42 protein-coding genes and 2 pseudogenes are annotated in these 53,599 nt (G+C 44.5%); 34 read left to right on the top strand and 10 right to left on the bottom strand.

Going from position 1 to position 53,599, the window contains the following annotated elements; all coding sequences use genetic code 11:
• The first annotated feature begins 102 nt into the window (after positions 1–102).
• The 4 genes from PGS38_RS15615 (at position 103) to PGS38_RS15600 (ending at position 3,601) form a co-directional block, all read left to right on the top strand.
• On the top strand, positions 103–969 hold the full coding sequence (locus PGS38_RS15615; protein ID WP_118594458.1) for a DUF3100 domain-containing protein: 867 nt from the start codon (positions 103–105) through the stop codon (positions 967–969).
• 3 nt (positions 970–972) lie between these two features.
• Positions 973–1,419, top strand: a complete 447-nt coding sequence (locus tag PGS38_RS15610) for a hypothetical protein (protein ID WP_118594457.1) — start codon at positions 973–975, stop codon at positions 1,417–1,419.
• 94 nt (positions 1,420–1,513) lie between these two features.
• Positions 1,514–2,839: an amidohydrolase family protein gene (locus PGS38_RS15605; protein ID WP_118594456.1), complete on the top strand. Its 1,326-nt coding sequence runs from the start codon at positions 1,514–1,516 to the stop codon at positions 2,837–2,839.
• Positions 2,840–2,854: 15 nt separating this feature from the next.
• The gene (locus tag PGS38_RS15600) at positions 2,855–3,601 is read left to right on the top strand and encodes a sulfite exporter TauE/SafE family protein (protein ID WP_118594455.1); all 747 of its coding nucleotides are present in this window, start codon (positions 2,855–2,857) and stop codon (positions 3,599–3,601) included.
• Here the strand turns inward: PGS38_RS15600 and PGS38_RS17715 are convergent.
• Positions 3,585–3,713 (bottom strand): annotated as a pseudogene (locus tag PGS38_RS17715) (DUF6783 domain-containing protein). The gene PGS38_RS15600 and the pseudogene PGS38_RS17715 overlap by 17 nt on opposite strands.
• Between PGS38_RS17715 and PGS38_RS17710 the strand changes: the two are divergent.
• The 4 genes and pseudogenes from PGS38_RS17710 to PGS38_RS15585 all read left to right on the top strand — a co-directional run.
• Positions 3,681–3,800: pseudogene (locus PGS38_RS17710) on the top strand (DUF6783 domain-containing protein); the annotation flags it as partial. The pseudogenes PGS38_RS17715 and PGS38_RS17710 overlap by 33 nt on opposite strands.
• A gap of 79 nt (positions 3,801–3,879) precedes the next feature.
• Positions 3,880–4,092, top strand: coding sequence for a ferrous iron transport protein A (locus tag PGS38_RS15595; RefSeq protein WP_022461118.1), 213 nt, complete (start codon positions 3,880–3,882; stop codon positions 4,090–4,092).
• A gap of 229 nt (positions 4,093–4,321) precedes the next feature.
• A complete protein-coding gene (locus tag PGS38_RS15590; RefSeq protein WP_118594453.1) occupies positions 4,322–5,560 on the top strand; it encodes an MYG1 family protein in 1,239 nt (412 codons plus the stop codon).
• A gap of 279 nt (positions 5,561–5,839) precedes the next feature.
• Entirely contained in the window at positions 5,840–7,726 is a 1,887-nt protein-coding gene (locus tag PGS38_RS15585; protein WP_118594452.1) for a phage tail tip lysozyme, read from the top strand.
• Positions 7,727–7,829: 103 nt separating this feature from the next.
• On the opposite strand, the gene PGS38_RS15580 is transcribed toward PGS38_RS15585, so the two are convergent.
• A complete protein-coding gene (locus PGS38_RS15580; protein ID WP_118594451.1) occupies positions 7,830–8,510 on the bottom strand; it encodes an HAD family hydrolase in 681 nt (226 codons plus the stop codon).
• 314 nt (positions 8,511–8,824) lie between these two features.
• Here PGS38_RS15580 and PGS38_RS15575 point away from each other — a divergent pair, with 314 nt between their 5' ends.
• Positions 8,825–9,949 (top strand): DUF362 domain-containing protein, encoded by a 1,125-nt coding sequence (locus PGS38_RS15575; RefSeq protein ID WP_117804955.1) that lies wholly within the window; start codon positions 8,825–8,827, stop codon positions 9,947–9,949.
• 87 nt (positions 9,950–10,036) lie between these two features.
• Here PGS38_RS15575 and PGS38_RS15570 read toward each other — a convergent pair whose 3' ends face one another.
• Both PGS38_RS15570 and PGS38_RS15565 read right to left on the bottom strand, forming a co-directional pair.
• Positions 10,037–11,434 (bottom strand): MATE family efflux transporter, encoded by a 1,398-nt coding sequence (locus PGS38_RS15570; protein WP_117508901.1) that lies wholly within the window; start codon positions 11,432–11,434, stop codon positions 10,037–10,039.
• A 20-nt stretch (positions 11,435–11,454) separates the two neighbouring features.
• A complete protein-coding gene (locus tag PGS38_RS15565) occupies positions 11,455–13,860 on the bottom strand; it encodes a glycoside hydrolase family 2 TIM barrel-domain containing protein (RefSeq protein WP_117804956.1) in 2,406 nt (801 codons plus the stop codon).
• Positions 13,861–14,083: 223 nt separating this feature from the next.
• On the opposite strand from PGS38_RS15565, the gene PGS38_RS15560 reads away from it, so the two are divergent.
• The 8 genes from PGS38_RS15560 to PGS38_RS15525 all read left to right on the top strand — a co-directional run bounded on the left by PGS38_RS15560 (position 14,084) and on the right by PGS38_RS15525 (position 25,806).
• Positions 14,084–15,109, top strand: coding sequence for a LacI family DNA-binding transcriptional regulator (locus tag PGS38_RS15560; protein ID WP_117508903.1), 1,026 nt, complete (start codon positions 14,084–14,086; stop codon positions 15,107–15,109).
• 584 nt (positions 15,110–15,693) lie between these two features.
• Complete coding sequence (locus tag PGS38_RS15555; protein WP_117508904.1) at positions 15,694–16,665, top strand: ABC transporter permease; 972 nt, start codon at positions 15,694–15,696, stop codon at positions 16,663–16,665.
• A gap of 12 nt (positions 16,666–16,677) precedes the next feature.
• The gene (locus tag PGS38_RS15550) at positions 16,678–17,580 is read left to right on the top strand and encodes a carbohydrate ABC transporter permease (RefSeq protein WP_117508905.1); all 903 of its coding nucleotides are present in this window, start codon (positions 16,678–16,680) and stop codon (positions 17,578–17,580) included.
• Positions 17,581–17,669: 89 nt separating this feature from the next.
• The gene (locus tag PGS38_RS15545) at positions 17,670–19,301 is read left to right on the top strand and encodes an extracellular solute-binding protein (protein ID WP_117508906.1); all 1,632 of its coding nucleotides are present in this window, start codon (positions 17,670–17,672) and stop codon (positions 19,299–19,301) included.
• A 224-nt stretch (positions 19,302–19,525) separates the two neighbouring features.
• Positions 19,526–21,271 (top strand): glycoside hydrolase family 35 protein, encoded by a 1,746-nt coding sequence (locus tag PGS38_RS15540; RefSeq protein WP_117508907.1) that lies wholly within the window; start codon positions 19,526–19,528, stop codon positions 21,269–21,271.
• Positions 21,264–22,196: an AraC family transcriptional regulator gene (locus tag PGS38_RS15535; protein WP_158554945.1), complete on the top strand. Its 933-nt coding sequence runs from the start codon at positions 21,264–21,266 to the stop codon at positions 22,194–22,196. The genes PGS38_RS15540 and PGS38_RS15535 overlap by 8 nt, the downstream gene beginning before the upstream one ends.
• A 12-nt stretch (positions 22,197–22,208) precedes the next feature.
• Entirely contained in the window at positions 22,209–23,996 is a 1,788-nt protein-coding gene (locus tag PGS38_RS15530) for a glycoside hydrolase family 43 protein (protein ID WP_118594450.1), read from the top strand.
• Positions 23,997–24,117: 121 nt separating this feature from the next.
• Positions 24,118–25,806, top strand: a complete 1,689-nt coding sequence (locus PGS38_RS15525) for a heparinase II/III domain-containing protein (protein WP_117804958.1) — start codon at positions 24,118–24,120, stop codon at positions 25,804–25,806.
• A gap of 113 nt (positions 25,807–25,919) precedes the next feature.
• Here PGS38_RS15525 and pdxT read toward each other — a convergent pair whose 3' ends face one another.
• Both pdxT and pdxS read right to left on the bottom strand, forming a co-directional pair.
• Complete coding sequence (gene pdxT, locus PGS38_RS15520; RefSeq protein WP_118594449.1) at positions 25,920–26,501, bottom strand: pyridoxal 5'-phosphate synthase glutaminase subunit PdxT; 582 nt, start codon at positions 26,499–26,501, stop codon at positions 25,920–25,922.
• The gene (pdxS, locus tag PGS38_RS15515) at positions 26,501–27,382 is read right to left on the bottom strand and encodes a pyridoxal 5'-phosphate synthase lyase subunit PdxS (RefSeq protein WP_118594448.1); all 882 of its coding nucleotides are present in this window, start codon (positions 27,380–27,382) and stop codon (positions 26,501–26,503) included. Before pdxS ends, pdxT begins: the two co-directional genes overlap by 1 nt.
• 144 nt (positions 27,383–27,526) lie before the next feature.
• Between pdxS and pdxR the strand changes: the two genes are divergently transcribed.
• Positions 27,527–28,981 carry a MocR-like pyridoxine biosynthesis transcription factor PdxR gene (pdxR, locus tag PGS38_RS15510; RefSeq protein ID WP_118594447.1) on the top strand — a complete coding sequence of 485 codons (1,455 nt, stop codon included), beginning with the start codon at positions 27,527–27,529 and terminating at the stop codon, positions 28,979–28,981.
• Between the two features lie 90 nt (positions 28,982–29,071).
• Positions 29,072–29,839, top strand: a complete 768-nt coding sequence (locus PGS38_RS15505) for a GNAT family N-acetyltransferase (protein ID WP_118594446.1) — start codon at positions 29,072–29,074, stop codon at positions 29,837–29,839.
• On the opposite strand, the gene PGS38_RS15500 is transcribed toward PGS38_RS15505, so the two are convergent.
• Positions 29,834–30,835 carry a LacI family DNA-binding transcriptional regulator gene (locus tag PGS38_RS15500; RefSeq protein WP_117804963.1) on the bottom strand — a complete coding sequence of 334 codons (1,002 nt, stop codon included), beginning with the start codon at positions 30,833–30,835 and terminating at the stop codon, positions 29,834–29,836. The two genes, PGS38_RS15505 and PGS38_RS15500, sit on opposite strands and share 6 nt — an antisense overlap.
• 413 nt (positions 30,836–31,248) lie before the next feature.
• Here PGS38_RS15500 and PGS38_RS15495 point away from each other — a divergent pair, with 413 nt between their 5' ends.
• On the top strand, positions 31,249–33,003 hold the full coding sequence (locus PGS38_RS15495; protein ID WP_118594445.1) for a glycoside hydrolase family 13 protein: 1,755 nt from the start codon (positions 31,249–31,251) through the stop codon (positions 33,001–33,003).
• Positions 33,004–33,207: 204 nt separating this feature from the next.
• Here PGS38_RS15495 and PGS38_RS15490 read toward each other — a convergent pair whose 3' ends face one another.
• Positions 33,208–34,608 (bottom strand): sodium-dependent transporter, encoded by a 1,401-nt coding sequence (locus tag PGS38_RS15490; RefSeq protein ID WP_118594444.1) that lies wholly within the window; start codon positions 34,606–34,608, stop codon positions 33,208–33,210.
• 190 nt (positions 34,609–34,798) lie between these two features.
• On the opposite strand from PGS38_RS15490, the gene PGS38_RS15485 reads away from it, so the two are divergent.
• The 6 genes from PGS38_RS15485 (at position 34,799) to PGS38_RS15460 (ending at position 41,425) form a co-directional block, all read left to right on the top strand.
• Complete coding sequence (locus tag PGS38_RS15485; RefSeq protein ID WP_270476410.1) at positions 34,799–35,311, top strand: MarR family winged helix-turn-helix transcriptional regulator; 513 nt, start codon at positions 34,799–34,801, stop codon at positions 35,309–35,311.
• Complete coding sequence (locus tag PGS38_RS15480) at positions 35,301–37,031, top strand: ABC transporter ATP-binding protein (RefSeq protein ID WP_117812798.1); 1,731 nt, start codon at positions 35,301–35,303, stop codon at positions 37,029–37,031. The genes PGS38_RS15485 and PGS38_RS15480 overlap by 11 nt, the downstream gene beginning before the upstream one ends.
• Positions 37,031–38,665 (top strand): ABC transporter ATP-binding protein, encoded by a 1,635-nt coding sequence (locus tag PGS38_RS15475; RefSeq protein ID WP_117812797.1) that lies wholly within the window; start codon positions 37,031–37,033, stop codon positions 38,663–38,665. Before PGS38_RS15480 ends, PGS38_RS15475 begins: the two co-directional genes overlap by 1 nt.
• 188 nt (positions 38,666–38,853) lie before the next feature.
• Positions 38,854–39,951: an LURP-one-related family protein gene (locus PGS38_RS15470; protein WP_117508921.1), complete on the top strand. Its 1,098-nt coding sequence runs from the start codon at positions 38,854–38,856 to the stop codon at positions 39,949–39,951.
• 22 nt (positions 39,952–39,973) lie between these two features.
• Positions 39,974–40,639, top strand: coding sequence for a hypothetical protein (locus PGS38_RS15465; protein WP_055228134.1), 666 nt, complete (start codon positions 39,974–39,976; stop codon positions 40,637–40,639).
• An 18-nt stretch (positions 40,640–40,657) separates the two neighbouring features.
• Positions 40,658–41,425: a hypothetical protein gene (locus PGS38_RS15460; protein ID WP_022461039.1), complete on the top strand. Its 768-nt coding sequence runs from the start codon at positions 40,658–40,660 to the stop codon at positions 41,423–41,425.
• Between the two features lie 839 nt (positions 41,426–42,264).
• Here PGS38_RS15460 and PGS38_RS15455 read toward each other — a convergent pair.
• Entirely contained in the window at positions 42,265–43,359 is a 1,095-nt protein-coding gene (locus tag PGS38_RS15455; RefSeq protein WP_270476409.1) for a DUF4317 domain-containing protein, read from the bottom strand.
• Between the two features lie 144 nt (positions 43,360–43,503).
• Here PGS38_RS15455 and PGS38_RS15450 point away from each other — a divergent pair, with 144 nt between their 5' ends.
• The 8 genes from PGS38_RS15450 to PGS38_RS15415 all read left to right on the top strand — a co-directional run bounded on the left by PGS38_RS15450 (position 43,504) and on the right by PGS38_RS15415 (position 52,827).
• Complete coding sequence (locus tag PGS38_RS15450) at positions 43,504–44,025, top strand: hypothetical protein (protein ID WP_118640115.1); 522 nt, start codon at positions 43,504–43,506, stop codon at positions 44,023–44,025.
• Positions 44,026–44,239: 214 nt separating this feature from the next.
• Positions 44,240–45,118: an Rpn family recombination-promoting nuclease/putative transposase gene (locus PGS38_RS15445; protein WP_330427566.1), complete on the top strand. Its 879-nt coding sequence runs from the start codon at positions 44,240–44,242 to the stop codon at positions 45,116–45,118.
• A 164-nt stretch (positions 45,119–45,282) separates the two neighbouring features.
• The gene (locus PGS38_RS15440; RefSeq protein WP_118640116.1) at positions 45,283–46,245 is read left to right on the top strand and encodes a 3'-5' exoribonuclease YhaM family protein; all 963 of its coding nucleotides are present in this window, start codon (positions 45,283–45,285) and stop codon (positions 46,243–46,245) included.
• Complete coding sequence (locus PGS38_RS15435; protein ID WP_270476408.1) at positions 46,238–48,103, top strand: ATP-dependent helicase; 1,866 nt, start codon at positions 46,238–46,240, stop codon at positions 48,101–48,103. The genes PGS38_RS15440 and PGS38_RS15435 overlap by 8 nt, the downstream gene beginning before the upstream one ends.
• 176 nt (positions 48,104–48,279) lie before the next feature.
• Positions 48,280–49,989 carry a single-stranded-DNA-specific exonuclease RecJ gene (locus PGS38_RS15430; RefSeq protein ID WP_270476407.1) on the top strand — a complete coding sequence of 570 codons (1,710 nt, stop codon included), beginning with the start codon at positions 48,280–48,282 and terminating at the stop codon, positions 49,987–49,989.
• An 18-nt stretch (positions 49,990–50,007) separates the two neighbouring features.
• Entirely contained in the window at positions 50,008–51,063 is a 1,056-nt protein-coding gene (locus PGS38_RS15425) for a hypothetical protein (RefSeq protein ID WP_270476406.1), read from the top strand.
• Between the two features lie 71 nt (positions 51,064–51,134).
• Positions 51,135–52,550, top strand: a complete 1,416-nt coding sequence (locus PGS38_RS15420) for a CAP domain-containing protein (RefSeq protein ID WP_118640120.1) — start codon at positions 51,135–51,137, stop codon at positions 52,548–52,550.
• Positions 52,551–52,584: 34 nt separating this feature from the next.
• A complete protein-coding gene (locus PGS38_RS15415) occupies positions 52,585–52,827 on the top strand; it encodes a hypothetical protein (protein WP_147399285.1) in 243 nt (80 codons plus the stop codon).
• Positions 52,828–52,870: 43 nt separating this feature from the next.
• On the opposite strand, the gene PGS38_RS15410 is transcribed toward PGS38_RS15415, so the two are convergent.
• Positions 52,871–53,599: RNA polymerase sigma factor (locus tag PGS38_RS15410; RefSeq protein ID WP_270476405.1), on the bottom strand; the 729-nt coding region annotated here is incomplete at its 5' end.

The following is a 53,599-nucleotide window of genomic DNA, read 5'->3' as shown; positions in this document are numbered from 1 at the left end:
GGCATATCTTTTTCGGGAGGACGAGTTATTTACCATATACTCTTGTTCTGCAAGACAGAACAAAAATGAACCATAAAAAGAGCAATGGTGGAGGAGAATGTTATGAAAAAGGAAAAGTATGCGTATTCATCACTGAAAAGCCGTATTCAGGCTGAGTGGAAGATCTATGTTCTGGCATTTGTGTTCATTCTGATCGCAGATTCCATCGGACAGGTCAAGATCCCGCTGGGACCGGGAAACTTTATTTTGTTCCCGATTTTTTATGCATTGATTCTTGGTGTGCTGTCCGGTCCGCAGGTGACTAAAATCGTAAAATCGAAGGAAGTAAAAGCAGCATCAAAACTCGTTATTGTGGCAATCTGTCCGTTTATTGCAAAGCTTGGCATCAATGCGGGAGCCAGCATTGAAACGGTCATTTCTGCTGGTCCTGCACTTCTGTTACAGGAGTTCGGAAACCTTGGAACTATTCTTCTTGCAATGCCGCTGGCACTTCTGCTCGGCTTAAAGCGGGAAGCGATCGGAGCCACTCATTCGATCAACCGTGAAACAAACCTTGCTCTTATCACCGATATGTTCGGACCGGATTCCCCGGAAGCGCGTGGCAGCCTTTCCATTTACGTGGTCGGCGGTATGGTCGGCACCATCTATTTTGGATTTATGGTTTCCGTAATCGCAATGTTGAATATTTTCCATCCGTATGCTCTCGGTATGGCCTCCGGCGTTGGAGCCGGCATCATGATGGCGAGCGCCACCGCTTCACTGACCGAGATTTATCCGACGATGGCGAACCAGATCTCTGCACTTGCCAGCGCCAGTGAAACGATTTCCGGTATCGACGGAATTTACATGGCTATTTTTGTCGGTATTCCGCTCTGCAACTTCCTGTATCGAAAACTGGAACCGACGCTTGGAAAATTTGCAGACAGAAGAGCAGAAAAACGTGCCGCAAAAAAGAAAGGGGAAGCATAAGCGATGAGATATATTGAATGGGGATTCTTATTTTTACTGTCCGGTCTTGGAATCGGACTTGCCAATCTGGTTGGATTTCAGGTAAACTTTCTGGATTCTCTTCCGGGGATTCTGATTCTGCTGGCGATTTCTTGTGTCGGTGTTGTGGTAAGCAAACTGATTCCGCTGAAGCTTCCGATTGTAGCATACGTTTCCATTCTCGGCCTGCTTGCTGCATCTCCAATTTCACCGGCAAGACAGTTTGTGATCGACGCAGTCGGCAAAATTAACTTTACAGCTCCGCTTACCATGGTAGGTGCGTATGCCGGAATTTCCATCGGCGACCAGGTAAAAACCTTCGCAAAACAGGGATGGAAAATGATTCTGATCGGCGTCTTTGTTATGACAGGAACCTTTATCGGTTCCGCTGTGATTGCACAGGTTGTCATGATGCTGACAGGAACGATTTAAACACTACGCAAGAGAAACAGAGCCCGGCTCTTCCCAGACAGAAAATGGGATGAGGCAGGCTCCTGCTGTTATAGAAAAAGAAAGGAAACCAGTTATGGGAAAACTGATCGTAACGAATACCTCTGTGCTTCTGCACGATATGACAATCGCCAGAGGGCAGATCGTCGAAACAGAGAACGGGATCATTTCTGCCATCCGTCCGTATCAGGAAGGAGAAGAAATAACGCTCTCCGGAAATAAGGAAACTGAGCTTCTTGACGGAAGCAGAAAGCTTCTGATGCCCGGTCTTTGCGACAGCCACATGCACACGGGGCAGCAGCTTTTAAAGGGACAGATTCTCGACGCGCTTCCGATGATCTGGACGCGCATTATGCTGCCGTTTGAGAGTACCCTGACGCCGGAAAAGATGGAACTTAGTGCCGAACTTGCGGCATTGGAGATGATCAAATCCGGAACGACGTCGTTTGTGGACGCAGGAAGCTACTTTATGGAGAGCGCAGCAGATGTCTATCTGCAGTCCGGGCTGCGTGGCCTGTTATCTGCATCTACCATGGATGATGCGTCACTGCCGGATGTTATCCGCCATACCGCCGATCAGAATGTGGCGCAGACAGATGCGCTGTATGACGCGTACCATGGAAAAGGGAACTTAAAAGTCGCCTATTCTCTTCGGTCTTTGATCAGCTGTACAGAAGAGCTGATTTTAAAGGCAGCCGGTCATGCGAAAGAGCGTGGCGCCCTGCTGCAGGCGCATATGAACGAATATCCGAACGAGATCAATTTCTTTCTGCAGCGTTTTGGAGTGCGGCCAATCGAGTACCTGGAAAAGCTTGGTGTGCTGGATGAGCGTTTTCTGGCGGCGCACTGCATTCTGCTCTCGGAAAATGAGAAGGATCTGCTGAAGAAGTATGAGGTAAAAACATGCCACTGCCCGTTCAGCAACTGTGGAAAAGGAGTACCGGATACGCCGGCTCTTTTGCAGCGCGGCATCACCGTCGGCCTTGGAACGGATGGCGCGGCGCATGGAGGACTCAGTCTCTGGAATGAGATGAAAATTTTCCGTTCCGTGATGAACGTCGGACGCGGTGTCGGTATCAGCGAGGCGGCAGTCATGCCGGCAGCGAAAATCCTCCGCATGGCGACACAGGGCGGATATGACTATCTGCATGAAAACGGCGGAAGTATCGCTGTTGGAAAAGAGGCGGACTTTATCACGATTTCGCTTCGCCAGCCGCATCTGTATCCGACCGGAAATCTTGTCAATACACTGCTCGAGTGCGTGACAGCAGCGGATGTCTGCGACAATGTAGTACATGGGAAGACTTTGATGAAAGACCGTGCCGTGCAGACTCTTGATGAAGCACGGATTCTTGCTAAGGCAGAGCGGTATTTTGAACAAGCTGAAAAAATTACACCATAAGGAGAATCTATAGTTATGTTAAATCTGATTCTGATGATCCTTCTGAATTTCGTGGTCGGCGGTTGTATCGGCCTGACGGGAATCGCAGGATTTCTGCTTCCGATGTTCTACGCCGGATTTCTGGATATGCCGTCCTACGCGTCCCTGGCACTCAGCTTTGCGGCATTTCTGATTTCCGGCATTCTGGGATCGGTAAATTATTATAAGAGCGGGAACCTTGACCTGAAAACGGCAGGTGTGCTTTCGGCCGGAAGTTTTGTCGGCGCGCTTGCCGGTGTCAAGATCAACCTTCTGATTCCGGCGGACACGATGAAAATAATTCTATATCTCGTTGTTCTGCTCTCCGGAATTTCCATCCTGCTTCGGAAAGACAAGCCGGGAAATACAGAGAAAAAAGCAGTCCAGAGCGTTCCGTTTTTCCTGGTACTTGGTGCTGTAACCGGTGCTGTCTGTGCCGCCTCCGGTGCAGGCGGGCCGGTGCTTGTAATGCCGATTCTGACACTGCTCGGTATTCCGGCGCACACCGCGGTCGGTATTTCCTTGTTTGATTCGATTTTCATCGCCGTACCGTCTGCGGCAGGCTATCTGATCGCGGCCGCCGGAAACAAAGAAGTCTTTTTGCTTTTACCGGTACTTCTGGTCGCACATGGCATCGGTGTCTTTGCCGGAAGCAAAAATGCAACGAAAATCAACCAGACGCTGCTGAAACGGATCGTGGCTGTGGCTTCGATTGCGATCGCGTGCATCAAACTCTTTCTCTGATTGAAAAACTAGAGTGTGTTTGAAAAACCATTTCCGCAGCCTGCACGCCCCAATTTGCGGTATATTTTGCCCTCATTCAGTCGCCGTAGCCCGCTACGCCTCCTTCATTCAGACAAAATCTCCCACAAATTGGAACATGCAGACTACGAAAAGCCTTTTTCAAACACACTCTAGCGCTTTGCACACAAACTTTAGTTAGAAGCGTATCCCAATTGTTCTTATTGACTAAATATTTCCTCAGGGAATACAATATAGAAAAAGTAAAAAGGAGGGATACCATGCAGGCACTTTCAAAGAAAAAAACCGGTGATATCTGTACCATCAAATGGATGTTTGGAATCCCTGATGTTCTGGATTTCCTCCGAAGCCGTAAAATCAAAGAAGGCAGCACCGTACAGGTCATCCAGAGAATAAACGGTGGATTGATCCTTGGCATGGATGGAAAACGGATTGCAATGTGTGATGCAGCTGCAGACCGGATTCAGGTATGAAAGGAAGAAAAATCAAAATGAGCGGAACCTTGGAAGAGGAGCCGCTCATTTTGATTTTCCAAATACCCACAAAAGAATTTTCGTAGATAAGTGTGCAGACTGCGGAAATGATTTTTAATAAATATGCGCCAGGAAGTTTTCAAACTTTTCTTTACATAGAACCGTTGCGAAACAGCCGCCAGATAGAGTAAAATAGAGCAGATCTTAAGAAAAAGGAAGTTGGAATTTTATGACATTATTAGAACAGATACAAAAAGAAAATGCCGCTGCTTTTACGCACGGCGGAAAATTTCATGCGGATGATGTGTTCTCTGCGGCACTGCTTCTGCATTTTAATCCGCAGCTTACCATCCAGCGCGGAAATCGTGTGCCGGAGGATTTTGACGGGATTGTTTTTGATATTGGGAGAGGAGAATACGACCATCACCAGAAAGACAGCCGGATCCGGGAAAACCAGGTTCCGTACGCGGCGTTTGGCCTTTTATGGGAGGCACTTGGCACAGAAATTTTAAGTCCGGAGATGGCCGCGCGGTTTGACGAGAAGTTTGTACAGCCGCTCGATCTCAATGATAATACAGGAGAAAAGAATGAACTCGCCAGTATGATCGGCATGTTCAATCCGGTATGGGATGATAACAGCGGAAGCGATGCTGCTTTCCTGGAAGCGGTGGCAGTGGCCGGACGGATTTTGGAACATAAATGGGAGCGTTTTCGTGCGGATGAGCGGGCGGAGCAGCAGTTTGCAGCTCTTCTTGCCGAACACAGGAAGCGGATCGCAGCGGAGAAAAAGGCAGGAACAATGGATGAAAAGATTCTGATTCTGTCGGAATTTTTTCCATGTCAGAAACAGCTTTCCGCGACTGAAATTGCATTTCTGATATTCCCATCGAATCGCGGCGGTTACTGCGTGCAGCCGGTTCGAAAAGAAAATTCATTCAATTACAAGTATGATTTTCCGGAAACATGGCTTGGCCTGGAAAAAGAAGCACTGCAGGAAGCGACGGGGCTTTCCGATGTGTCTTTCTGCCACAAAGGAGGATTTCTTCTCACCGCAGAAACGCTTGACGATGCCGTCGCTGCCTGTCGCATCAGCCTTGCGGGAATGCCAAAAGCACCGGTTCTGATCCACATCGGTACCGATGCGATTGATGCGGATGACGCGCTTTTGCGGCAGATGCCGGGCATGGAGCATGCAGTTATTCTTCATAAACCGCTGCCGGAGGCCCCGGAACTGAACATCTGTGGCAGTTATGCCGTGTCATCACTTGAAAAAGCAGAATGGAAGATACGCCTGCGGGAATACCTGTCGGACTTGTTAAAAGAAAAGCCGGAGGCTGTCTGTGTCAGCGGTGATCTCTTTGCGGCCTATCCGGTCATGCACCAGCTCCGCAAGAAACATATTCCGGTTCTGACGGTATCAGAGCAGAATGGAAAACGGCTTCTGATCCGCATTCCGTCCGGTTCCTGAGAATTTACAGAGAATCTCTCTCAATTTCACGCGTTAAACAGAAAAATTCCTCAATATGTGATTTGTTTCTTTGCATCTGCTGTTGTCTGTGATACAATATAGAAAATACGTGAAATTTTTGCACAATGAAAATGAATGATATCATTTTTGGTTTATCTTCAAAAAAAGAGGCCAGACTTTACAGGAACGATACATTTTCGTGATTTCATTCGAACGGCCTCAAAAGCAGAAAATGGCAGGCAGAAATCGACAAACAGCAGAGAGGAGAGCAAAACATATATGATTTCAAAGAAAAAATTTGGCACAACGGTAACAGCGTTCGGCGTGGCAGCCGGAATGCTTCTCGGTTCGGCTGCACCGGCGCATGCAGAGGAGACAGCGAAAACGGTGCAGGAAACGCAGAAAGATCAGGCGGATGCACCGGCCACGCAAAGTGAAACGGAAAACGGAAACACAGAAGAAGCCGTTGTTCCGGCTGTAGAAACACAGGAAACCGAGACACCAGCAGAAGAACCGTCCGTACCATCTCAGGATGAAAATGCCGCTTCCACAGAGGAGCCAAAAGTACCGGAAACGCCAGAACCGACAGAGGATCCGACTCCAACGGAGACACCGGAAGACCCGAATCCAGGCGAGATGCCGGAGCCATCTCCAAGTGAAACCCCGGAACCAACTCCAGGCGAAACTCCAGAACCGTCGGTAACGCCATCCCCAAGTGAAACGCCGACTCCAGCCCCGTCCGAAACCCCGGAACCAACAGAAACACCGGTGCCAACCGAGACGCCTGCACCAGCACCGACAGAAACACCGAAAAATGATGAGACACAGGCGGATGACTGGATTCAGACGATTGATTACGGAAAATATATCAGCTCCATGAAAAAAGATCTCCGCGCAGGTTTCGCACAGGTCGACAAAGCGTACGCCTACGCAAAGGTCGATACCAGATTAAACGTCCGCGAAAGCGGTTCCACCAGCGCACGGATCGTGGGAACACTTCCGGCAAAGGCACTCTGCTTTGTGATCGCCGATGCGGATCAGGAGTGGGTTTATATTGAATCGGGCGACGTCCGCGGTTTTGTCCGTACGGATTATCTGCAGCAGGGAAAAGAGGCGCTGGAATATGTAACCGGCACCGGAGAGGATCAGATGAAACTGGCGGATCAGGTGATCGATCCGTCTGAAAATGAAGCCTTTCCCTATAAAAAAGAAACGGTTTATGAAGTAAAAACCTCAACCGGAAACGGTATTATCACATTTGCAAAACAGTTCGTTGGCAGACCATACGTCTGGGGTGGAAACTCCCTGACGGACGGTATTGACTGCTCTCATTTTGTATGGCAGATTCTGACCCGTTGCGGTGCGTACGACGGTGAATATACGACCTCCGGCGGATGGCGCAGCCTTGGAACGGAGGTTGCAAGCCTGGATGAGGCACGCGCAGGCGATGTTATTTGCTATAATGGCCATGTGGCGCTGTATGACGGAGAAGGAAAAATCGTAGAAGCGCTGAATGAAAACGCCGGTATCACCTGCGACCGCCCGGTGGACTGTGACACGATTCTGACGATCCGTCGTTTTGCAGCCGACGATGAAATCGGCGGAACGAACGCAGAAAAGATCTGGAATTACTTCCTGATGCACGGATTTACAAAAGAAGGAGCCGCCGGTATTATGGGAAATATTGCAAACGAGGCATCCACAGACCTCAATCCGACACTGCTTGAGTATGGCTCTACCAGCCGCACAAGCCTGAGCGGAGAGCAGTACACGAACCTTGTTGACGCCGGAATCATTTCCCGTGACGAAGTGATCCGAAGTTCCCGTTTTGGCCTTTACAGTGGCGGAAGATATGGATATGGTCTCTGTGGTTTTACAGATCCAACGATCAAAGAGTATCTGTGCCGATATACCATTGATCTTGGAAAGAGCCTTGGAAGCCTGTCCGGCCAGCTCGACAGTCTGATGGCCTACCTTTCCGACTACAATCCGAATCTGCTGGACAGACTGAAAAATGCCGAAGATGTTGACACCGCAGCAACTGCCTTCATGCGTGAATACGAAAAATGCGCAAACCAGAGCACACAGCAGAAACTGCGTACAACAGCAGCAGAACAGATCTACAATGTTATGGAATCGTATGATTCGCCGGTAGATGTAGAATAAACGAACAGATGATGAAAACGTGTTAAAGAAAGTCCTCCGCAGCAGAAAGATTCTGTGTGGAGGACTTTCTTACAGTAAAATAATTGAATTTATGTATGATTTTTTACTTCCAGCTTTTCAGTTTGTCCGCTTCCGGAGTCTGCAGCAGAATTTCTTTACAGGTCAAAAGAGAAGGACTCACATAATCACAAAATGGAAAAAGCTCTTTTGTATACGGTGTCAGATCCGGGATCATGCAGGAGATGGCGCCAGCTGCACGCGCGGCCTTCAGACCATTGATGCTGTCTTCGGCTACCATGCATGCAGCAATCGGAACTTTCAGAAGAGACGCTGCTTTTAAGAAAATTTCCGGATCCGGCTTGCTGTTGATTACCTCATCCCCGCAGACTGAAGCATCGATATACTGGTCAATGCCAGACTGTTTCCAGTATCCTTCCGCAACGCGCCGTGTTGTGGAAGTGGCAACCGCAACTTTAATCGAATGTTCCTTCAGCCAGGAAAGAAACTCGTGAAGTCCCGGCTTTTCCGGTACACCATTTCGCTGAATATAATCATTCAGATACGCCGAGCGGATCGCGCGTCCCTCATCGTATGTCACCTTTCCGTGAAACCACTCCTCAAACAGCTTTCTGCTCCGTGGAAGCGCGCTGCCGCGCATCTGTGAGAGATGTTCCTCCGTGAGCGTAAAATTCAGCTCCCGGGCAGCTTTTTGCCAGCCCTCTTTCATTACAATCTCGGTGTCAAACAGGATACCATCCATATCGAATAATACTGCCTTTATCATAAATGCGACCTCCCAGGGAGTAAAAGAAAACAGACGGTTTTCGTTTACTCTGTACTCTGATTTTTTTAAAACTACCTTCAGTATACGAAAAATCCTGAAAAAAGACAAGTGCATGAACTTTACAGAATACTACAAATCTTCCTTTTACGAAGCAAAACTTTCTATGAGGACTGCAAATATTACAGATTGCTGGGTAGCAGTAAACTGTAACATTCGGGCATGACTGGATCCATGCATATTACAATCACACTTGACTTCAAGTAAGCTTAAAGTGCTATTCTGATAAAAAAGGACAAATTAGGAGGAATAACAGAATGGAAAAGTCAACGGTTTATTTTACCGACTTTCGATGTCCTGTGGGAACGAGTCAGCTTGACAAGCTGAAAAAACTCTGTATCGCTGCTGGCGTCAAAGACATTGATATGGAAGGTAAATTTGTTGCAATCAAAATGCATTTTGGCGAACTGGGAAACATGGCGTTTCTTCGTCCGAATTATGCGAAAGTGGTTGCAGATCTCTGTAAAGAGCAGGGAGGTCTTCCGTTCCTGACAGACTGCAATACGTTATATCCGGGCAGCAGAAAAAATGCCCTGGAGCACCTTGACTGCGCAAATCTGAACGGATTCAATACCATTACCACAGGATGCCAGATTATCATCGGAGATGGACTGCGAGGAACCGATGAAATTGAGGTTCCGGTTGTCAACGGAGAATACTGCAAAACAGCATTGATTGGCCATGCGATCATGGACGCAGATATTTTTATCAGTCTGAGCCATTTCAAAGGCCATGAAGCAACGGGCTTTGGCGGTGCACTGAAAAATATCGGTATGGGATGCGGAAGCCGCGCCGGAAAGATGCAGCAGCATGCCAGTGGAAAACCGGCGATCAATACGGATGTCTGTCGTGGCTGCCACCGCTGTGCAAAAGAATGCGGAAGCGATGCAATTTCCTATGTGGATAAAAAAGCAGTCATTGACTATGACAAATGCAAAGGATGCGGCCGCTGCATCGGTGCCTGCAGTTTTGATGCGGTTTATAATCCAAACAGCAGTGCAAACGAGCTTCTCGACCGGAAAATGGCTGAGTATGCACAGGCTGTCTGTCATGGACGTCCGTGTTTCCATATCTCTCTGGTACAGGATATCAGCCCGAACTGTGACTGCCATGGGGAGAACGATGCTCCGATCCTGCCGGATATCGGAATGTTTGCAAGCTTCGACCCGGTTGCCATTGACCAGGCGTGTGCCGATGCCTGCCTGAAGGCAACTCCGATCGAAAACAGTCAGCTTGGCGAGCATCTTGCAGAGCCGGGATGGCATTGCCACCACGATCATTTCAAGGATTCCAATCCGAATATTGAATGGCAGGCAACCCTTGACCAGGCAGAGAAAATTGGTCTTGGTACGAGACAGTATGAACTGAAACGTATCAAATAATAATACAAAAAAATGCTTTAGGGCAGATGAACAACAGCGGAAAGCTCCAGCTTCTCGAATGAAAAATCAACGAGAAGCTGGAGCCTTTTAAGGCCAGATTGTATTTTCTTCAGAAATAACAACGGTTTTTTTCATCCATTTGCGTGATCGCCACCGGATCAGATAATTTACACCACGGAACGCCTCATCCATGCCAAAAGCGATCCAGCATCCGAATAATCCGAATCCCATTTTTACACCAAGCAGATAGGAGAAGAATACACTCATCAGCCAGCAGGAGAGAATGGAAACACCCATAGGGAAAACCACATCGCCTGCTCCGCGCAAGGAATTTTCCTCAATGTGATTAAAGCCTCGAAAAATTTCCACGAAAATATCAAAAAACAAAATGGTATGTCCGATCGAAAGGATCGCAGGATCGTCTGTAAAGATCCGCAGCAGCACGGAACCAAAGCAGGCAAGGAGCGTGGATAGGCAGGCATTCAGCAAAATTGTGATTTTTAAATTCTGCAAATTCAGCTGATAAGCCTGTTCGTATTTTCCGGCGCCGGTAAGCCAGCTGATCAGCAACGAGGTCGAAAGACCAAGGGAGAGGCCTAGGACATACACGTAAAAAACAAGTGTGGAAACATAAATTTTGGCGGAAACAGCCTGCACACCGACAAGTGCAATAATGGAGGTTGTCACTACCTGGGATACAGAATAGGAAAGCGTACTGATACCGCCTGGAATTCCGATTTGAAGCACTTTTGGTAAAATCCGGAAACTGCTGCGTATGGACTTATGACGGAAGTCAAGGCCAAGCGGAAGAACCAGGAGCAGCAGAAGCATGGTAAAAGCGGCACAGCCCTCACTGAAGGCATAGGCACAGGCAATCCCTTCTACGCCGTGAAGCGGCAGTTCGACCGGCTGAAAGACGATCAGATAATTTAAAAGGGCATTCAGCGCATTCATTCCAAGGGTAACAAATACCGATATTTTGGGCTTTCCATAGCTTTTAAATATGGCACTGCAGATGGACACGAACGCGGCAAAAAAGGAAACACGAATGCAGATTCTCAGGTAAGAAGAGGCATATGTTAATACCTGGCCGGATAAATTCATCTGCCGCATCAGGGGCATGGAAAAGAACGAAAGTGTAGCACCAAGGAGAACGCTTAACCCGGCACCTGCAAACAGCGCACAGAAAGCAGCATCGGATGCATTTTTTTCCTTTTTGGCACCAAGATTCTGGCTGATTACGATGGACGCACCGGTACTGATTACGGAATAGAAATTCAGAATCATGCCCATAAACTGTCCGGCGGAACCAACGGCAGCAACTGCTTCATCGGAATAAAAGGACAAAGTAAAAGTATTGACGGTGCTCATCAGATTCATCAAAAACATTTCCAGAAACAGGGGAAGAAAAATCTTTGGGAGAGTCATCGTTCCCTGTGGCGTTTCTACTTTGCCCAGATCTGGATTGTAAAAGGATTTCCACATAAAGTCTGTCGTTACTCCTTTCAGAAAATAGTAACAGAATTGGATTTTAGCAGTTCTGAAGAAACCTGCACGGTAACCGGGTGATCTGCAAAAGAGCGGCGGACATAGAAAATCAGTCGTCCATGGTACAACCGGCGGCAGGAAGAAGCATACTCGGTGCAGTCTGCAGCATTTCCGTTTTCAATTCCAAGAAGGACGCCTCCGTCTGTCGTTACCTGAACCATGGAGGAATCTCCGAAGCAGAAAGCACCATCTCTGTCGGCGGCATAAACTTCGAACTGCAGAAGCGGATTTTCCGGTAAAACAGCGGAATTTTCTTTGGACGGCTTCCAGGGTCGGATCTGCAGGGCACAAGGCATAGAAGTCGTTTTCAGCTCATCCTTTGCTTCAAAAGTACAGGAAGCCCCGCCCTTTTGTGCCGCAAGCTTTCCAGAAGCAAGAACCATCAGCGTGCCCGGCTGAAAGGGAACGATCCAGCGAATCGAATCTTCAGTATAGGAAGCCTCCTTTTTGCCGAGACTGATTCCGTTTAAGAATAATTCCGCTTCGGAAAGGTTTGTGTAGCAGCGGACTTCGATATCTTCTCCATCACAGTAATTCCAGCTTTCGAATAATGGCTGCCAGCTTTCTCTCATGGAGTCTGCCCGCTGTGTGGAAAGATGGCACATCGGTTTGGATGACCAGAAGCTCATCCGCCGGTAAAACCCGGATTTTTCAAAGCCAGCCATCGTAAGAAGCCCGGCTTCAGAAGCTCGAAGCGGCCATCCGTGTGCCTCTCCCATATAATCAATGCCTGTCCAGAGAAACTGTCCGCTGATATATTCGTTTTCGGTTACCGCATGCCAGGCAGCAAGATCATGTCCGTTTTCGCTGCCTAAAAATGGGAGCGAAGGAAAATCACAGTGGCTTTCCTCGTATAAATGTTCTTTATAATTGTATCCGGCAACATCGAGGGCATCCAGAAAACCGATCTTTGCAGAGAGCTCCGGAAAAGCGGCAGCCAGTGTAACCGGGCGCGTAGGATCCACTGCGCGTACTTCGTAAGCAAGCATGGAAGCCAGTGCTTTTAATCGCTCTGCATTCGGCCGATCCGGATTGTATACGCGCTCTGCGGCAGGCTTGTTTGCATCATTGTTTCCGGTCATGGTCTGAAACAGAGGATGGCAGTAAGGATCATTTGGATAATCAATTTCATTTCCAATGCTCCAGAGAATTACACTTGGATGATTTCGGTCGCGCAATACCATAGCAGACAGATCTTCTTTCTGGTACTGAGGAAAGTACTTGTAATATCCCTGATGCTTTGGAGGATAAACATTATGACCGGTAGACCATTTGTTTTTTGGCCCTTCCCACTCATCAAATGCTTCATCCATAACAAGAAAGCCCATTTCATCACATAGATCGTACAGTTCCGGCATATGCGGATTATGGCTCATACGGATGGCATTGCAGCCCATTTCTTTGAGCTTTTCAAGGCGGCGTATCCAGATTTCTTTTGTAACGGCGGCACCGAGTGCACCGGCATCGTGGTGAACGCAGACCCCCTTAATTTTCATGGGGATTTCATTCAGAAAGAATCCATAATCGGCATCAAAACGGAAGGTGCGGATACCTACACGGAACTTGTCTGCAAGAAAGGCGGAGTCATCCTTGGCTTTGTGGAGCCATGTTTCGAGTGTATATAAAGATGGATGTTTCGGAGACCACAGTGTTGGCTGTGCTACCGTTCCTTCAGTCTTTAGTTTTGCGGTTTCTCCAGGAAGAAGAGTGGCTCTCTGCTCGGCGAAAAACACCGTGTTTCCATTTTGATCACGCAGATACTGGACCAGTGAAAAAGAGGTTTCCTGATCTTCCATATTACAGATCTCTGTTGTGATAGAAAGATCCGCTGAGATTTTATCTGCCCTGTTTATGGAAAAGCAGGTGCCATATGGTGTAACGTGAAGAAGATCTGTAACAAGGAGCGTTACCTTTCTTGTGATTCCGGAACCGGTAAACCATCGGGAATCTGAAATCTCTGTCCGGTCTACACGGACGCTGATTTCATTGATACCATCTGTACCAAAAACAGCCTGGGATGTTATGTCATAGAAAAAAGGTGTGTATCCATTGGGATGAAAGCCGTGATAATAACTGTTGAACCAGACCTGGCTTTCTTTGTAGACACCGTCAAACAGCAGCACGATGCGTTTTCCACGATACTTCTCAGGCAGGGAAAAGGTTCCACGATACCATCCGATGCCGCCGGCTGCATATCCGGTGCCGCTGGAATAGGATCTGGAAAATGGCATTGCAACAGACCAGTCATGTGGAAGCTCGACAGCTGTCCAGCCAGTATCATCATAGTCTTTTTTCCAGGCATCCGGCTCTTCGCCATAGTGAAATTTCCAGGAATGATGGAGATAAATTGTTTGGGTATTCATAGATTTATAACCTCCTGTTTTTATCATGATATTTCAATTTTTATACGTTCCTATGGTTTTTATTATAAAGAGTTCATCTGAAAAATCCATGGAAAAGAGAGGGATTTTTTGTAAAATAGCGACTTTAGGATTGACTTTTACGTGCAAAAAGTCTATCCTTGAATTTGAAATGAAAAGGGTTTCAAAAAATTGGAATAGAGTAAGAGTTTCAAGAGGGCGATTTATGAAAAAAGAAAAAAACATTTATACTATTGCAAAAGAAGCAGGCGTTTCGCCGGCGACGGTGTCTCGGGTCATGACGAAAAATGCCCGGGTAAGCGAGGAAAAAAGAAAAAAAGTGGAGGAAATCATACAAAAATATGATTATCGCCCCAATGCGCTAGCACAGGGGCTGACAAATGCAAGAACAAAAATCATTGGCATTCTTGCAGCGGATATGATGAATCCCTTTTATGCACAGCTTGTGGACGAATGCGTAAAGGAAATTGGTGCAAGTGGATATGTTCCCATGATATTTTCATCTCAGAGCAGTTATGAAATGGAAGAACAGTATTTGCAGAAGATGTTTGACCTGCGTGTGGATGCAATTATTTTAATGGGAGGAAAATCAGACCAGCTCGTTACAGATTTGGAATATGTGGATTTGCTTGATCGAATCACAGACACTACACCGATTATTACAACTGGAAAAATAGAAGGATCTCTTTGTTATCAGGTATGCATTGATGAAATGGCGAGTGTAGACCTTGCCATGGAGCATCTTTTTTCGCTTGGCCATCGGCATATTGCACTGATCGGCGGGAAAAATCACATCCGGTCAACATATGATAAACGAATGCGGTATCGTATGCTGCTTCGTAAAAATGGAATCACATACAGAGAACGCTATGTAACGGATTCGGATTACAACATCGAAGGGGGGTACCAGTGTATGGAAAAGCTCTTTCAGGAAAATCGTACGATGCCGACTGCCGTAATTGCAATCAATGATTTCAGCGCAATCGGAATTCTTCGGTGTATTGAGGAACATCATTTGTCTGTTCCGCAGGATATATCGCTTGTCAGCTTTGACGGAACCTTTCTGTCAGATATTGTTAACCCGAAGCTTACCAGCGTTTGCTATGATTATGCTTCTTTTGGAAAAATGCTGGCTGCGTCTGCGGTAAAACTTCTTTCAGGAGAAGAGATTCCGAAAATTCAGCAATGTGTGTCGCGTTTAATCGTACGCGAATCCACGATATTGCAATAATATCACATTATCGATTCAGAAGCATGTAATTTCATATAGCCAGATAATTCTTCTCTTTGATTTTAAAAGACCATCAGAGAGAAGAATTTTTTTGCACTAATTTTGGAATGTTTGCAGACATGGTGATATTGATCCTGGAACAGATTTTGGCTTTTGTAAGAGAGATACCGACAGATCAAAATGGCGGTAAATAGCGCGTTTTCAGAAAGAAAAAAAGTGGATATACATAGAGGAATAAAGGGGTGATTTGTCAAATTGTCAACTAATTCAGATGGCTTTAAAAAAAAGAAAGCAAATTATACAAAAAACAAGTTGACAAATCAAAGCGGAAGGAGTATAGTACGAAATATGAAAAGGGTTTCACGAAAGTGCCAATTAAAAAGATATGTGATTTGGAAAGATGTATAAGTTAAGTGCTTTTTAGATGGAATTATCGTTATAATATACAGGAAAAGCAGTAAAAACAAAGATACATTCATCATGATCACTTTTATTTTTGGAAAAACGTGAAAACGGTTTCATATAAAGGCTGCAAATTATGTGCAGACAAATTTTCACAAACTGCAAAATAGGAGGAACGCAACGTGAAAGGAAAAAGGAACCAAACGACAGCAGCTCTTCCGGCTGTCCCCAGTAAAAAGAATCGAGCATGGAAGACTTTTCGCAACAACAAAACACTTCTTCTGATGTGTTTGCCAGCAGTCATCTTTTTTATCGTGTTTAACTATTGCCCATTGCCGGGCGTATGGATTGCATTCACGAGTTACAATTTTCGGGATGGTATTTTTGGAAGCCCTTTTGTAGGATTATCAAACTTTGAATTTTTGATTTCTTCCGGTGAATTGTGGACTTTAACGAAAAATACAATTTTATACAATCTGGTTTTTATTCTTCTTGGAAATGTTTTTCAGATCGTAATTGCTCTTATGCTGAATGAAATCAGAAGTAAATTTTTTAAAAAGGTATCACAGACAATCATGTTCCTTCCGTATTTTATTTCTGCTGTACTGATTGGGGCGATCGCATTTAATATTCTGAATTATGACACGGGTGCATTAAATGCACTTCTTCGTGAAACGGGTGCTGACCCAATACAGATTTACAGCAAAGCTGGTTTATGGCCCTTCATCATTATTTTCTGTAACATGTGGCAGCAAACAGGTTATGGTTCTGTTGTTTATTTCGCGGCAATCTGCGGTATTGATTCCAGTATGGTAGAAGCAGCAGAGGTAGATGGCGCTACCAGCTGGCAGAGAATTCGTTACATCATTCTTCCTTCCCTGAAAGGAACCTTTATCATTCTGCTTCTGTTTGCGCTTGGCGGAATCATGAAAGGAAACTTTGGTTTGTTCTGGAACCTGACAGGTGGTGCGAATTCACAGTTGTTCCCGACAACTGATATCATTGAAACCTTTGTATACCGTACAATGACGACACAGAATAACTTTGCAACATCTTCTGCCGTAGGTTTGTATCAGTCTATTTTTGGATTTGTTCTGGTTATGTTCAGCAACTGGGTGGTAAAACGACTTGATCCGGACTATGCACTGTTTTAGGAGGAGAAGAAAATGAAAAATCGTAATAAAATCAAACTGGATCCAGGGACGCGAGCTTTACGAATTATCTCCTACGTATTTGTGAGTATTTGGGCGCTCATCTGCTTACTTCCATTTATCCTGGTTATTTCTGCATCTTTCAGTACCGAGAGTATTGTAGCGAAAGAGGGATTTGGGCTTTTACCCAAAGGGTTTACTCTGAGTGCATATGAACTGGTATTTCGTTCACCTAAAATGATTCTTGGCTCATACGGAGTTACCATTGCACTGACGGTATGCGGAACAGTTGTTGGTCTGTTTATCATTGCGATGACCGGTTATGCATTACAAAGAAAGGACTTTCCGTTTCGAAATGCATTGTCATTTTTTATTTACTTTACAACACTGTTTTCCGCCGGTATGGCACCAACCTATATCTGGGTTTCCAGGTACCTGAAATTAAACGGAAGTTATATGGCAGTATTTTTACAGCTGTTAATGTCTCCGTGGCTGATCATTCTGATGAAGAATTTTGCAAAATCGGTACCATATGAAATTACAGAATCCGGAAAAATTGACGGAGCGGGAGACTTTAAAATTTTCGTATCACTGATTTTCCCGATGTTAAAGCCGGCACTTGCAACGGTAGGACTTTTTCTGGCACTGGGATACTGGAATGAATGGTATCTTTCTTCTCTGTATCTGAACAGTTCTGTAACCTATAAACCATTACAGTACTACTTATATCAGATCATCAATACAGCAAATGCACTGAAAAACTCTGTAGCAGGTGCAAATGTCAGTGTGGCAGACCTTCCATCTAACACATTGAAAATGGCAACAGCAGTTGTTGCAACCGGACCGATCATCTTTCTGTATCCGTTTGTACAGAAATACTTTATCTCTGGTATTACAGTAGGCGCGGTCAAAGGCTGACCATGGAAAAAGTATGATGTGAGATTCCCCTGTGTTTTGATGGGGATTCACATAAAATTCCGAAAAAGCAGGAAAAGAAGGAGGACGCTATGAGAAAACGCGTAACAGGTAAAAAGGCAGTAGCACTGGTAATGGCTTCCCTGATGATTGCAAGTATGGCAGGATGCGGAAGCAGTGGGTCCGAAAGCAGCGGATCCGGCAACACAAGCGTAAAGGAAGATGGAAGTATTGATACTTCCAAGCATGAAGTAATTAACATGCTGGTGCTGGGAAACAAACCGACCAATGGCAGACTGGAAGCCATGCTGGACAAACTGAATCCGATTTTGACGGAAAAAGTAAATGCAGAACTCGAGTTTACGTACATAGAATGGACAGACTGGCAGACACAGTATAATCTGAAGCTGTTGAGTGGAGACAGCAGTCTGGATTTGATTTGTACGGCAACGGACTGGCTGTACGGATGGGAAAATACAAAGAAGGGCGCATTTCTTCCACTTTCCGAGGATATGCTGAAAACATATGCGCCAAAGACCTGGGAACAGGTATCCGCAGACGGAGACTGGGATATCTGCAAATATAACGATGAAATTTATTTCATACCGGAAGATCACTATACACAGTATACGAACCATGGTATGTTCTATCGTGGAGACTGGGCAAAAGAAGCAGGTCTGGAAAATGGAAAAATTACAAAATTTGAAGATCTGACGACGTATTTCCAGTATATTAAAGATAATAAGGAAGATGTTATTCCGTGGGATATCGCTGGCAAAAACCAGACGGGAGGTATTCTTGGCGGCTATATTACTTCGAAAAAGGAATATACGGCATTCAATTGCGCCAGTGTTGGTATTTACACAGACTTCTGGGGTGTTATGCAGGACGATCCGACAACCGTTATGTCTCCGTATGTAGAGGATGACAGCCTTTATGATGCGGCAGAGCTGATGAAAGAATGGAATGACATGGGTGTATGGAGAAAAGATGTCCTGAACTTTGACGGAGACACCAGAGAAGAGTTTTATGCCGGAACAACCGGTGCGGATCAGCATCATGCCCAGACCTATTATTCTACGATTGTTCCGAATATGGAGAAGAAACAGCCGGGTTCCGATCCGCAGTTCTATTACTGGGGCGAAGAAAATCAGAACGTACAGCATCCGCTGAAAGAGCATGGTGCATGTGCTATCAGTGCAAACTCCACACATCCGGAACGCGCCCTGATGGTATATGATCTGTTAAGAAATGATGAAGAGTGCTATCGTCTGTTAAACTATGGTATTGAAGGTGAGGATTATATTGTAACAGAAGATGGCAAGCTGGGCAGACCAGATGGATTTGATTCCAGTACAGATGCCCTGGATTCCAATTTCTGGATGGGACGTAATGATGATCTGGAACTGCAGGATGAAAGCTGGTGGGATGGAACCGATGATCTGATCAGTTCGCTGGATAAAATCGGTTATGATTATCCATTTGAAAACCTGATTGTTGATACAACTGCAATTGAGGCAAAGCAGGCAGCACTGGCTAATGTTCTCGCAAAATATATCCCGCAGCTGGCATATGGTCAGGTAGATGATCCGAAGGCAACTGTCGATCAGATGAGAGAAGAACTGAAAGCGGCCGGTTATGACGATGTAAAGGCAGCAATTCAGAAAGATTTAGATGCTTTTGTAGAGGAAAATGGAACACCGGATTTCACAAGAGGTGAATAAAAAAGGTGTTCACTTGACCGTAGAACAAGAAAGGTTAGCGACAAAACCTGGCAGATAATTCTGTGATTTCATGATAAGCAAGATAAGGGAGATACCGGAAAAGACATGATGCCTCTGGTGTCTCCCTTTTGCGAGTCAAATGTTTCCGTTCCGGTCACGGGAAATTTGGCAGACATATTATTTTTAACATAAAAAAGATGGAAATTTCAGAAACAGGAGGAACTATGAAGACGTTTGAAGTAAAAGAAGATTTTTATCTGGACGGAAAGAAAGTAAAAATCATTTCCGGAGGTATGCATTATTTTCGTACTGTGCCGGAATACTGGCGCGACCGACTGGAAAAATTAAAAGCTCTGGGCTGCAATACGGTGGAAACGTATATTCCATGGAATCTTCACGAAAAAGAGAAAGGAAAGTTTGATTTTTCCGGAATTCTGGATATTACCAGATTTGTAAAACTGGCCCAGGAGCTTGGTTTGATGGTGATTCTCCGGCCATCTCCCTATATTTGTGCAGAATGGGAGTTTGGCGGATTGCCATACTGGCTGCTGAAGGAAGACGGCATGCGCCTTCGCTGTTTCTATCCGCCATTTCTACAACATGTGAAAGAATATTATGAAAAATTATTTGAAGTGATCGCACCGCTTCAGATTACACGGGGCGGTTCTGTTATTCTGATGCAGGTGGAAAATGAATATGGATATTTCGGAGATGACAAATCGTATCTGGATTACATGAAACAGCTGATGATTGACTGCGGCTGTGAAGTGCCGATGGTTACATCGGATGGTCCTTGGGGAGATGCTTTTGACTGCGGAAAAGTGGAAGGTGTTTTACAGACCGGAAATTTTGGTTCCAAAGGAAAAGAGCAGTTTGCCGTCATGAAAAAGAAAATCGGCGATAAACCGCTGATGTGTATGGAATTCTGGGTTGGATGGTTTGATAACTGGGGTGTAGAAACGCATCAGACCGGTGATTTAGAAGAACATGCAAAAGATCTGGACGAAATTCTTTCCGAGGGCCATGTGAATATCTACATGTTTGAAGGTGGAACCAATTTTGGTTTTACGAATGGATCCAATTACTATGATGAGCTGACACCGGATGTTACTTCTTATGATTATGATGCACTGCTGACGGAAGACGGTCAGATTACGGCGAAGTATACGGCATTCCAGAATGTAATCCGGAAATATACCGAAATTCCGGAAGTAAAACTTAGTACAGAAATTCGCAGAAAATCATATGGAAAACTTCGTGTCAAAAGAAGCACATCTTTATTCGGAAACAAAGACCGGATTAGTAAAGCGATGGAGAGTGTATACCCGGTGTCAATGGAAAAACTGGATCAGGGATACGGATATATTTTATACGAAAGCCAGTTGAAAGATGAAGGGCCATTGGAAACACTGCGGCTGTGGGGAGCTAACGACAGAGCTAACATTTTTGTGGATGAAATCCCAACTGTTACACTGTATGACAGAGAACTTCTTGATGAAATAAAATGGGAGGAGAATAAACCGGAAGGACAGAAACTTTCTATTTTGATGGAAAATATGGGAAGAGTAAATTTCGGTCCGAATCTCGAAAGACAGAGAAAAGGGATTGATGGAAGCGTACAGGTTAATGGTCATAATCACTATTATTGGAAAGAATATACGCTTCCGATGGAACATCTGGAACATCTTGATTTTACAATTCCATCCGTTCCTGGTACACCGGGATTTTATGAATTTAGCTTCGAAGCAGATGAGACGGGAGATACCTTCCTTGATTTTACCGGATGGGGAAAAGGTTGCATTCTTGTAAATGGATTTAATATTGGAAGATTCTGGGAAATTGGGCCACAGAAACGATTATATATTCCGGGTCCGCTTTTAAAAAAAGGAACGAATACGATTCTGATTTTTGAAACAGAAGGAAAAGTGCCGGGAATCATTACACTCTGCGATGAACCGGATCTTGGCTAAAAGAATGAAGGAAAACATTTATTATCAGTATGACAGCAGTCAACTACCGGAAATTAGCCTGGCAGATACGGCGGTGATTGAACCGCCGTATATTCATAAAAGAAGAATGCCGTTGGAATACATTATTTATCTGGTGCGTCAGGGTGAGATGTTTCTTTTGGAGGATGGTGTACGGTATCATTTAACACCGGGGGATTTTTTAATTCTGGATCCGGATAAAATACATGTGGGGGAAAGAGCAACACATTGTGAATACCATTATATTCATTTCCATCAGAAATCCATAAAAAAAAACAAGATGACAAATGAGCAGACAACTGAGATAATTTTAAGAAAGAGAACGCAGTCCATGCAAAGTGATTCCTGTACCCTTTCCGGACAGGAACGCGTCAGTCTTTCGCTTCTTGCGTTGCCCAAATATATGCATCTTTCCGACACTTCTTCTTATTCTGAAATTCTGCAGAAAATCAATGATGGAATTACCTGTCAGAAAAATCGTATGGAAGGTTATTACAATTTGTGTGCCTGTCAGATTTTGGAGATGATGATTTTGGTTTCCAGACAGTTTGTAACATCGCTTGCCCAGGAAAAAACCGGAGTGGTCGGAAGCTACCGGAAAATATATGATCTTTTGGATTATCTGAATAACTGCTATCGCGAGCCAATTTCCGGAGTATTGATTGAAGAGCAGCTTGGTGGAAACTTTGATTATCTAAATCGGATTTTTCGTCAGACAACAGGAAAAACGATTTTTCAGTACCTGACGGAAGTCAGAATTTCCCATGCCAAGGAGCTTCTTGGTACAACTTCGCTTAAAATTTCGCAGGTCAGCGAAAAAGTCGGATTTTCCGATGAAAGTTATTTCAGTAAAGTCTTTAAAAAAATGACTGGAATGACACCTATGAACTATATGAAAAGCAGATAAGGAGAACAAAATATGGCAGGCTATTTATTTGTACATTTTACCGGAGAACAAAAGGATGGAGAACAGATTTATTTTTCCATCAGCAGGGATGGACTTCACTGGGAGGATCTGAATGACGGACAGCCAGTCTTATATTCTCATCTTGGAATGCAAGGTGTTCGCGATCCGTTTCTGCTGCGTGATCCAAAGCAGAAGAAATTTTATCTGATAGCAACCGATTTACGGATCGAAGCAGGAGAAGGCTGGGATACGGCACAATATCGCGGAAGCCGTGATCTGATTGTCTGGGAATCGAAGGATCTGGTTCACTGGAGTGCGGAGCGTGCCAGTACCATAGGTGTTCCGGGAGCCGGATGCGTCTGGGCACCGGAAGGAATCTATGACTCAAAAAGAGAGCAGTTTCTGGTTTTCTGGGCATCTATGGTAAAACTTTCCGGTGATACGGAAGCCAAACAGCGGATCTATGCATCCTGGACATCTGATTTTCAAAGTTTTTCCGAGCCATTTATTTACATGGAGCGGAAAGAACATGTGATTGATACAACGATGGTAGAATCAGAAGGTGTATACTATCGGATTTCCAAGGATGAGACGAATAAATGTCTGCTGTTGGAGTCCTGTGACTCCCTGACGGGCAATTTTCAGGAGATCCCATCAGAAACACTTTCTTCGCTGTTTGGCGTAGAAGGACCGGAATGTTATCTGCTACCGGATCAGAAGACATGGTGTCTGATTGCGGATCAGTTTGCGGAGGGAAAAGGATATCTTCCTCTTTTAACGGATGATCTTTCTTCGGGAAAATTCCGTATTTTAAAGGAAAAGGAATATGCTCTTGGAAAAACAAAAAAACGCCACGGTGGCGTTCTTGCAGTTACTGACGAGGAGCTTGCCTTGCTGGAACGATTTTTTGATCACAAAAAGCCGGTCGTAGAAGGGCTCTTTGCAGATCCGGATCTTGCCTGTTTTGACGGAACGTATTACCTGTATCCGACAACGGATGGCTTTACCGACTGGTCCGGTACGAAATTTTCTGTTTTTGCATCGAAGGATCTGAGAAAATTTCAGAAGGCTGCTGATATTTTCGACATGGCAGATGGAGATGTTCCGTGGGCGGTAGGAAGTGCCTGGGCGCCGTGCATTGCAGAAAAAGATGGAAAGTATTACTACTATTTCTGTGGAAAGCGTGTTGATGGCAAATCCTGCATTGGAGCAGCAGTATCTGATTATCCGGAGGGAACGTTTGTGCCTGCAGCAGAACCCATGATCACCATGGAAATGATGGAAACGTATCAGATCCAGATGAGTCAGACGATTGATCCGTCGATCTATCAGGAAAACGGCGAAACATATCTCCTGTTTGGAAATGGTTATGCGGCCATTGCAAAACTGACACCGGATATGATGCATATTGTTCCGGAGACGATGAAAAATCTGGAAGGACTGTACGATTTCCGTGAGGCGGTTACGGTTCTGAAGCGGGATGAAATTTACCATTTTACCTGGTCCTGTGATGATACAGGAAGTGAAAATTATCATGTAAACTATGGAACGTCCGATTCCCTGTACGGACCGGTTCGGTTTGAAAAGACGATTCTTCAGAAAGATGTGCAAAAAGGTGTTCTTGGAACGGGTCATCACAGCATCTGTAAGGTGCCTGGAAAAGATGCATACTGGATTGCTTACCATCGTTTTGGCACACCGCTTGCGCAGTATCCGGAGGGAAAGGGATTCCACCGGGAAACCTGCGTGGCCCCGCTGGAGTTTGACGAAGCCGGAAAAATGATGGAAGTGATTGTCTAGGTTTACGGAGAAAAAATATATGAACGGAAGAACAGAACAAGAATTGCAGCAGTATCTTTTCTAATATGAAACAGAGCTTTCAAGAGAAGCCGAAACGCTTTCTCTTTTGGATTTCCCTGTTTTGACAGAGGAGCTTTTTTCTCTGTTTGAAAAGACGGGGAACCGGCTGCGGTATGAAGAAGCTTACTTTGGACGCCGGAAATACCTCGTTGCTTTTGCGTTCAATGCATTGTTTGCAAAAGAGAGGGACATTTCTATGGATCTTTCCGGCCTGGAATGGGTTCTGGAGCAGATTTGTGCGGAAACTTGCTGGGCGCTGCCGGCACATGTGAACCGGAAAAAGGATGAAAAGTGGAAGATTACATTGGATCTTTTTGCGTGCGAGACTGCACAGTCACTTCTGGAAATTGCGTTTCTACTTCGAAACGATCTGCGGCCGGAGTTACTGTGTCGGATCTGGAAGGAAAGCAGCAGGAGAGTGTTGCAGCCGTTTCTTATACAGGAAAACGGTGCATTCTGGTGGGAAACGAGTAAAAGTAACTGGAATGCTGTTTGCTGTGGATCCGTAGGAGCAGCCGCCTGCTATGCATCTGAGCTTTTTCCTGTTCTTTTTCCGAATGCGGAAAGCATCGAGAGTATCAATCAAAACTGTGAACAGATCTTGACGCGCGTGACCCGGGATCTTTCCTGCTTTCTTGCGAGCTTCGGCGAGGACGGCGCCTGCATGGAAGGTCTTGGCTATTGGGAATATGGAATGAGTTATTTTTCCATGTTCGCGGAACTTCTGAAAGAAAAAACGGGCGGGAAAACTGACTTGCTGGATGGAAAAAAGCAGCGGAAAATCATGGAATTTCAGCAGAAATGCTATTTCCCGGGCGGAAATACGTTAAGCTTTTCTGACGGAGACAGCAAAAGCCGTTACCGGATGGGACTTACCTGCCATTTTGCAATGCTGGATCCAAATGTTAAAATCCCGCCGCTGGTACGGGCAATGCATTTTGGGGAAGATCCGTGTTATCGCTGGAATGCCGCATATAGGGACTGGATCTGGACGAAGCAATATCTGAATGTGTTAAAAAGCAGGTCGGACGGTTCCGAGAATGCTGCAGAGGAACGGGTATGTTCCGGCACGTTTACTTATCTGGCGGATGCCGAATGGGCAATTGCAACTGGAAAGCATCAGACCGCATTCGCAATCAAAGGTGGAAACAACGGGGAGCCGCACAATCATAACGATGTCGGCAGCTTTCTGTATTTTATCGGGGAAGAAGAAATTATCAGTGATCTTGGAGCCGGAGAATACACGAAAGCATATTTTGGCCCCGAACGATATTCCGTACTCTGCTGTAGTTCACGTGGCCATAGCGTTCCGATTTTGGATGGAAAGGAACAGTGCAAAGGGGAAACATATCGTGCCGATGCAGTGAATTACTCCGAGACAGGAGAAATTTCGATTTCCTTTGCTGGGGCATATGAGAAAGAAAGCAGGAAAAAACTGATACGGACTGCTGTTTTTTGCAGGGAAACCGGTGAACTTCAGATCAAAGATTGCCTGAAGACCGCTCCTTTGGATAATGGCTTCACGGAAAATCTTGTCACACGGCAGAACGTAAGTCGGGAAAAAGACCGGATTCGAATCGGTGACAGGGGAACTCTGAAAATAGATGGTGTTTCTCCGGAAAAGATTCAAATTATTCCATGCATTCATAGAGATCATCAAGGAAAAATGGAAACTGTGTTTCTGATTCAATGGGAAGCTGACGGAAAAGAAAATATCTGGCGAAGCCGATTTGTACTTTGCCCGGAATAATACAAAAGCTCCTGACGTTGTTAGAAGGAAGATATTCAGTGAGGCTGCATTGCGGTACGAAAACAGAGCAAAAGACTGTGCAAATGAATTTATGATTTGCACAGTCTTTTGCTTTATACGTTGCTGATCATCGAAAGAAATGTCTTATGAATCCTCATATCCGGGTCGAGTTCTGGATGGAAGGAGAAGGCCATCTGGTTTTTATATTTTACACCGACAATCCGCTCTTCCACAACCGCGAGCACTTCCACGCCGTTCCCCACAGATGCAATATACGGCGCACGGATAAACGTCATCGGCACTGTTCCGATGCCCGCAACCGGTGCTTCTGTGTGGAAGCTGCCTAACTGGCGGCCGTAGGCATTCCGCCTGATGCACATCGGAATCGTGCCGAAATACTGTTCCGGCTGTCCCTTGATCTGTCCGTCGATCGTTTCGGCCAGAAGAATCGCACCGGCGCAGGTTGCGAGGACCGGCATGCCGTTTTCAATCTGGCTTTTCATGATATCGAACATGCCAAGCTCTTTTAAAAGCTTTCCCTGAACGGTACTCTCGCCGCCCGGTAGTACAAGTGCATCGTAAGGCTCGGCAAGATCGCGGGCCTGACGCAGTTCGATGCATTCGGCGCCAAGCTGCTCTAATACTTTTTCATGTTCTGCAAACGCACCCTGCAGTGCAAGCACTCCAATTTTCATTATTTTCCTCTTTCTGCCATCAGTAAGGCGATTTCCTGCTCGTTGATGCCGACCATAGCCTCGCCGAGATCAGCGGAGAGTTCTGCGATCAGTTTCGCATCGGTGTAGTTGGTAACGGCTTTTACGATGGAAGCCGCACGTTTTGCCGGGTTGCCGGATTTGAAGATACCGGAACCAACAAAAACACCCTCTGCTCCAAGCTGCATCATCAGCGCTGCATCGGCAGGAGTTGCCACACCGCCGGCTGCAAAGTTGACAACCGGGAGACGGCCGTTATCATGAACATACTGAACAAGATCGTACGGAACCTGCAGGACCTTGGCTGCCTCAAACAGCTCATCCTCACGCATTGAGGTCAGTTTCTGAATTTCGCTGTTCATTTTTCTCATATGGCGGACCGCCTGTACGATATCGCCGGTTCCCGGCTCACCTTTGGTACGGATCATAGACGCTCCCTCGTTGATCCGGCGGAGTGCCTCGCCGAGATCTTTTGCACCGCAGACAAACGGTACTTTGAAATTTCGTTTGTTAATATGGTAGACATCATCCGCCGGGGAGAGAACCTCACTCTCGTCGATGTAGTCGATTTCGATGGCTTCAAGAACCTGTGCCTCTACAAAGTGGCCGATGCGGCATTTTGCCATAACCGGAATGGAAACGGCTTCCTGAATGCCGCTGATCATCTTCGGATCACTCATACGGGAAACGCCGCCGGCTGCACGGATGTCTGCAGGAATCCGCTCCAGTGCCATAACGGCACAGGCACCAGCTTCCTCGGCAATATGCGCCTGCTCCGGAGTGGTAACGTCCATGATCACGCCACCCTTTAACATCTGTGCCAGTTCTTTGTTCAGTTTGTATCTCTCATTTGCTGCTGTCATAATAAGTTCCTCCGTGTCTGAAAAATTTTAGTTTCTGTTTTGGCTTTACTTTTGCTCTGCCTCACAGTATACTGGTAAAGTGACTATAAAAAAATTGCCAAAACAAATATATTCAGTAAGGTCAGATGAGAGGAGAGCGGTCGGATGCTGACGTATAATTTTTCCAATATAGGGTCAGATTCCCTGTATGAATATTTATATAAATGTATCAAAAATGACATATTGCTGGGAAATATCCGCCCTGGAGAGAAGCTGCCGTCGAAACGGACGTTCGCGAAAAATCTGGGTATCAGCGTCATTACCGTCGAGAATGCCTATGCGCAGCTTGTTGCGGAAGGCTATCTGTATTCCATGCCAAAGCGCGGATTCTATGCGGCTGATCTGGAAATTGAGGATTCCATGCGGGATGCGGTGCCAAAAGAGATCCTGCAGGTAGCAAACGGGGAGACTTCCTATTTTGCGGATTTTTCCAGTAACCAGACGGACAGCGAGATTTTTCCGTTTACAATCTGGACGCGGACGGTGCGTGCTGTCCTGAATGACAACCGGATCCAGCTCATGATCAATTCCCCGTGCGCCGGGATTTTAAAGCTGCGCAGTGCGATTGCAAAATATCTGCGAGAGTTTCGTGGAATGCAGGTGCTGCCGGAGCAGATTATTGTCGGCGCAGGAACGGAGTATCTGCATAACCTTCTGATTCAGCTTCTCGGAAACGATCTTGTTTATGGAGTAGAGGATCCCGGGTATCACAAAATTGCGCGGATTTATGAGAGCATGAAGGTACGGTACGAGCCAGTGCCGCTCGATCAGAACGGTGTTTCGGTGCAGGAGCTGGAAAAAAGATCGGTTGATATTATTCATACATCCCCGTCCCATCACTTTCCAACCGGGACAGTCATGCCGGTCAGCCGCCGTTATGAACTGCTCGGCTGGGCGGCAAAATCGGATCATCACTATATCATTGAGGACGATTACGACAGTGAGCTGCGTCTCGGCGGAAAGCCGTTTCCAACGCTGCAGAGCATCGATGTATCGGACAAGGTCATCTATATGAATACGTTTACGAAAACACTTGCCTCCACGGTACGGATCAGCTATATGGTGCTGCCGCAGACACTGGCAGAGAAATTTTACCGCGAGCTGTCGTTTTATTCCTGCACCGTTTCCAACTTTGAGCAGTACACACTGGCAGAGTTTATTGAGAACGGCAGTTTCGAAAAACATATCAACCGGCTGCGGAACTATTATCAGAACAAACGAGATCTGATTTTACGGGCGCTTGAAAAGAAGCCGCTCGGTGATTATGTGACCATCGAGGAAGAAGAAGCCGGCGTTCATTTTCTGATGCATCTTCGCACGGATTTGAAAGAAGAGTCGATTGTCACGCAGGCGAAATCCCGTGGTGTGAAATTAAAGCCGCTCTCCGGCTATTACGCGGATGCGGCGGAGGCAATAAAGCAGGAAAATACGTATGTCATGAACTATTCCTCTATCGATCCGGCTGCAATGGAGCGGGCGGCGGGAGTGCTGCTTCATATTCTGCGGGCGCATACGACGGAAAACACATTTGAGGCAGAGATGAAAAAGAGCCAGGAATAATCATAAATTGATCCACAGAAATAACTGCAGGGAATGAGCTTCTCTGATGCCCAGCAGTTTCTATTACAAACTCATAAAGGAGAAAAGCATATGACGAATCGTGAAATGATGGAGATTGCCATGAGGCAGTCTGCGGAAGATATGGGGTGCCGTGTGGAAGATCTCAAGGCGGACAAAAATGTTGTTGTTCCCATAAATTTAGGAAAGAAGGCCCGCAAATATTTGAAAGAGCCTATTACCTGCAATCTGGTTTCCTATGGAAGTAATATCATGGCGGCTTCCATACCGGAGACTATGGATCTGGTATCTGCGTATGTAGACAAATTCGAATTTTACCACTGTTTTGAGACACCAAACATGCATTGGCTGAATGAACGTTTAACTGAAAAAGGGCACAAAATATGTTTCATGGCAGAATACTATCTGCCGGACATCAGCCGGATACCGACTCTTTCCTGCGCCTATGAGACACGAGTATTGACACAGGAAGATTTTGCGGATTTGTATCGACCGGAATGGAGCAATGCGCTTTGCGAAGATCGGAAGAATCTGGATGTACTTGGCGTCGGCGCATATGATGGAAGTACGCTGGTGGGACTTGCCGCCTGTTCTGCCGATTGCGACGATATGTGGCAGATCGGTGTGGATGTCTTGCCGGAATACAGACGACAGGGGATTGCCTCTGCACTGACAAGCAGACTTACAAAAGAGATCATAAACAGGGAAAAAGTACCTTTTTACTGTACCGCCTGGTCTAATGTCAGATCTGTAAGAAACGCTGTTAAAAGCGGTTTTATACCAGCATGGGTAGAAATGACTGCAAAACCGGCAAATATTGTTGATGAGATGAATTTATGAAGGAACCTTTCCTGTCGATTCCCGCTGAATCAGCTGTGCATGCAACAAATACGTACTGATTGGGATGTGATTGAGAAGACTTGACAATGCAAAAAATCCACTTTTTCCGAGCTCCAGCCGATCTTGTCTGATGGTTGTAAGGGGCGGTGACGTACAAGCAGCAATCGGCAGATCATCAAATCCGATAATGCTGATATCATCAGGAATCTGGAATCCCAGCTGCTGACATTGCGTGAGCGTTGCACTAGCAAGGGTATCCTGGTTGCAAATAATAGCAGTGATTCCGTTTTCCAGAAAACGGGGAAGATGCTTTTCCATACATTCTGACAGATAATAAGAACAGCCGATCGCAGCAGGAGAAGTCTTCAGTCCATGCTGGTGCATGGAACGGAGAAAGGCAGCATGGCGTGCCTGGAGAACCCGGGCACCGAGGGAGCTGCTCAGATAGGCGATCTTCCGGTGTCCAAGTCCGGCAAGATAAGAGACGGCAAGCTCCATTCCCTCCTCATTATCAATACCTACATAAGCGGTGGAAGGATTCCCTACTATATAGTTGTCGAAAAGAACAGCCGGTGTGCGGCTGATTTTAAAGTCTTGAATCCAGGGATCGCTCAGGGAAAAGCCGACCACAAAAGCTCCTATATAATCATGCTCCAGCATAAAAACATCATAATGCTGGTTTCTTTGGGTCTTAATATCAACAGGCACAATTTCAACATCAAAGCCTGCTGGTTCTGCCATCTGACGAAAACCCACCAGGATATCATAGGCAAAATGATGCGGTTCCTGATACCGCATATTTTCTTTTTCTATTATAATACAGACTTTTTTCGTTGGTTTCTTATAACGCCGCAGCTTCGTATAACCCAGAGCTACGGCAGTTTCCAAAACCTGTTTCCGTAAAGCATCGCTGATATCAGGCGCGTCATTGAGCGCTTTGGATACCGTGCTCTTGGAAACTCCCATTTTATCAGCAATATCCTGAATGGTAGTCATAATCGGCAATCCTTTCACAAAACAAAAAATGTAAACTCCCAGCTATCATGATGGAGTTCTTTTAACGCTATTATATGAAGATTGCGGGAGTGCAAAGCACGTAGCAATCTGGTATCAAAGGGGTCAAAAAACCTTTTGCCCCCGTATCATTATATAAAAACATAAGATAAAAAGCAATCCATACCGTGAAAAAGAAATGTTTCGCTAAGTTTCGAAAAAAGAAAGCATCCTGCACAAAAATCATCCTGAAAATTATCTGAATTTTACGAAAGCGCAGGGAAAAATGGAAATTGATTGACGAAGAAATAAAAAAGGCTTATAGTAAAGTTACGAAACAATGCGAAACAAAAAGTGATCGTGTTTCTTACAAGGATGCAAAAAACAGCTTTAGAGCTATACGGGAGGAAAATGAGATGGAATTTAGCGGTGTATACCATAAAACTTCAGAACAGATGAGTTATGCCCTGGATGAGGACAGACTGATTGTCAATATCAAGACAGGATATGATGTAAAACAGGTTTTTATCCATTACGGAGATCCTTATGAAGCCGGAATTTTGGGCGGAAAAGAAAAGTGGATCGGAAAAAGAGAGGAAATGATATATAAAAAACGTCTGCCTTATCAGATCTGGTGGACAACAACGCTTCTTCCGGAATACAAAAGATGCAAATATTATTTCGAGCTGCGGACGGAAAAGGAAGTCTGGTATTATTTTGAGGATGGTTTCCTGACAGAAGAACAGCTCCGGATGGATGGCCGTATGCAGCAGTGCTTTATTGTACCCTGGATGAACCCGGCAGATATCAATCGCACACCGGCATGGGTAAACGAAACGATCTGGTATCAGATTTTCCCGGATCGGTTCCGCAACGGGACACCGGAAAAAAACGGAGATGATATCACACCCTGGAGAAATCACGGAACCGTAACAAACGAAGAAAAATTCGGAGGAAACCTGGAAGGGATCCGTCAGAGATTATCGTATCTGCAGGAACTTGGGATTACCGGTATTTATCTGAATCCGATCATGAAAGCAGAGTCCAACCACAAATATGACACGACCGATTATACAAAAATAGATCCGTTTTTTGGCGATGCGGATACAATGAAAGCGCTTTGCAAAGAAGCACATGAAAAAGGAATCCGCATTATGGTAGATGCAGTGTTTAATCATAGTGGAAGAAAATTTGAGCCGTGGATAGATATCCTGGAGCATGGAAAAGAGTCTCGTTATGCGGACTGGTTTATGGTAGAGGACTGGGAACAGGTTCAAAAAAGGGGAGACACCAGAGACCGACGGTTCTATTCCTTTGCATTTACAGACGGGATGCCAAAGCTGAACACAAACAACGAAGAGGTGATACAGTATTTCTGTAAAATCTGTGAGGACTGGGTACGGGAGTTTGATATCGACGGAATTCGTTTCGATGTAGGAAACGAAGTGTCGCACAGGTTCTTAAAGCGGATAAGGGAGCATTTAAAAACGATAAAGCCGGATATTTATCTTCTGGGGGAAATCTGGCATGATGCAAGCCAGTGGCTGCAGGGAGATGAATATGATTCTGTCATGAACTACCCGCTGCTGAGTGGAATCCATGATTTCTTTCTTGATAAAACAATGAAAAAAGAAGAATTTGAATATATGGTAAACCGTTGCTATACCATGTATATGCAGCAGAATAACGATGTACTTTTTAATCTCCTGGATTCCCACGATACCGAGAGGCTGATGAACCGTTTTCACGATCTGGACAAGTTCTACCAGCAGCTTGCAATCCTTTTTACGCTTCCGGGAAGCCCCTGTATTTATTATGGAACGGAGATTGCAATGGAAGGCGCTCATGATCCGGACTGCAGAAGATGTATGCCTTGGAGTGAAATTGAAAGCGAAGAGAATCAGAAAAAAATTGCAACGATGCGGAAACTGATCATGCTTCGAAGAAATGAAAAAGTGTGCAGAAGCCTGCATTTCCATTTTCCGAATGGTTATGAAAATGATCGGTGTGTAGAGTATATTAAACTAGACGAAGAGGGAAATAAAATCGAAGTTCTGCTCAACGCATCGGATGAGGAGATAAAAGTAAAAGGAGACGGGGAAGTACTTTTTGCCCGGGAATTTGATGGAGAGATACTTGGTGTAAATGGAACGTTAATTCGCAGGATGTAAGGGTTTCACCTGTTAGAAATATGTGCAGACAGGCACAAAAAAAGCATGTTTTCTGGAAAAGCCACCGGAAAACATGCTTTTTTGATCTCTTGCCTCGCCAAAAACATAAGTAAGGAGCCATTTTTCGAAGGAAAATGAGCGGATTACGAATGTTTTTGAAGATTGCGTGAGTGCAAAGCACATAGCAATCTGGTATCGCAGTGATCAGACGTTTAAAATACCGAACGACTGCAGCAGCAGTGCGGCAAGGAGCACGGGTGCAATAAACTTCACCATGACGATATACAGCCTCTTTCGACCGAACTTATATCCTCCCAGAGTCACCTCATCGATGATGACCTGCGGCTTTACAACCCATCCGATCAGAATACAGGAGAGAAGTGCGACAAGCGGCATCAGAAGGTTATTGCTGATGAAATCCATGACATCCAGGATCTGAGCCGTTGCGCCATTTGGAAGCTTCAGTTCAAAATAAAGCGCATTGTAGCCGAGGCATACGATGATACCGACGAGACATGCATAAACGGTTACAATAACCGTGCTTTTCTTTCTGCTGATGTGAAATTTGTCGATCATACAGGAAACAATGGATTCCATGACCGATACGGAAGATGTAATGGCTGCAAAGGAGACCATAAGAAAGAAAATGGTTCCGATTACGCCGCCTGCTGCTCCCATGGACTGAAAGACCTTCGGCAGGGAGACAAACATCAGACCAGGGCCGGCAGACATACCCTCTGTCCCCATAAAGGTAAATACGGCAGGAACGATCATCAAACCGGCGAGCAGCGCAACAATGGTGTCGAAAATTTCGATCTGGTTGATCGATTTCATCAGGTTTGTTTCTTTTTTTACGTAGGAACCGTAGGCAACCATGATACCCATCGCAACGCTGATCGAAAAGAAAAGCTGTCCGAGTGCATCGACAAAGACGGTGAAAAATTTCTGCGGCGTCATTCCTTTAAAATTTGGAACAAGATAAATTTTCATACCCTGCAGTCCCGTACGGACGACACCGTCTGCGTCGGTATGGGTCAGGGTCAGAGAAAAAACAGAAATTCCGATGATTAAAATCAGAAGGATCGGCATCAGAATTTTGCTGTAGTTTTCAATTCCCTTATTGACACCACGATATACAACGAATGCGGTAAGAAAAAGATAGATTCCCAACCACACAATCGGCTGCCATGTACCGGTAATATAGCCGGTAAAGTAACCATCCTCGGCAGCAGCAGTGCCATGTCCGGTGAGAAACACAGACAGGTATTTTAATACCCAGCCGCCAATGGAGCAGTAGTAAGGCAGGATGACAACCGGCACGATACTGGCGAGAAGGCCAAGACCGTTCCAGCCCGGGTGAATTTTACCGTAAGCGACAAGCGGACTTTGTCCGGTTTTTCTTCCGATGGCAATATCAGTTGTCAGCAGGGTAAATCCAAAGGTCAGAGCCAGTACGATATAAACTAAAATAAAGGTTCCGCCTCCGTCTTTTGCGGCAAGATAAGGGAAACGCCAGATATTTCCCAGTCCAACCGCGCTTCCTGCGGCAGCAAGCACGAAGCCGATCGATCCGGTAAAGCTGCCGCGCGTATGTTTCTTTTCCATATAAGATACATCTCCTTATTGATAGACTGACTGTTTTTAACAGCCGAATACTTCTATTATAAAGTTCGGACGATACTTCGTCAACCAGAAGATCTATAGATTGACAATTTCGATTAGTTGTACTATCATCTAATTAGTTGTATATGCATCTATTTGAAACAGATTGAGAATGGACAGGAGGAACAGAAAAATGGATCCAACAGAACGGAAAATAACAAAAATAGCGCGGGAAGCCGGGAAATTTACGGTTCAGGCAATGAAAAAAGAGGGCATCGGCACAGCAGAATTTGACTTTATCCATCTGGTGCGCCATCATCCGGGCATCACGCAGACGGAAGTGCGCGAACAGTTAAAGATTGATAAAGGAGCCGCTGCAAGACGCGCTGCAAGCCTTGAGGCAAAGGGATATCTGATCCGGAAACCGAATCCGTGGGACGGCAGAAGCCAGCTTCTGTATGCTACGGAAAAAGCAGAAACTTTGAAAAATTCCAAAGCAGAAATTGAAACGGTTTTTTATGAATGGCTGCTTTTGGAGCTTCCGGAAAAGGAGGCAGAAAGCTTCTGCGAAACACTGGACAAGCTGTACTGGAAATCGAAGAGAGAACGGCAGAATCATTTTGCGGAACTTTCAAAAATTTTAAGTGAAAAAGCAGATAAAACAATAAAAGCAACAGCAGAAGGAGGCAGCAGCGATGAAGGATGAAACCTTTCGCCCGAACCGGATGCTCTCTTACTTTCAGGAAGAATGGAAAATTCTCTTTTTTGTTACGGTTTCCGGTCTCATCTATAATCTGGGACTTCTTGCAGGCCCCTGGTTTGAGGGAAAAATGACAGGAAAGCTGGTTGATCTCCTCGGCGGCACAGGAACCTTCCACCAGATGCTGATGCTGGTCACGGCCTATGTCGTGAGTATTGGCATTGTGCAGGTTTCCCGCTATTTCAAACGGTTCTATGTCAGAAGATTTGCCAACAACGTCAACCGGCATATGAAGCAGATTCTTTACGGAACGCTGGTTCGCAAAAGCCGTTTGGAGCTGGAAGCGGAAGGTACCGGAAATGTACTGACGAAGGCCATTCTCGATGTAGACGATTGCGTAGAAGGAATGCGGAAATTTACAACGGAAATCTTTGATACCGGTGTTGCTCTTCTCGCCTATGCGTGTATGCTGCTCTGGTACGACTGGCGCCTGGCTCTTCTCTGCATGATTTTTCCACCCATTTCCTACGTGATTGCCGAAAAGATGAAGGTCATGGTACAGAAAACGGGCGCTGCCTATAAGGTACAGTCGGGTGCATTAAGTGCTGCAACCCTGGACCGTGCGACAAATGCCATCACGTATCGTGTCTTTGGCTGTGAGGAGGACAGAAAGGCCGCTTATGAGGAGAATCTTTCGGCTTACGAATCTGCCGCTGTGCGCGCCAATATCTGGAACACAGCTATGCCGCCGATTTACCGTATGATCTCGATGACGAGCATTCTGTTTATCCTGTATTTTGGAGGCAGAAACGTCCTGCATGAGGGTTGGACACCGTGGACCATTGCTGTATTTACCACATTTTTGTCCTGCTACACGAAGCTTGCCACCAAATCATCGAGCGCAGCAAAGCTTTTTAATGCGGTACATAAAGCGCAGGTTTCCTGGAAACGAATCAAACCTCTGTTGCAAAATTCGAAAGCCGAACCGGAGTTTCCGGCCGCAGCACCTGCAGAGCTTAACGTCGATCACCTGCATTTTGCCTATCCAAACGGAAAAGAGATCATCCATGACCTGTCGTTTCAGGCGGCTCCTGGCCAGATCATCGGTGTAACGGGACCTGTCGCATGCGGAAAGTCAACGCTTGGAAAGACTTTTCTCTGCGAGTCGCCGTATGAGGGAAGCATCACCTTCGGCGGAAAAGAACTTGGAAAAATGGAAAAAGCAGACCGGAACCGCATGGTCGGTTATCTTGGCCATGACCCGGAGCTGTTCCATGGAAGCGTGGAAGAGAATATCCGTCTCGGGGGAAAAGAGGGCGCAGAGGAGATGATCCGAGTCGTCTGCCTGGAAGATGAAGTGAAAGCAATGGAAAACGGAATCCATACTCTGGTCGGAACGGGCGGTATCCGCCTCTCCGGTGGTCAGGCGCAGCGCCTTGCCCTTGCGCGAACCCTGTACCACAAACGGCCGGTTCTGGTTCTCGACGATCCGTTTTCGGCACTCGACAAAGAGACGGAGGCACAAATTTTTTTAAATTTAAAGGAGCTGGCAAAAGACTCTATTATAATCCTCATTTCCCATCGCCTCTATCTGTTCGACCAGATGGATCAGGTCATCTGGATGGATGAGTGCCATACGAAGGTCGGCACACATGAGGAACTCCTTGCAACGGTTCCGTCCTACGCAGAGCTCTGCAGCAACCAGACGAAGGGAGGCAGCTTTTGATGCGAAAGAAAGAATCTGTATTGCGGGTAATCAAAGAAACCGTTCGAAAACACGGCGTTTTATCAGCCGCACTTTTGGGAGTCGTCTGCGGTGCGGTTATTTTCGCACTGCTCCCGCCTCTTGTGCTGGCACAGCTGATTGACCTTTTGACAAAGAAGCATACCCTCTGGATGGAAGGAATTCTGCTGTATTTCGGACTTCTTGCCCTGACGGGTCTTCTGGAGTCGGCACGAGAGAGTCTTCTGACGGTATTCGGCCAGAAAATTACACATGCACTCCGAAGCAGTCTGATGGAAAAGTTCGGACGCCTTTCCGCCAACGAGCTGAACCGCCAGGAGCCGGGCGCTCTCGTATCAAGATTTGTCGGTGACATCGACACAGTGGAAAACCTGTTTACCTCCGGGATCATCAGTATGTTTGCCGATGCGTGCAAAATCTTAAGCATTCTTGCCGTCATCTGGGTGACTAATCGTGGACTTACGATTGTTCTGATTATTTTACTCCCTGTTCTGTTCCTCTTTACCCGTTATGTTCAGAAAAACATGCTGGCCTCCCAGATTGCCAACCGCCGTGCAGTCAGCCGTGCTTCGGGTCACGTTCCAGAGACGCTGCACAACATCCGTACCATTCACTGTCTGCAGAAAGAGACGTATATGGAGCAGCAGTATGCGCACTATATTGATGACAGCTACAGCGCAATGGAGAAGACCAATTTTTACGATGCCGTCTATTCTCCGGTCATCCTGATTTTAAATGCCATTGTTGTTGCTGTTGTCATGCTGCTTTCGGCCTCCGGCAATCCGACCGTTTTAAAGCTGTTCGGCATGTCCGCCGGAACCGCCGTTGCTGTTATAAACTATATTTCCCAGATCTTTGCTCCGGTCGAAAGTCTTGGTATGGAAATCCAGACAATTCAGTCTGCGTTTGCCGGTATGGAAAGAATCAATGAATTTTACAGCCTGGAAGAGAAGAAAGAGCCGGCTGCGCTGACTGAAAATACAGATTACGGCATAGCGGCTGAGCTAAAAAATGTGACGTTTGGATATGACGAAAGCCAGGTCATCTTAAACGATGTAAGTCTGCAGATCAAAAAAGGCGAGCAGGTAACACTTTTGGGACGAACGGGTGCCGGAAAGAGTACTATTTTCAAACTGCTGCTCGGTTTATATGAACCACAGAAAGGAATGGTTCTGATTTGGGGTGTTCCATCTGTCGATCTGCCGGATGCAAAAAAACGAAAGGTTTTCGGCTATGTGGAGCAGTCGTTCCACATGGTGCCGGGATCGGTAAAAGACCAGATTACTTTGTATGATGCAAAGATTTCGGATACAGATGTAAAAAAAGCAGCAGAGCTGACCGGACTTGCAAAGACCATCGAGGCGCTTCCGGACCAATATGATACGATCTGTACACAGGATCTCTTCTCACAGGGTCAGTGGCAGCTCCTCTCGATTGCCCGTGCAGCCGCAGCGGAGCCTGAAATTCTGCTCCTCGATGAGATTACCGCAAACCTTGATGCAGAGACGGAAAAAATGGTATTAAATGCATTGCAAAGGGTTTCCAAAAACCGTACCGTAATTTCCATTTCCCACCGAACTATGGCAGAAACGGGACGCGTGATTCCAATTTCATAATTTCTTTTCGTTCATTAAATTTTTGAAACAAAGCGTGCCGGATGCATTCTGACAAAAAAAGATGCGCCGACACGCTTTCTTTGTCCCGCCAGGCAGAACAAAATAGAGCGGAGGAGCGAGTTTCAATTGACACAAAAAAGGGGAGCAAGTACAATAAAAGTAACGAAAAGAGAGGAGGCGGTATTCAGTTGAAAAAGAGAAAATGGAAATTCCGCATCGCAGGCGGCGCTGTCACGCTGCTGGGCATCTATCTGATGGCGGTCGGCTACGGAGAGACGATCACACTCACCATCGCCACGGTTGTCCTGATTTTCGGCATTGCCATCTGGTCCATGGCAACCCCGGAGAACTACAATTCCATGACGGATATGATTGCCATGATCTCCATGGAGAAGCCGCGGAAAATCGAAGAATTTTATGAGGCTTACAAGAACGTCGATACACCGTTCGGTTCTGCATGGCTTGCAAAATTCTACACGATGCGGCAGAAAGCACTCGTTTTCGGACCGGACGCCAAGGGAGAATATCTCTACTTCTGGCTGACCAAAGACGGTCATGTCGGTTATTTGGGATATTCCTTCATCGAAGGCTTTATCAAAAAGAAACTCACCACACCCGTGTATCCGATTCATGAAGATGTTGCAGAGAACCTCGCAGACCATCTAAGCTACCATTCCGATCTGATGATGTTCCAGAGCGAATTAAAAGCGAATCTGGAGCATTTCGTCAAAACCGGAACGGTACAGCCGTTTCAGAAGATTTCGGCGTCCCAGATTTACACTTTCACGGAGGATTACCGCCTGACGGGCCAGCATTTCGATCTGGAGGATACAGACGGAAACCTGGTTTACGAGATCGACAGCACCGTGCCGCTGAAAACATTTTATATCTACGATGCGATGCACACCGAAATCTTCCGCATGACGAAGGAACTGCTCCACGCGCTGCCGACCTACCGTTTTTATCTGTACGGCGAGCCGTATGGTGTGTTGAAAAAGCAGTTTGCACTCGTACGGGATCAGTTCTCGATGGAACTGCCGGAGGGAAAACTGGAACTCCGGGAATACGCCGGCTCCATCGGCCACAATTACTCGGTAAAACTGAACGGAACTATGATCGGCGCCATCGTCGACAATATGGATCTTACCGTCGGAAACATCATGTTCGACAATGCGTTTCTGATTGTCTACGATGCAAAATATCTGCCGCAGCTGACCGCACTCGCTGTGATGGCGGCAAGAGAACTGGCACGCGACAAGGACGGCGGTCTTTCCAATCGGTCCTGACAAAAGAAAGAGAGGGGAATCTATGAGAAAAACGACAAAATTGTTTTTGGGTTTTACAGCAGGACTTCTGCTTCTGTGCGGCTGCTCGGCGGCAGAAGAAAAGTTAGGGTATGAAAACGCGGATGTGGCAAAAGAAGCCCTTGCATCGGCTTCGTCCGTCCGCATGCGCTGTGATCTGGATAACGTTGACGCTTCGGGAAACATTTATGCGGATGAAAAGGCTGCCGCGTATATGAAAAACAGCGGTCTCTTTGATCAGACCTGGACGATCTCTATTTCCGGCGAAGAATGGTTCCATATGAAAATTGTGACGGACGAAGAAATCAATAAGATGACAAAATCCGCTACTACCTATGCATTCTATGATCCGGACAACAACCTGCTTGGCTATGCACAGGAGCGCGTGACGACACCGGATCAGATGCCGGAAGCGTATTACATTATTTTTCTCGATGCAGATCTGAACGAAAAACCATATTACGCATCAGAGGATGGACATACCATTTATACAGAGGGCGGAACGGTGATCGGTTCTGCGAAAAAAGAGATGGACTGGTCCGGTTCACAGTGCAATCTCTATGTGAACCTGGAGGATAACGGTACGCAGGTGATGGATTTCCAGGATAAATACGCCTTGCTCGATATGATGTACGATGAGGCAAATGAGTATTACAAAGATAACAAGTAAGGCGGAGGAAAAAGGCAGTTGAAAAAGAGAATATATACAGCCGCTGGTCTTTTTCTTGCCGCCGCTCTGGTGCTTGGCGGCTGCGGAAAAGAAAAAGTGCCGGAATCTGAGTTTGCAACTGCGGATGAGGCAAAAGAGGCGCTTACATCGGCAGAAACCATAGAAATCTACTTTGACCTGTATGGAAGTAAACGAAAGACGAAGATTGTGGCAGACGGAAAAGTGGCGGGCTATCTTCAGAAGAATACGGTCTATATCAACGAGGAGGAGTGGTTTTCGATTGACTATGTGGAGGATGAGCCCATCAATGACAGAGAAGGCTCCGGCACGACGTACGGCTATTACGACGCATCCGGTACGTGTCTTGGCTATGCGCAGGAGCAGTATGTGGATACCTCCTATGGAAAAGATACAAGACTGATTTTCCTTGATGTAGATGAAACGCCGCTCGATTACCAGAGTTCGAGAAGCGGCAGGATTCTGTATGATGAAAATGACGAGGAGATCGGCAGCGGAAAGATCGGGCGATCAGGGGTCAGTCTTCTTGACCAGTGGTACACGAATCTTTACTGTGCCGTCTTTAAGACCGAGACGGACGGCACGCGGCAGATTGATTTCATGGACCGGATGGCGATGCTGTGGCGTCTGGAGCGCGATTACCGCTCAATTGACGACAATCCTGTCAACACCGGCGTGCAGATTTATGAAACGGTTGCCGTTGTTTTTGTGCTGATCCTGTTGATTGGTTCGTCTTTCTCAAAATGGAGACAAAAAAAGAAAAATTAAAGGGAATGCTCGCTTCCTGGACGGCTGGTTTTGAGAAAAAACCACTGACAGGAAGGGGGCATTTTATACGCTTGTGAATCTTGCACAATTTCTGGTTTCATGCTAAAATTGTGCAGGTATAACGTTTGTTATACTTCTTATATTTATTTTTGAGAAAAGGTATGAAATACAAATGAACGATACAGAAACAAAAAACACAGCGGTAAAAGCGCCGGCACTGATGTCCACGCGGCCTGTGACAGCACAGGATGCGCTGGATCAGTGTGAGAAGCTTTCGCCTATGATATACTACTCTTGTTAAACGAAACTGTTTTAAGGCTTAAATACAGTGTTTTAGTGGAACCACAGATATTTAAGAAGAATTCAATGTTGCACCAAATTGCACCGAGTTGCAGGAAACGGAAACGTGTCAGTGGTACAAAGATGGTCGGAAAATGAAACTCGTTATATTTTTTTTACACGATTACGCGCACACGAAAGTTGTTTATTTTAAGGCAAAATTTTATTCTATGGGCTCGGAATCTGATAAATTATGGAGCAGATTGGAGTGTCACAGACATCTAATCAGATGCAGTTCAGGAATAAAAAGATCTGCGGAAAGCTATACAATAGCATAGAATGATTCTGAGCTAATATGGTATGGGAAGGCCTTGGAACATTGAAAGACCGTTCAAAATGCCATATACTAAGCTTGGTGATCGTTCTGTAGAAACTTGTGAAGCCTACAGACGGGGGAGGAGCCTGCGGGACTCTCCCTCCTTTACTCTGAGGAGAAATTTTATCGTATGAAATGAAAACATTGAAAAGGACGACAGTACCTATGGCTGCCGTCCTTTTTCTTATCCCTTAATTTCAACATCGTTCACACGAAAGTTGTTCGTGATGGGGATACAAAGATATGTTTGTCCATCAATATTTCTTGTTTCGAGCAGATCCAACTGATCTCGGTCGATTTTGAGCGTCATGCCATAGGCGGATATGGTGCATTTGCGGGTATCAATGATGCTGTTTGAATGTAAGACAACATTATCTGAGAACTCCCTGTCAAATGCGTTTAAATCGTCTTCCGTAGCGCCGCATTGTTCCAGAATATGATGTAAACCGTTTTTAGAGATTGTTGGATCTTCCAATTCTTCCGCTTTTTCACAGATGTTCTGATAAAGTTCAATGGATGTTTCTACAGTGTACTGTGACGAAAAGGCAGTATCAACAGCTGCCTGAAAATACTGTTTTTGATCGGGTTCCCATAACGGGAGCTGACAGTTAAGTCCGTTTGCAACGAACTCCGCGTGCATATCCCTTCTTGAATAATAGAGAAGAGAATGGCAGTTTGAAGCGCGATCATCGAAAGAAGGAAACAAAAACGCATTTTCAGGCGGAGCGACCTTTTCTAGTCGGACGAGATTTTCAAAAATGGCTTCCTTCTCATTATATCCGAGATCATTGCTTGTCTTTTTAACAGGGCAAATACAGCAGATTATGAAGCAATAAGTGGTTTCGGAGGCATCATCCATTATCGTTCCGTCCGTAGCCTTTCCCGGTACATCATAAGCCCCCAGAGCGACAAGGATAGCATAGTTTTCTACTGTAGTATAATTTTCTATGATGATTCCATACAATTCTTCCAACGCATCTTCCTGAATATCACCCGTTCCATTGCAGAATTGATATAAAAAGTGTTGTGTTCCACCGGCAGATTCTTCCGACAGAGGAAAATCCACCTGTGTTAAATTTTTTTCCTTCTTTCCGGAAAGAGCTTTTCTGAAGATGTCCAGATATTTGAAAAGTTCATCCTCTGGAAGGGATAAGGCCGGATGCTTGAATTCAGATAAGAGATCTTTCTCAGAATTAACATAACATCCGTAGATAGTGTGAATTGGGTTTCTTTGCATGCAGAGCAGCTTTCGAATTTCTGCGATTTCTTTTCTATTCATTTATAGTGGCCTCCTTTATATATGTATATCTATAGTATTGAAAATATTTAAAATAATAAATTTCACGTAGGAGATTTTTCTTATCTTTGCCGCTTTTTGACATTCTTATATGGAAAAGAAAAATGATATGAAAGGTGTGATCATATGTCAAAGAAAATAATCGTTTTTGTGGTGCTGAGTACATGTTTGACAGCATGTTCTATGGAACCAGCAAGCCCTCCGGCTATTGTTGTTCCGGATCAGAAGTCCGTAGAACAGCAAATGGAAAAGAATGTTGAAGCAAAAGCTGAAGAATATCATGTTACTCCCGAATTATCCGATGATTTTATCCAACAATATTTGGATATGGATTCCTTTGAAGAATTAAGGGAAAGAACTTTGGAAGGAATATGGATTACACAGGATCAGGCCAATATGACCAAAGATGAAATCAATTTATGGGAGCAGGTAAGCCAGGCGGAAGGCTTTACGCAATATACTTCCAAAGACTTTGAAGCGAAAAAGCAGGAACTTAATATGATCTTAGAAGATCTCGCTGCCGAGCAACAACAGACGATAGAGGAATTTGCAGAATCGTATCATATGAGTGAGGAAGAAATTCAGCAATTTATGGAGCAGCAGGCCCAAAAATATATTTCACAGGAAGAAAATGGCGCTGAGTCCTAAGAACATTTGTTTTTAATAAGATTTTCCATTCTATTCATATCAGATCAAATATCAAGAAAGGAGAACAAAATCAGATCTGAAAAACAATTTGTCCAAAAGGAGGAAATCTATGTACTTAGGATTAAAAAAATCTGCTTCTTTACATGATTCATTTGCTTTTTGATGGAAATAGATCAATTAAAAATGGAGTGATGATTGTAAAGGAGAAAAAATTATGTTAGACTATTCAAAAGAAAAGGAATCTATGGAAGAACCAGTTACTCCCTTTGATCTTGCGAAAAAGCAAGAAGCTGATTTGCAACGTATTCGCCAATTTCGTTTGATAGATGATGTGTTTATGAATAAAGTGTTTGAAGACAAAAGTTGTGTCGAACTACTGCTTCAAATCATCTTGAACAGAACGGATTTGTATGTGAAAAATGTTGATTCACAGCATGGGATTAGCAATCTTCAAGGAAGAGCTGTCCGGTTGGATATTCTGGCGGTAGATGATTCTGGAAAGATATACAATATTGAGGTCCAGAAAAATGATCATGGAGCGCAGGCCAAAAGAGCGCGCTATAACAGCAGCCTCTTAGATGCGAACATAACGGAGGCTGGTAATCAATATGAAAACCTCAAGGAAACGTACGTCATTTTTATCACAGAAAATGATGTCATGCAGGCAGGGCATCCTATTTATCATATTGACAGAATCGTGAAGGAAACAGGCGAAAACTTTAATGATGAGGCACATATTATTTATGTCAATGCTCAAATCCAAGATGAAACAGCGTTGGGAAAGCTAATGCATGACTTTTTCTGCGTCAATGCGGAGAACATGAAGTACAGTATCTTGGCTGAACGTGTACGATATTTTAAAGAAACGAAGAAAGGGGTCGTGGACATGAGTAGTGTAATGGAAGAACTTATAGAAGAAGGAATTGCAAAAGGTCGTGAAATGGAAAAGATAGAAGAAAGAAATAGATTTAATAGAATGATTGAATCTTTAATAGAAAACAAAGTTTCAGATGTACAAATCATGAAAAGCACAGGAGTGACTCCAGAAGAGTTAGACGAAATCAAGAAGAAAAAGGGCTTTTTGGTGATTTAAGCAATAGATACCCGGATACTTCTCAAGAGAGAAGGTATCCGGGTATTTTTTATTTATGGGTAATTTCTACATACTATATATAATCAGATCAATAAGCATGAGAGGAGCTTAAATATCATATGGTCTGAAAAACAATTTGTCTTAAAAGAAAGAGAGGAAAAATTATGTATCCAAAGTTCAAAGAAATTGCCCTTGACACAGCTACATGGACCGTCGCATTCCTGGGAGCCATCGAAGAGAGGGAAACAAAATCTAAAAAGCCATTTTGCACGTTTCATCTGTTGGATGGAGACATCGCTATCACAGCAAATCTGTGGAATACTGAGAAAAAAGACATCTACAAAGTGCAGGAAAAGAGTGTGATTTCCGTTCAGTTGTACAAAAAGCTGTATAATGGAGTAGAAACATATGAAGTCAAAGAGTATCAGGCTGCTCCAGATGATGCAAAACTGGAAGATTATCTTCTGACAGCACCTATTCCATCGCAGGACATGATGGACGAAATCAAGAGTATCCTTTCAAAAGAAATCTCTGAAACTGAGTTATATCCGCTGGTTATGGGAATTTTGGATGAAAATGCGGATAAGCTGCTGTACTGGGCAGCTGCAAAAACGATCCATCATAACTGCTATGGAGGCCTGCTGTATCATATGCTCAGAATGCTCAAGACGGCAGTCATTTTATCAAGAGTTTACCGTTTTGATAAAGAGTTGCTGTATTCAGCAGTTATCCTGCATGATATCGGCAAACTGCAGGAGTTAGATACAGATGCAACGGGAGTGGCTGAATATACGGTTGATGGAAACCTGTTTGGTCATACATTGCTTGCTATCGAAATGATCGACCGCAAGAGCTTTGAAAACCCTACATATCCGGCAGAAAAAATCCGTCTGTTAAAGCACTGTATTGTTGCACATCACGGACAGTTAGAGTATGGCGCAATTACCATGCCGGCAGTCAAGGAAGCAATGCTGTTACACGAAATTGACGTAATTGATGCGTCTATGTATCAGTATGAGCAGGTCGAAAAGACACTTAATCCAGGCGAAATGTCAGATCGTATTTTTGGCCTTGGCGTAAAAGTGTATAAACCAGCTGCAAATGCGGAGGAAAAAGCAAATGTTTAACGAAGAACAGCAAAAAGCAATTGAGACAATTAAGGGGCAGCTGATTTTAGTGGCTTGCCCCGGCAGTGGAAAAACGACAACTCTGCTGGGAAGAATCCATGAAATGATTCAGCAGGGAGTCCCTGCAGAGAACATTTTAATGGTAACATTCACAACCGCTGCTGCTGGAGAAATGAAGCAAAGATTCTGGAAGAAGTATGCAGAGGATGGAATGGTCACTTTTTGCACGATCCATTCTTTTTGCCTGGCTACGTTAAAGAAATTCGCACATTTTGATGCGGAATGTGTTTTGGCAACAGGTGATATCTACGAATTTTTCTTTCAGCAGCTGGTCCGCCACAAAGAAATCGTGGATAAAGTGGAATATATTAAAGCGCTGCTCTTAGACATAGCTGTTTGCAAAAACAGTATGTGTCCATTAGCCCAGTTTGAACCAAATTGCGGTGAAAAAGAACTGTTCGATGAACTGTTTAAGGCGTACGAAAACTGGAAAGATGCTTTAGGTAAGATTGACTATGATGACATGTTGCTGAAAGCATATGAATTGATGAAAAACGATAAAACGTGTTTGGAGTGGCTACAGGAAAGGTATCAATACATTCAGATTGATGAGTTTCAGGACACAAATTATCTTCAGCGAGACATTCTGTATCTTTTGGCAGGAGAAAATGGAAATATTGCTGTTGTTGGCGATGATGATCAGTCAATTTATGGATTTCGTGGTGCAAAGCCAGAAATCATGCTTAAATTTGCCGAACATTATCCTAATGCAGTATCCTTGCATCTGTCCATGAATTATCGTTCGGATCGTAAGATTATTGAGTGTGCATCAAATTTGATCCATCACAATAAGGAAAGATTCGATAAGGAATTTCTGGCGAGTCATGAGGAAGAGGGGATTGTGCATCATCAGACCTATAATGATATAGATGCTGAACAACGGGGCCTGGTAAAAATGATTCTCGAAAAGAAAATGTCAATGGACGAGTATCGTAATACCAGCATATTATACCGAACCAATAAAGAAGCAGTGCAGGTAAGTGACCTTTTGATCACAGAAAAAATCCCATTTTGGTGTACAGAGCCTATACAGGATAAGTATGACCATTGGATTTATCGTGATATTTTGAGTTATCACAAATTGGGAAACGGTATAGGAAACAAAATGGATTTGAATAGAATTCTAAATCATCCTCAAAGATTTCTATTTGATTCGCGTTTCTTCAAAACGGATGGGTCACTGAAACAACTGATGAATGTGGCAGCCACCCTTCCAGACGGAAAATGGAAAAGATCAAAGGCAATGGATAGCGTGGAAGATATGTTTTATCTGTTTAAAAAGCTTGAAGATAAAAATCCGGTAGATACCTTAAAGATTTTAGAAAGTTTTGGCAGGTACAAAATATTTCTCCATGATTATGCAGAATACCGAAATATGTCTCCGGGAGAATTATATTTTTACTGGAACAGTTATAAAGCGGATGCAGAAAAACATAATGATTGGAAAGAATGGGATGCGTACGTTCGAAAACATAAAATCATTTTACAGGAACAACTGCGAAAGCATGATGGAATCGCTTTGTCAACACTTCACCGTTCAAAAGGTCTGGAATGGGATCGTGTATATATCCTCAATTGTGTAAAGAACACGATTCCATTTGCAAAACAGGGGACTGTAGAGGATCTGGAAGAGGAACGCCGCTTGTTCTACGTGGGCTGCACAAGAGCAAAAAAAGAATTGCAGTTATTGTCTTATCAGGGAAATTCAGGGGAAATTTCTCCGTTTATTAAAGAGTTGAAATCCTCAGAGTCAGACACAGGTGACAAGGTAGATCTTGACGTACATCTTAAATACTGAAATCAAAAAGCAAAAGGATCGGGAATAATCCCGGTCTTTTTGTTTTGCGATCAATTAACAATTCTATAAATATCAGGTCAATATGAAAAGAAAGGAGTAGCTATAAATAGATCTGAAAAACATTATGTCCAGAAAGGAAAATAAGTATGAAAGAGTATACCAAAAGAGATTCTTGCATGACAATGGAAGAAGTTATTGAACGAAACACAGGAATGTCACTGAAAGCATTTCTAACACCACAGCCAAATCCTTATATTCATAATATGGATCGGGCGGTTGAGTTCTTCAAGAAAAAAGTAAATGATGCTGCAGAAGAAAAAGAAATACTGCAGATCAAAATCGTGGGTGATTATGACGCAGACGGAATGAACGCATCAGCAATTCTGTATGATGCAATCATTTCATATCTCAAGGCAAATTCCCTTGCTGAATACGCAGAGGTGTCTGTAAGGCTGCCAAGAAGGTATTCAGAAGGTTATGGTTTATCTAAAAAAATCATCGACGAATCAGAAAGTGGGTTAATTATCACGGTCGATAATGGAATCGCAGCAATTGATGCCATAAAGAAAGCAAAAGATAAAGGTATCGATGTTATTATTCTGGATCACCATTTAAGCGGAGAGGAACTTCCGTGCGCGGATATTATCGTGGACCCACACTGTGAAGGAATGTCTACTTTTAAACATTATTGCGGAGCAGGCCTCGCATACCGCTTTGCGGAAATGCTTATAACAAATAAGGATTTATTGGATAAGTTGCTGGTATTAGCTGGAATTGCTACAGTGGCAGATGTCGTTCCGCTGATCGGAGCAAACCGTTATCTGGTTCGGCAGAGCCTGAAGCTAATCAATCGCGGAATTGCTACGTCTGGAGTTCTTGCGCTAGTCCGAAAAATGCGACTGGAGAAGATTACAGCCGAAGACTATGGCTATAAAATAGGTCCGGTATGCAACGCATCCGGTCGATTGCTGGATGATGGGGCGATGGATATTTTCCATTTGCTGTCGCAAGAATTGGATGTTTTTGCACTGGATTACGACGAACAGCTTTTGAAGTTGCATGCGCTTGCGGATACTGTTATTGAAAGAAATGTAGATCGTAGGCGTATTACAGAAGAAGCATTGGAAAGGTCTGATGCATTAATATCTCAGCAATGCTTGGCTGACGATGCGGTATATATCATCTATGATACACAAGTGTCGGAAGGTGTTATGGGTATTGTTGCCGGAAAACTGGCGGAAAAATATATGCGTCCAGTAATTGTGTTTGCGCATGCACAGGATGGCGAGAAATTGAAAGGATCTGGAAGAACATATGGAAATATCCATCTGAAGAACCAGGTTTTAGATCCGTGTAAGGAGTATTTTTTTGCCTACGGCGGACATGCCGGCGCTGCAGGAATGACAATACCAGAAAAAAATCTTATGTTGTTCCGAAACAAGGTGAGAAAACTTGATATTCCAGTGCTGTATCGAGAAAAGCGTATTTTGTACGATTTGGAAGTTACAAAAGAAGAAATTCCGGAACTGTATGAAAAAATGGAGTTCTTTGCACCATTTGGCGAAGGAAATCCGGAACCTGTATTTTTTATCCGGAATCTTGAATTAAGCCCGGTGCGTGGAAAATTTTATGAGCAGAATGGAAGCGACGGTAAGAGTATAAAACTCTTTACCATGCCGTATCCAAGTTCTGGTTATCAGATGGAAGCAGAATATTTGCTGATGGATGCTCCCAAGAAGATTGATATGACATTTGAAGTGTATACAATATATTCTCATGGAAAAGAGCATCGGAGATTACGTATGTTGGATTTTTGCGCAAGTAAAAATGCTGAGACGGAGACAAGTTTCAAAAAAGAACTCTCCGCGATGCTGAATTTTATGTAGATGAGGAGTAACAATAAAATGGCAAAAAATTATAAAGAAACGACAACACAGGCAGCAGTATTGCGGACAAGCACAAAAACATTGAGTTTTTGGTGCAATATCAGGGAAGCCCCACTGGAACGTTTTGCAGAACTGATCGAAGGGAATATTCGGATTGCCCTGCAGGATTTTAGCGGCGGAAAGGGCGATAAGTCTAAATTCGCATATTTTAACCTTGAAATTTCTGATATTTATGAAATTAAAGATTGTATGCAAGCAAAAAAATCCTTTTTCGCCCAGAAAATCTATGGCAAACACCCAGAAACAGGTGGTCAGTTCAACGGAATGTGCAAGTCCTTCCATTTTGCGCTGCAGTACACAGAAAAAGCTCAAAATGGAGAACTGAGTCGAAACCCATATTATCTGTGCATAAAAAATGGATTTGCTCAGGCGGCTCCTGGACAGATTGCAGGATCATTCTACGAAAGAAAAGGGACTTTTCAGGAAGGAGTTGCTGTGTTTATCCGGTTAAGCGAAAGAGATCTGAAGAATCTTTTACGGAAAGTGACTGATTATATCCGTGTTTTTCAAATGCTTGCGGGTCAGCATCTGATTCCTCTTGGACTGGCACAGATGGAAAATGAATATAGTCAGAGGAAGAATGGCTATAATTACAATGATAGTTACACGAATCCAACCGATTATTATAGTCCTGATTATTATAATCAAAACGGACAAGGAAATCCTTCACAGCAGTCTTATGGATCAGTAGGGCCGCGAGAAATGCCTGCTCAAAATACACCGCCATCCATGCAGCCACAAGGATATGGACAAGCTCCTAATTCAAATAGTGCGAATTTGCAGCAGAATAATGTGCGTGTATATAAAAAAACAGTAACCGTATTGACCTTTCCAGTAGCCACTACAGAAGGTTATGTTGCAAAGATCCTGATGGATACGAAGCAGTGGGTATGCTTTTTTGACCAAAATACAGCCGAAATTGTATCTCAGGCATGCAATTCAGGAAAAACACAAATAAAAATGAGGGTAACTCCGTACAGAGGCGGAGCAAAATGTCTTGAAATCATTGAGTAAAACGAATTGCAGGGCGTATGAATTTAATCATGCGCCCTATTTTACAATACTAATCTGTAGGAGGTCTTTTTATGAAAAAATTATTCTTTACTTTTATAGCACTGCTTATTGTATTTTTCTCAGCGTGGGGGATTAAACTCCGAATGCCCATTAATCGTCCCAATAATGTGCAAGGCGAGCAGCAGGTGGCATGGTATGAAACGCGGTATACTGCTCCAACAGCTGAAGAAGAATGGACACTAGATCCGGAAATCCCAGTTAATTATCTTCCAGTAGCTGGTGAGGATGAAGTCTACATGGTATTGGACGATTCGGGAAATATTGTTGGATACCGCCATCGAACACAGCAGGAAGACGGTTCTTGGTTATGGACGGATATTGAAGATCCTAATGCAGAACATTATGAAAAGGTGGATGGACTGGATCATATATACAAAGTAACAGACAAAGATGGAACTTCTTCTTACCAGCAATATGTCCGTAATGAAGATGGATCATACGCATACGTGCCTGTAAACGAAAACGGGGTTCCGTTGGATGATGGAGCCGATGCCACGACAATTGATACAACGCATTATGTGCATAAATCAGGAAATGTGTATGGACTATATAATGATAATGGAGTCCTTACTGGGTATCGGGAGAGAGTAAAGGATGGGGAGAACTATGTATGGAAGGTAACAGATCCTCCACAAAGTTCCACCTCAGACTTACAGGAATGGTCCGAAGCAAAAAAAGATAACGCAAATCAGGGTGACCTATCGGCAGATTCCGGTGACGGAACCCAAAATTCAGGAAATAACGGTGTTATCGTAGGCGGCAGTGGAGCAGAATCCAGTCAGATTGATAACGGTGATGGTACTTATACGAAAACAGAAACCAATGTAAGCACGAAAACAGAAGATGGATATTGCATCACCTATAAGACAACCGTTACAAGCGTATATGATACAAATGGAACCCTTATAAGTACCCAAAAAGACGGCCCATATGAGGTAAGCCGAGAAAAACTTAATGTTTCAGAAGATCCTTCCGCGGCATCAGCAGCAGACACAATAGATGCTGAAGTGGCAAGAGTATCGGGAAAAGTAAGCTATGATACAACAAAAGCGGCTGAACTGCTGGCAAAATTGAATGCAGATCGTGCAAGTGCCGGATTAGGGCAATTACAAATGAACACAAATAGTCTTACTTATAAATTGGCTGTTTTGAAGGCCGCTGATATGGCTATATATGATTATAGCTCTGATGATTCGCCATTATATGGAACATTGTCGGAGCTGGCTCAAAAATATGGTGGAAACGGCGATGATGTCTCTGAAAATATTTGGAAAGTCAGTGTGAAATCAGCCGATGAAATCGATGCTAAATTTCAGTCAAATGAAGGAAGCAGAGGTTTGAGAATGTCTACCGGCTACACGCAGGTCGGTATCGCCATTGTAGAAAAGAATAATCAGGACTATATTGCCGAAGTGTACTTGGAGTAAACGGAATCGTTTATTCCAGAGAAAGGGCTGGGATATGACAGAAACTGTAATGCAATTTAAAAGTGTAGATGATATTATTCGATTTTCAAGAGCTGCAGAACAATGCACATCTCATACATACATAATGCAGGGAAAAACAAAGATTCGCGCAGATGATTTACTGGCAATTTTTTGCGTGGATTATACAGTTCCTGTTGTAGTGATCCATGAAGATGCGACAGAATTTGCACATGCTATGATGATTGAAAAAGCAAAAGTAAAAAAGAAAAAGAGATGAGAAAAAGCTTCCGGAAACATAAAAAAGTTCCGGAAGCTTTCTTTTATACATATTCTTTCTTGATCTGACCATTTCCCTGCACTTTAAGGATAATACTATCCGAAAAATCACCGTCGATAGTTACGCTAAAGGAAATGCGTTTCTTAGGAGTTCGTGCTTTGGATGTCGGCTCTTCAGGAGAAATTCCGATGGACACCATAATATCGTTATCCATTTCTTCATAATCATTTAACTGCTCATCTGATAATCCGAGTCCAACCAAATCACCGTCAACGCTGTTGTAGTCATTGTTCTGGTATTCGAACCAATCTTTTAATCCATCATCATTACGCAAAATTCGGAGAGATCTGGTAATAGACCGTTTGACTTTGGAGACTGGAAGCCCCAGCTTTTTGGCTGTTGAAGCATAGGAAGCCTCTCCGGTTTCAGAACTGTCAAATTTTGTCATTAAAATTTTAAGATCTGTAGGATTAAGCTTTGTAAGGGCCGTGTTTAAGAGCAGCGTAGCCTGACCCTCGATATATTCTGTCTCTGGGTTTTTGACATAAGATGTCATTTTTGCTTCCAGATGATCCTGTTTGGACTGAGAATCTTCGTCATCGGTACCGTCATAGGATACTTCGTCAATATAAGTCAGCCTGAATAAAATATCATGAACCTGACGGAGCGAATAATTCGTATATAACGCAATATTTGATTCAGTAGTGCGTTTTCCCTCTGTTTCCAGAACGTGAATGAAAAGTCTAATCCCCCAGCTATGCTGGGGAGAATA

Origin of the sequence: Fusicatenibacter saccharivorans, assembly GCF_027667425.1 — a bacterium.
Lineage (GTDB): Bacteria > Bacillota > Clostridia > Lachnospirales > Lachnospiraceae > Fusicatenibacter > Fusicatenibacter saccharivorans.
Note: the sequence above shows the minus strand (reverse complement) of the source record. Positions and strands in the feature narration are given on the sequence as shown.

Coding starts and splice junctions, on each gene's coding strand:
- PGS38_RS15600 (WP_118594455.1), top strand. CDS start 2,855: ATGTTAAATCTGATTCTGATGATCCTTCTGAATTTCGTGGTCGGCGGT.
- PGS38_RS15430 (WP_270476407.1), top strand. CDS start 48,280: ATGACAATGGAAGAAGTTATTGAACGAAACACAGGAATGTCACTGAAA.
- PGS38_RS15445 (WP_330427566.1), top strand. CDS start 44,240: ATGTTAGACTATTCAAAAGAAAAGGAATCTATGGAAGAACCAGTTACT.
- PGS38_RS15580 (WP_118594451.1), bottom strand. CDS start 8,510: ATGATAAAGGCAGTATTATTCGATATGGATGGTATCCTGTTTGACACC.
- PGS38_RS15615 (WP_118594458.1), top strand. CDS start 103: ATGAAAAAGGAAAAGTATGCGTATTCATCACTGAAAAGCCGTATTCAG.
- PGS38_RS15415 (WP_147399285.1), top strand. CDS start 52,585: ATGACAGAAACTGTAATGCAATTTAAAAGTGTAGATGATATTATTCGA.
- PGS38_RS15475 (WP_117812797.1), top strand. CDS start 37,031: ATGCGAAAGAAAGAATCTGTATTGCGGGTAATCAAAGAAACCGTTCGA.
- PGS38_RS15545 (WP_117508906.1), top strand. CDS start 17,670: ATGAGAAAACGCGTAACAGGTAAAAAGGCAGTAGCACTGGTAATGGCT.
- PGS38_RS15570 (WP_117508901.1), bottom strand. CDS start 11,434: ATGTGGAAATCCTTTTACAATCCAGATCTGGGCAAAGTAGAAACGCCA.
- PGS38_RS15605 (WP_118594456.1), top strand. CDS start 1,514: ATGGGAAAACTGATCGTAACGAATACCTCTGTGCTTCTGCACGATATG.
- PGS38_RS15590 (WP_118594453.1), top strand. CDS start 4,322: ATGACATTATTAGAACAGATACAAAAAGAAAATGCCGCTGCTTTTACG.
- pdxS (WP_118594448.1), bottom strand. CDS start 27,382: ATGACAGCAGCAAATGAGAGATACAAACTGAACAAAGAACTGGCACAG.
- PGS38_RS15490 (WP_118594444.1), bottom strand. CDS start 34,608: ATGGAAAAGAAACATACGCGCGGCAGCTTTACCGGATCGATCGGCTTC.
- PGS38_RS15495 (WP_118594445.1), top strand. CDS start 31,249: ATGGAATTTAGCGGTGTATACCATAAAACTTCAGAACAGATGAGTTAT.
- PGS38_RS15530 (WP_118594450.1), top strand. CDS start 22,209: ATGGCAGGCTATTTATTTGTACATTTTACCGGAGAACAAAAGGATGGA.
- PGS38_RS15485 (WP_270476410.1), top strand. CDS start 34,799: ATGGATCCAACAGAACGGAAAATAACAAAAATAGCGCGGGAAGCCGGG.
- PGS38_RS15550 (WP_117508905.1), top strand. CDS start 16,678: ATGAAAAATCGTAATAAAATCAAACTGGATCCAGGGACGCGAGCTTTA.
- pdxT (WP_118594449.1), bottom strand. CDS start 26,501: ATGAAAATTGGAGTGCTTGCACTGCAGGGTGCGTTTGCAGAACATGAA.
- PGS38_RS15540 (WP_117508907.1), top strand. CDS start 19,526: ATGAAGACGTTTGAAGTAAAAGAAGATTTTTATCTGGACGGAAAGAAA.
- PGS38_RS15425 (WP_270476406.1), top strand. CDS start 50,008: ATGGCAAAAAATTATAAAGAAACGACAACACAGGCAGCAGTATTGCGG.
- PGS38_RS15480 (WP_117812798.1), top strand. CDS start 35,301: ATGAAGGATGAAACCTTTCGCCCGAACCGGATGCTCTCTTACTTTCAG.
- PGS38_RS15585 (WP_118594452.1), top strand. CDS start 5,840: ATGATTTCAAAGAAAAAATTTGGCACAACGGTAACAGCGTTCGGCGTG.
- PGS38_RS15450 (WP_118640115.1), top strand. CDS start 43,504: ATGTCAAAGAAAATAATCGTTTTTGTGGTGCTGAGTACATGTTTGACA.
- PGS38_RS15505 (WP_118594446.1), top strand. CDS start 29,072: ATGACGAATCGTGAAATGATGGAGATTGCCATGAGGCAGTCTGCGGAA.
- PGS38_RS15435 (WP_270476408.1), top strand. CDS start 46,238: ATGTTTAACGAAGAACAGCAAAAAGCAATTGAGACAATTAAGGGGCAG.
- PGS38_RS15500 (WP_117804963.1), bottom strand. CDS start 30,835: ATGACTACCATTCAGGATATTGCTGATAAAATGGGAGTTTCCAAGAGC.
- PGS38_RS15440 (WP_118640116.1), top strand. CDS start 45,283: ATGTATCCAAAGTTCAAAGAAATTGCCCTTGACACAGCTACATGGACC.
- PGS38_RS15575 (WP_117804955.1), top strand. CDS start 8,825: ATGGAAAAGTCAACGGTTTATTTTACCGACTTTCGATGTCCTGTGGGA.
- PGS38_RS15465 (WP_055228134.1), top strand. CDS start 39,974: ATGAGAAAAACGACAAAATTGTTTTTGGGTTTTACAGCAGGACTTCTG.
- PGS38_RS15455 (WP_270476409.1), bottom strand. CDS start 43,359: ATGAATAGAAAAGAAATCGCAGAAATTCGAAAGCTGCTCTGCATGCAA.
- PGS38_RS15565 (WP_117804956.1), bottom strand. CDS start 13,860: ATGAATACCCAAACAATTTATCTCCATCATTCCTGGAAATTTCACTAT.
- PGS38_RS15610 (WP_118594457.1), top strand. CDS start 973: ATGAGATATATTGAATGGGGATTCTTATTTTTACTGTCCGGTCTTGGA.
- PGS38_RS15420 (WP_118640120.1), top strand. CDS start 51,135: ATGAAAAAATTATTCTTTACTTTTATAGCACTGCTTATTGTATTTTTC.
- pdxR (WP_118594447.1), top strand. CDS start 27,527: ATGCTGACGTATAATTTTTCCAATATAGGGTCAGATTCCCTGTATGAA.
- PGS38_RS15595 (WP_022461118.1), top strand. CDS start 3,880: ATGCAGGCACTTTCAAAGAAAAAAACCGGTGATATCTGTACCATCAAA.
- PGS38_RS15560 (WP_117508903.1), top strand. CDS start 14,084: ATGAAAAAAGAAAAAAACATTTATACTATTGCAAAAGAAGCAGGCGTT.